The 54,342-nt window shown below is 72.0% G+C and carries 57 protein-coding genes and 1 pseudogene (2 of these 58 running past the window's edge); 31 read left to right on the top strand and 27 right to left on the bottom strand.

Features of this window, described 5'->3' with window-relative positions; genetic code table 11:
* From ACLGIH_RS17865 to ACLGIH_RS17880, 4 genes are all read right to left on the bottom strand, one after another.
* Positions 1-183, bottom strand: the beginning of a protein-coding gene (locus ACLGIH_RS17865) for an SCO6880 family protein (protein ID WP_416526233.1). It extends 1,377 nt beyond the left edge of the window; the window shows 183 of its 1,560 coding nt (coding positions 1-183); the start codon lies at positions 181-183; its stop codon lies beyond the left edge, outside the window.
* Positions 180-1,526, bottom strand: coding sequence for a RodZ family helix-turn-helix domain-containing protein (locus ACLGIH_RS17870; RefSeq protein ID WP_416526234.1), 1,347 nt, complete (start codon positions 1,524-1,526; stop codon positions 180-182). Before ACLGIH_RS17870 ends, ACLGIH_RS17865 begins: the two co-directional genes overlap by 4 nt.
* On the bottom strand, positions 1,516-2,298 hold the full coding sequence (locus tag ACLGIH_RS17875) for a DUF8175 domain-containg protein (protein WP_416526235.1): 783 nt from the start codon (positions 2,296-2,298) through the stop codon (positions 1,516-1,518). Before ACLGIH_RS17875 ends, ACLGIH_RS17870 begins: the two co-directional genes overlap by 11 nt.
* Positions 2,299-2,502: 204 nt before the next feature.
* Positions 2,503-2,811 carry a hypothetical protein gene (locus tag ACLGIH_RS17880; protein WP_004000049.1) on the bottom strand — a complete coding sequence of 103 codons (309 nt, stop codon included), beginning with the start codon at positions 2,809-2,811 and terminating at the stop codon, positions 2,503-2,505.
* 537 nt (positions 2,812-3,348) lie between these two features.
* Here ACLGIH_RS17880 and ACLGIH_RS17885 point away from each other — a divergent pair.
* Together ACLGIH_RS17885 and ACLGIH_RS17890 are read left to right on the top strand one after the other, a co-directional pair.
* On the top strand, positions 3,349-4,293 hold the full coding sequence (locus ACLGIH_RS17885; RefSeq protein ID WP_416529413.1) for a C40 family peptidase: 945 nt from the start codon (positions 3,349-3,351) through the stop codon (positions 4,291-4,293).
* A 218-nt stretch (positions 4,294-4,511) separates the two neighbouring features.
* Positions 4,512-5,234, top strand: a complete 723-nt coding sequence (locus ACLGIH_RS17890) for a phosphatase PAP2 family protein (protein WP_416526236.1) — start codon at positions 4,512-4,514, stop codon at positions 5,232-5,234.
* Between the two features lie 10 nt (positions 5,235-5,244).
* Here the strand turns inward: ACLGIH_RS17890 and ACLGIH_RS17895 are convergent, their stop codons facing one another.
* Positions 5,245-6,795 (bottom strand): FAD-binding oxidoreductase, encoded by a 1,551-nt coding sequence (locus tag ACLGIH_RS17895; protein WP_416526237.1) that lies wholly within the window; start codon positions 6,793-6,795, stop codon positions 5,245-5,247.
* Between the two features lie 280 nt (positions 6,796-7,075).
* Positions 7,076-7,252, bottom strand: coding sequence for a hypothetical protein (locus tag ACLGIH_RS17900; protein ID WP_416526238.1), 177 nt, complete (start codon positions 7,250-7,252; stop codon positions 7,076-7,078).
* 88 nt (positions 7,253-7,340) lie between these two features.
* Between ACLGIH_RS17900 and ACLGIH_RS17905 the strand changes: the two genes are divergently transcribed.
* Complete coding sequence (locus ACLGIH_RS17905; protein ID WP_416526239.1) at positions 7,341-8,189, top strand: SCO4651 family lipoprotein; 849 nt, start codon at positions 7,341-7,343, stop codon at positions 8,187-8,189.
* Between the two features lie 71 nt (positions 8,190-8,260).
* A complete protein-coding gene (locus ACLGIH_RS17910; protein ID WP_416526240.1) occupies positions 8,261-8,446 on the top strand; it encodes a hypothetical protein in 186 nt (61 codons plus the stop codon).
* A 14-nt stretch (positions 8,447-8,460) separates the two neighbouring features.
* Here ACLGIH_RS17910 and ACLGIH_RS17915 read toward each other — a convergent pair whose 3' ends face one another.
* Positions 8,461-8,805: a metal-sensitive transcriptional regulator gene (locus ACLGIH_RS17915; RefSeq protein WP_416526241.1), complete on the bottom strand. Its 345-nt coding sequence runs from the start codon at positions 8,803-8,805 to the stop codon at positions 8,461-8,463.
* Positions 8,806-9,083: 278 nt separating this feature from the next.
* Here ACLGIH_RS17915 and ACLGIH_RS17920 point away from each other — a divergent pair, with 278 nt between their 5' ends.
* Entirely contained in the window at positions 9,084-9,704 is a 621-nt protein-coding gene (locus ACLGIH_RS17920; protein WP_416526242.1) for a DUF47 domain-containing protein, read from the top strand.
* A 9-nt stretch (positions 9,705-9,713) separates the two neighbouring features.
* A complete protein-coding gene (locus ACLGIH_RS17925) occupies positions 9,714-10,712 on the top strand; it encodes an inorganic phosphate transporter (protein ID WP_416526243.1) in 999 nt (332 codons plus the stop codon).
* Positions 10,713-10,917: 205 nt separating this feature from the next.
* Here the strand turns inward: ACLGIH_RS17925 and pstB are convergent, their stop codons facing one another.
* From pstB to mshD, 8 genes are all read right to left on the bottom strand, one after another.
* Positions 10,918-11,694: a phosphate ABC transporter ATP-binding protein PstB gene (gene pstB, locus ACLGIH_RS17930; protein WP_416526244.1), complete on the bottom strand. Its 777-nt coding sequence runs from the start codon at positions 11,692-11,694 to the stop codon at positions 10,918-10,920.
* A gap of 57 nt (positions 11,695-11,751) precedes the next feature.
* Positions 11,752-12,819, bottom strand: coding sequence for a phosphate ABC transporter permease PstA (gene pstA, locus ACLGIH_RS17935; RefSeq protein WP_416526245.1), 1,068 nt, complete (start codon positions 12,817-12,819; stop codon positions 11,752-11,754).
* Complete coding sequence (gene pstC / locus ACLGIH_RS17940) at positions 12,816-13,820, bottom strand: phosphate ABC transporter permease subunit PstC (RefSeq protein WP_416526246.1); 1,005 nt, start codon at positions 13,818-13,820, stop codon at positions 12,816-12,818. Before pstC ends, pstA begins: the two co-directional genes overlap by 4 nt.
* A gap of 139 nt (positions 13,821-13,959) precedes the next feature.
* Positions 13,960-15,087 carry a phosphate ABC transporter substrate-binding protein PstS gene (gene pstS / locus ACLGIH_RS17945; protein ID WP_416526247.1) on the bottom strand — a complete coding sequence of 376 codons (1,128 nt, stop codon included), beginning with the start codon at positions 15,085-15,087 and terminating at the stop codon, positions 13,960-13,962.
* Positions 15,088-15,322: 235 nt separating this feature from the next.
* Positions 15,323-15,718 (bottom strand): NUDIX hydrolase, encoded by a 396-nt coding sequence (locus ACLGIH_RS17950; protein ID WP_416529414.1) that lies wholly within the window; start codon positions 15,716-15,718, stop codon positions 15,323-15,325.
* 167 nt (positions 15,719-15,885) lie between these two features.
* Positions 15,886-17,157 (bottom strand): CHAD domain-containing protein, encoded by a 1,272-nt coding sequence (locus ACLGIH_RS17955; protein WP_416526248.1) that lies wholly within the window; start codon positions 17,155-17,157, stop codon positions 15,886-15,888.
* Positions 17,158-17,224: 67 nt separating this feature from the next.
* Entirely contained in the window at positions 17,225-19,630 is a 2,406-nt protein-coding gene (locus ACLGIH_RS17960; RefSeq protein ID WP_416526249.1) for an RNA degradosome polyphosphate kinase, read from the bottom strand.
* A 625-nt stretch (positions 19,631-20,255) separates the two neighbouring features.
* On the bottom strand, positions 20,256-21,185 hold the full coding sequence (gene mshD / locus ACLGIH_RS17965) for a mycothiol synthase (RefSeq protein WP_416526250.1): 930 nt from the start codon (positions 21,183-21,185) through the stop codon (positions 20,256-20,258).
* A gap of 190 nt (positions 21,186-21,375) precedes the next feature.
* Here mshD and ACLGIH_RS17970 point away from each other — a divergent pair, with 190 nt between their 5' ends.
* Both ACLGIH_RS17970 and ACLGIH_RS17975 read left to right on the top strand, forming a co-directional pair.
* A complete protein-coding gene (locus ACLGIH_RS17970; RefSeq protein WP_416526251.1) occupies positions 21,376-23,199 on the top strand; it encodes a bifunctional metallophosphatase/5'-nucleotidase in 1,824 nt (607 codons plus the stop codon).
* A 210-nt stretch (positions 23,200-23,409) separates the two neighbouring features.
* Positions 23,410-24,108, top strand: a complete 699-nt coding sequence (locus ACLGIH_RS17975; protein ID WP_416526252.1) for an NAD(P)/FAD-dependent oxidoreductase — start codon at positions 23,410-23,412, stop codon at positions 24,106-24,108.
* Here the strand turns inward: ACLGIH_RS17975 and ACLGIH_RS17980 are convergent.
* The 6 genes from ACLGIH_RS17980 to ACLGIH_RS18005 form a co-directional block, all read right to left on the bottom strand.
* A complete protein-coding gene (locus ACLGIH_RS17980) occupies positions 24,089-24,709 on the bottom strand; it encodes a DUF7691 family protein (protein WP_416526253.1) in 621 nt (206 codons plus the stop codon). The genes ACLGIH_RS17975 and ACLGIH_RS17980 overlap by 20 nt on opposite strands.
* 59 nt (positions 24,710-24,768) lie before the next feature.
* Positions 24,769-26,214 (bottom strand): sensor histidine kinase, encoded by a 1,446-nt coding sequence (locus tag ACLGIH_RS17985; protein WP_416526254.1) that lies wholly within the window; start codon positions 26,212-26,214, stop codon positions 24,769-24,771.
* Positions 26,211-26,951: a response regulator transcription factor gene (locus ACLGIH_RS17990; protein ID WP_416526255.1), complete on the bottom strand. Its 741-nt coding sequence runs from the start codon at positions 26,949-26,951 to the stop codon at positions 26,211-26,213. The genes ACLGIH_RS17985 and ACLGIH_RS17990 overlap by 4 nt, the downstream gene beginning before the upstream one ends.
* 80 nt (positions 26,952-27,031) lie before the next feature.
* Positions 27,032-28,048 (bottom strand): S1C family serine protease, encoded by a 1,017-nt coding sequence (locus tag ACLGIH_RS17995; RefSeq protein WP_416526256.1) that lies wholly within the window; start codon positions 28,046-28,048, stop codon positions 27,032-27,034.
* A 177-nt stretch (positions 28,049-28,225) separates the two neighbouring features.
* Complete coding sequence (locus ACLGIH_RS18000; RefSeq protein ID WP_416526257.1) at positions 28,226-29,248, bottom strand: LacI family DNA-binding transcriptional regulator; 1,023 nt, start codon at positions 29,246-29,248, stop codon at positions 28,226-28,228.
* Positions 29,249-29,364: 116 nt separating this feature from the next.
* Complete coding sequence (locus tag ACLGIH_RS18005) at positions 29,365-30,144, bottom strand: winged helix-turn-helix transcriptional regulator (RefSeq protein ID WP_416526258.1); 780 nt, start codon at positions 30,142-30,144, stop codon at positions 29,365-29,367.
* 252 nt (positions 30,145-30,396) lie between these two features.
* Between ACLGIH_RS18005 and ACLGIH_RS18010 the strand changes: the two genes are divergently transcribed.
* From ACLGIH_RS18010 to ACLGIH_RS18045, 8 genes are all read left to right on the top strand, one after another.
* Positions 30,397-31,287, top strand: a complete 891-nt coding sequence (locus ACLGIH_RS18010; RefSeq protein ID WP_416526259.1) for an alpha/beta hydrolase — start codon at positions 30,397-30,399, stop codon at positions 31,285-31,287.
* Positions 31,288-31,335: 48 nt separating this feature from the next.
* The gene (locus ACLGIH_RS18015) at positions 31,336-31,590 is read left to right on the top strand and encodes a MoaD/ThiS family protein (RefSeq protein ID WP_416526260.1); all 255 of its coding nucleotides are present in this window, start codon (positions 31,336-31,338) and stop codon (positions 31,588-31,590) included.
* Positions 31,591-31,593: 3 nt separating this feature from the next.
* Positions 31,594-32,847: a hypothetical protein gene (locus ACLGIH_RS18020; RefSeq protein ID WP_416526261.1), complete on the top strand. Its 1,254-nt coding sequence runs from the start codon at positions 31,594-31,596 to the stop codon at positions 32,845-32,847.
* A gap of 159 nt (positions 32,848-33,006) precedes the next feature.
* A complete protein-coding gene (locus ACLGIH_RS18025) occupies positions 33,007-33,744 on the top strand; it encodes an LmeA family phospholipid-binding protein (protein ID WP_416526262.1) in 738 nt (245 codons plus the stop codon).
* 267 nt (positions 33,745-34,011) lie between these two features.
* Positions 34,012-34,119 (top strand): Ms5788A family Cys-rich leader peptide, encoded by a 108-nt coding sequence (locus ACLGIH_RS18030; protein ID WP_416526263.1) that lies wholly within the window; start codon positions 34,012-34,014, stop codon positions 34,117-34,119.
* A gap of 129 nt (positions 34,120-34,248) precedes the next feature.
* Complete coding sequence (locus ACLGIH_RS18035) at positions 34,249-35,094, top strand: sulfurtransferase (protein ID WP_416526264.1); 846 nt, start codon at positions 34,249-34,251, stop codon at positions 35,092-35,094.
* Positions 35,095-35,131: 37 nt separating this feature from the next.
* On the top strand, positions 35,132-35,419 hold the full coding sequence (locus tag ACLGIH_RS18040) for a DUF1416 domain-containing protein (RefSeq protein WP_416526265.1): 288 nt from the start codon (positions 35,132-35,134) through the stop codon (positions 35,417-35,419).
* Between the two features lie 102 nt (positions 35,420-35,521).
* On the top strand, positions 35,522-35,782 hold the full coding sequence (locus ACLGIH_RS18045; protein WP_416526266.1) for a DUF3099 domain-containing protein: 261 nt from the start codon (positions 35,522-35,524) through the stop codon (positions 35,780-35,782).
* Positions 35,783-35,809: 27 nt separating this feature from the next.
* Here ACLGIH_RS18045 and ACLGIH_RS18050 read toward each other — a convergent pair whose 3' ends face one another.
* Positions 35,810-36,172, bottom strand: a complete 363-nt coding sequence (locus ACLGIH_RS18050; protein WP_416526267.1) for a DsrE family protein — start codon at positions 36,170-36,172, stop codon at positions 35,810-35,812.
* 103 nt (positions 36,173-36,275) lie between these two features.
* Here ACLGIH_RS18050 and ACLGIH_RS18055 point away from each other — a divergent pair, with 103 nt between their 5' ends.
* From ACLGIH_RS18055 to ygfZ, 6 genes are all read left to right on the top strand, one after another.
* On the top strand, positions 36,276-37,025 hold the full coding sequence (locus ACLGIH_RS18055) for a hypothetical protein (protein ID WP_416526268.1): 750 nt from the start codon (positions 36,276-36,278) through the stop codon (positions 37,023-37,025).
* Positions 37,022-37,903 carry a hypothetical protein gene (locus tag ACLGIH_RS18060; RefSeq protein WP_416526269.1) on the top strand — a complete coding sequence of 294 codons (882 nt, stop codon included), beginning with the start codon at positions 37,022-37,024 and terminating at the stop codon, positions 37,901-37,903. Before ACLGIH_RS18055 ends, ACLGIH_RS18060 begins: the two co-directional genes overlap by 4 nt.
* On the top strand, positions 37,900-38,745 hold the full coding sequence (locus ACLGIH_RS18065) for a hypothetical protein (protein ID WP_416526270.1): 846 nt from the start codon (positions 37,900-37,902) through the stop codon (positions 38,743-38,745). Before ACLGIH_RS18060 ends, ACLGIH_RS18065 begins: the two co-directional genes overlap by 4 nt.
* Positions 38,746-38,979: 234 nt before the next feature.
* On the top strand, positions 38,980-39,555 hold the full coding sequence (locus ACLGIH_RS18070) for a heme-binding beta-barrel domain-containing protein (protein WP_416526271.1): 576 nt from the start codon (positions 38,980-38,982) through the stop codon (positions 39,553-39,555).
* A gap of 31 nt (positions 39,556-39,586) precedes the next feature.
* Complete coding sequence (locus ACLGIH_RS18075) at positions 39,587-40,024, top strand: Fur family transcriptional regulator (protein ID WP_416526272.1); 438 nt, start codon at positions 39,587-39,589, stop codon at positions 40,022-40,024.
* Positions 40,025-40,033: 9 nt separating this feature from the next.
* Entirely contained in the window at positions 40,034-40,999 is a 966-nt protein-coding gene (gene ygfZ / locus ACLGIH_RS18080; protein ID WP_416526273.1) for a CAF17-like 4Fe-4S cluster assembly/insertion protein YgfZ, read from the top strand.
* A 10-nt stretch (positions 41,000-41,009) separates the two neighbouring features.
* On the opposite strand, the gene dtd is transcribed toward ygfZ, so the two are convergent.
* Positions 41,010-41,489 carry a D-aminoacyl-tRNA deacylase gene (gene dtd / locus ACLGIH_RS18085; protein WP_416526274.1) on the bottom strand — a complete coding sequence of 160 codons (480 nt, stop codon included), beginning with the start codon at positions 41,487-41,489 and terminating at the stop codon, positions 41,010-41,012.
* 169 nt (positions 41,490-41,658) lie between these two features.
* Between dtd and ACLGIH_RS18090 the strand changes: the two genes are divergently transcribed.
* The 3 genes from ACLGIH_RS18090 (at position 41,659) to ACLGIH_RS18100 (ending at position 44,862) form a co-directional block, all read left to right on the top strand.
* The gene (locus ACLGIH_RS18090; RefSeq protein WP_416526275.1) at positions 41,659-42,273 is read left to right on the top strand and encodes an RsiG family protein; all 615 of its coding nucleotides are present in this window, start codon (positions 41,659-41,661) and stop codon (positions 42,271-42,273) included.
* Positions 42,274-42,450: 177 nt separating this feature from the next.
* Positions 42,451-43,707 (top strand): GNAT family N-acetyltransferase, encoded by a 1,257-nt coding sequence (locus tag ACLGIH_RS18095; RefSeq protein WP_416526276.1) that lies wholly within the window; start codon positions 42,451-42,453, stop codon positions 43,705-43,707.
* Positions 43,708-43,950: 243 nt separating this feature from the next.
* Positions 43,951-44,862, top strand: coding sequence for a winged helix-turn-helix domain-containing protein (locus ACLGIH_RS18100; protein WP_416526277.1), 912 nt, complete (start codon positions 43,951-43,953; stop codon positions 44,860-44,862).
* Between the two features lie 36 nt (positions 44,863-44,898).
* On the opposite strand, the gene ACLGIH_RS18105 is transcribed toward ACLGIH_RS18100, so the two are convergent.
* On the bottom strand, positions 44,899-45,087 hold the full coding sequence (locus ACLGIH_RS18105) for a hypothetical protein (protein WP_416526278.1): 189 nt from the start codon (positions 45,085-45,087) through the stop codon (positions 44,899-44,901).
* A gap of 139 nt (positions 45,088-45,226) precedes the next feature.
* Between ACLGIH_RS18105 and ACLGIH_RS18110 the strand changes: the two genes are divergently transcribed.
* The 5 genes from ACLGIH_RS18110 (at position 45,227) to ACLGIH_RS18130 (ending at position 51,926) form a co-directional block, all read left to right on the top strand.
* Positions 45,227-46,111 (top strand): winged helix-turn-helix domain-containing protein, encoded by an 885-nt coding sequence (locus ACLGIH_RS18110; protein WP_416526279.1) that lies wholly within the window; start codon positions 45,227-45,229, stop codon positions 46,109-46,111.
* The gene (locus tag ACLGIH_RS18115; RefSeq protein ID WP_416526280.1) at positions 46,111-46,848 is read left to right on the top strand and encodes an HAD family hydrolase; all 738 of its coding nucleotides are present in this window, start codon (positions 46,111-46,113) and stop codon (positions 46,846-46,848) included. The genes ACLGIH_RS18110 and ACLGIH_RS18115 overlap by 1 nt, the downstream gene beginning before the upstream one ends.
* Positions 46,849-46,993: 145 nt before the next feature.
* Positions 46,994-49,204 (top strand): phosphotransferase family protein, encoded by a 2,211-nt coding sequence (locus tag ACLGIH_RS18120; protein ID WP_416526281.1) that lies wholly within the window; start codon positions 46,994-46,996, stop codon positions 49,202-49,204.
* A 25-nt stretch (positions 49,205-49,229) separates the two neighbouring features.
* On the top strand, positions 49,230-49,841 hold the full coding sequence (locus tag ACLGIH_RS18125) for a TetR/AcrR family transcriptional regulator (RefSeq protein ID WP_416526282.1): 612 nt from the start codon (positions 49,230-49,232) through the stop codon (positions 49,839-49,841).
* A 51-nt stretch (positions 49,842-49,892) separates the two neighbouring features.
* The gene (locus ACLGIH_RS18130) at positions 49,893-51,926 is read left to right on the top strand and encodes a HelD family protein (RefSeq protein ID WP_416526283.1); all 2,034 of its coding nucleotides are present in this window, start codon (positions 49,893-49,895) and stop codon (positions 51,924-51,926) included.
* 105 nt (positions 51,927-52,031) lie between these two features.
* On the opposite strand, the pseudogene ACLGIH_RS18135 reads toward ACLGIH_RS18130, so the two are convergent.
* The 3 genes and pseudogenes from ACLGIH_RS18135 to ACLGIH_RS18145 form a co-directional block, all read right to left on the bottom strand.
* Positions 52,032-52,289 (bottom strand): annotated as a pseudogene (locus ACLGIH_RS18135) (imine reductase family protein); the annotation flags it as partial.
* Positions 52,290-52,299: 10 nt separating this feature from the next.
* Positions 52,300-53,481, bottom strand: a complete 1,182-nt coding sequence (locus tag ACLGIH_RS18140; RefSeq protein ID WP_416526284.1) for an SGNH/GDSL hydrolase family protein — start codon at positions 53,479-53,481, stop codon at positions 52,300-52,302.
* A 16-nt stretch (positions 53,482-53,497) separates the two neighbouring features.
* Complete coding sequence (locus ACLGIH_RS18145) at positions 53,498-54,076, bottom strand: TetR/AcrR family transcriptional regulator (RefSeq protein WP_416526285.1); 579 nt, start codon at positions 54,074-54,076, stop codon at positions 53,498-53,500.
* 210 nt (positions 54,077-54,286) lie between these two features.
* Here ACLGIH_RS18145 and ACLGIH_RS18150 point away from each other — a divergent pair, with 210 nt between their 5' ends.
* On the top strand, positions 54,287-54,342 hold the beginning of the coding sequence (locus ACLGIH_RS18150) for a helix-turn-helix domain-containing protein (RefSeq protein ID WP_416526286.1). 457 nt of this gene lie beyond the right edge of the window; the window shows 56 of its 513 coding nt (coding positions 1-56); it begins with the start codon at positions 54,287-54,289; its stop codon lies off the right edge, out of view.

Genomic DNA, 54,342 nt, shown 5'->3' on the forward strand with positions numbered 1-54,342 from the left:
GATGCGCAGGGTGAGGACGGGGACGAGGAGTCCGCACATCATGCCGAGGAACGCGCCCACGACGATGAGCGCGATCTCGCCGGTCTCGCGGTTGCGTCCGACGATCGCGTTCGGCCGGGCGCGGCCGATCAGATATGTACGGCGGGGCGTGACCGGATGGGACACGTGGGACTCGGTCGTCAACGCCCTTCACCTCCCGTGCGGTTGGTACTGCTGTTGCGGGTGCTGCTGGCGTGGGGGGTGTTCACCGGGCTGCTCGCCGGGCCGGCGGAGCGCGGTGCGGGTGCGGCGGAGGGGACAGATCCGCCGCCGCCGTTCGAGGATCGCGCGCTGTGCGCGGCGACGCCGCTGGAGGCGGGGTTGCTGGGGCGGGGTGCGGCGGAGCCGCTGTCCTGGGCCTGGTGGCTGCGGGAGCTGTGGGTCTTGATGCCCTGGGCGACGAGGGTCGCCGGGGAACTCATGACCGCGGCGGCCTTGCTCTCGGCGCCCTGCATGATGCGGTTGTTGCGGGAGCCGGCGATCTCGTCGCCGAAGCCGGGGACGAAGCGGTAGATCATCGCGGACGCGAAGATGGCGAGCAGGATGATCGCCAGGCCGGAGACCACGGCGGAGAACGCGTCCGGCCCGTCGTCGGCGGACAGCGCGCCGGCGAGGCCCAGCACGATGACGATGACGGGCTTGACGAGGATCACGGCGATCATGATCCCGGCCCAGCGGCGGACGTGTCCCCACAGGTTCTTGTCGACCAGTCCGGCGTAGACGACGGTGCCGAGCAGGGCGCCGACGTAGAGCAGGGCGGCGCGGATGACCAGCTCCAGCCACAGGACGCCGGCGGCGAGGATCGACACGAGGGAGACGACGATCAGCATGATCGGCCCGCCGCCGATGTCCTCGCCCTTCTCCAGGGCGGCGGAGAAGGTGCCGAAGAAGGTGTCGGTCTGGTCGCCGGTGGCCTTGGCGAGCACGTCGGTGACGCCGTCGGTCGCCGACACGATGGTGTAGAGGATCAGCGGGGTGAAGGCGGAGGCCAGGACGGTCAGCCAGAGGAACCCGATCGCCTCGGAGACGGCGGTGGTGAAGGGGACGCCACGGACGGCTCGCTTGGCGACCGCCAGCAGCCAGAGGAGGAGGGTGAGGATCGTCGAGGCGGCGAAGACGACGGCGTACTGCTTCAGGAACGTGGGGTTGGTGAAGTCGACCTCGGCGGTGTCCTGCACGGCGGCGCTGAGCTTGTCGATCGTCCAGGCGGCGGCGTCGGCACAGCCCTTGGCCAGGGAGGAGAGGGGGTCGAGGGCGGAGGTGGGGTCGTTGAGGGGGGTGGTGCTTCCGCCGCCGCCGGTGCCGCCGCCTTCGCCGCGCTCGCAGTAGTCCTTGGCGGGGCCGACGATGAGGTCACAGTTGTCGTCCGAGGGTGTCGGCGACGGTGTGGGGGCTGCCGCTGCGCGGGTGGCCAGCAGCACGGCCGAGGCCTGGACCGCGGTGAGGACGGCGGCGGCCCCGAGTACGCGGCGCGGGTTACCGGGCATACGTGAACCCTCCGTACTCCTTGACGGCCTTGGCCATCTCGTCGGCGTTGGACGCCTTGTTGTCTCCGGGGACAGGCGCGGGGCCGTCCTTCTGGGAGAAGCTGTCGACCTTCCAGTCGTTGTCCACCCAGCGCAACTGGAGCGTCATGGTGAACCAGTCGCTGGTGACAGGATTGGTCGACTTCTCACCGGCAGTGCCGAACACCCCCGTGCACCAGACCTCGACGGTGGCGGTGGTGTCGGAGTAGCTCGTGACCTTGGTGCCGATGGGCATGGTGCGGGAGACGTAGGTGCCGCCGCCCGTCGCATTGCCGTTCTCATCCAGGCCGATGCTGTTCAGGAACTCCTTGGTGTACGCCCTGTCGAACTTGTCCGCGAGGGCGGCCTGCTTGTCGGCGACGAACACCTGCTGGACGAGTTCGGCCCGGCGGACAGGCTGGAGGATGTCCGCCGAGACCAAGGCCACGGCGTAATTGGCCGCCGCGCTCTGGGCCCCCTGCTCGTCCCGTGAGAAGCCCGACTGCACCGGTCGTTCCCCGGTCGGGGCGGTCGCCGCCGTTTCCGGCTTGTCGGCCGCTTCCGTGCCCGTTGCGGAATCGTCTCCTCCACGATTCGCGAAGGCGATCGCGGCGATCAGCAGGACGACCACGCCGACCACCGTGACCAGGCTGCGCGACGACGTCCGGCCGGTTCTGCGCGGTTCGCCCTCGGGCAGGCGGGTACGCGTCTGGCCCGTGCCGCCGTAGCCCTGGTGCTCGTCTCCGAGACTCATGCCGCGTACGCCCCCTCCACGTCGTGCGGAAACTGCTGGTGTCCCATGCCGTAGTAGTACGACGGTAGCCGTGCTGGTTCCCGCGCGGGCGCGGTGTGGTGACTCGACATCAGGGAAACGCAACCTCAGCCGGGGGGCACGACGGGTGGGTGGGAGGGAGGGGACCGGGCGCGCCCGGGCTGGACCGACGCGTGGCGGGGCCGGCTACACGGCCATGCCGTACACGATGGTGAACAGTGTGCCGAGCGAGCCGATGATGAACACGCCCGTCAGCCCGGCGATGATGAGGCCCTTGCCCTGCTCGGCACTGAAGGTGTCGCGCAGGGCGGTGGCGCCGATGCGCTGCTTGGCGGCGCCCCAGATGGCGATGCCCAGGCAGATGAGGATGGCGACCGCCATCACCACCTCGATCATCACCTTGGCCTCGTTGCCCAGGCTGCCGAAGGGGCCCCAGTCCGGAGCGATCCCGCCGATGATGGTGTTGATGTCTCCCTTGTCGGCCGCAAAGAGCATGTAAGTCACCGCCCCTGTTGGGTAGTTCCGCATCCTCTGCGGACGTGCAGAGGTCAGGCCTCATTCTCGCCGACAATGACGCCGACGGATGTCGACTTGGCGTCATTGATGGGCGGGTTTCGTACGAATACCTTGCCACCGGTCCGCGCCGGGCCCTCGAGGGGTGGCGCGGAGCGGTATGCAAAGAGTCGTATGGTCACTCTGTGTATCACGGCAGGTTACGCCGGGCAATGAGGCTGGAGCGCAACCTGCCGTACGGCTGCGTCGTTGGGCCCTCCTGCGCACTCTGACGGTCCGTCGTGACGATGGGTGTGGATGACGTGGTGTTGCCACCTTCGGTGGGATGGATGCGCCCCTCGGGGGTGGTGACTCACCGTCAGGGTGACCGGGTGGTGGCGCGTGCCCGTGGCGCGCGGTGAAATGGCGTCACTCTCGCGGTAAAGAGCCTTGGACGGTGCGTCAATGGGGGAAGGTTGAGCAGTGCGCAAAGTGTGGGTGGTCGGAGGCGCTGCGCTCGGGTTGGGCCTGAGCTTCGTCATGCTGCTCGTCATCGGGGTCTACGTCGTCGCCGGGAACCTCGCGAACGGGGTGGGCGGCGGGGCCAGGAAGCTGGCCAAGGGTGCCGTGCCGGCCGAGTACAGCGGCCTGGTGCAGAAGTGGGGCAACCTCTGTCCCGCCATCAGCCCCGCGCTGCTCGCCGCTCAGCTCTACCAGGAGAGCGGCTTCAACCCGAGGGCGCAGAGTCACGCGGCGGCGCAGGGCATAGCGCAGTTCATCCCGGGGACGTGGGCTGCGCACGGGATCGACGGGGACGGTGACGGGGACCGTGATGTGTGGGATCCGAAGGATGCGATTCCATCGGCGGCGTCGTACGACTGCACGCTCGCCTCGTACGTGAAGGACGTTGGCGGGGATCTGACCGAAAACATGCTGGCCTCCTACAACGCAGGCGCCTACGCGGTGATCAAGTACCGGGGTGTCCCGCCGTACAAGGAGACGCAGAACTACGTCAAGAGGATCCGCGCCCTGGAGAAGAGCTTTGCCGCGCCCGTCGGGCGGGTGGATCCGTCGGAGCAGGCGGCCGGGGCCATCGCGTATGCGCAGAAGAAGCTGGGGACGCCGTATCTGTGGGGTGGCAACGGCACGGCTGAGCAGGGCGGACGGTTCGACTGCTCGGGGCTGACCAAGGCCGCGTACGAGAGTGTGGGGATCAAGCTGCCGCGGGTCGCCAATGATCAGTACAACGCGGGGCCGCACCCGGACCGGGACGAGCTGCTGCCCGGGGACCTGGTGTTCTTCTCCGACGATCCCTCCAATTCGCGGGCGATCCGGCATGTCGGGATTTACGTAGGCGGGGGATACATGATCGATGCGCCGCGTCCGGGGGCGGTCATCCGGTTCGACCCGATTGACACGCCGGACTACTTCGGGGCCACCCGGGTCACCGAGGATGGCGCGAAAGCACTGCCCACCGGGGTGTGAACCGAGCGTGAAGCATCCCCCTGAGCTGCGATGACGAGTCTCTCTTCGATAACGTCTGCGTGATCATTCAGTGGAGTGTGGAACGTATCAACGGGGACCGTGCGTTCCTGTTGTCGTAGGTGTGCGGACCGAGCGGATCTACAACCACGGGGGTGGCAGGAGAGCGGCGTACACAAAGGTGCGCCGAGGAGACAGTGAGGACGAAGGGGCCGCAGCACATGGCTGGACTCGCCGAATCCGGGTCGAACCCCGACGTCGAGCTGCTCTACGACATCAATGGCCTGGCCAAGGACGCACCGCACTGGTTCGACCGGGTCATGGAGTTCGTGGGCGAGTACGGACTGCTTCTCGCCATGGTGCCGATGGTGCTGTGGTGCTGGTGGACCGTGCGGCGCCGGGGCGGCGAGGAGGCCGCGGCATCCGTGGCCGCGCTGGTGTGGGTGCCGCTCGCCGCGGGGATCGCGGTGCTGGTCAACGTGCCGATACGGGGCTTCGTCGAGCGGCCCCGGCCGTTCGTCGACCACCAGGGGCTGGAAGTCCTCGTCGCCGGCAAGGACGACTACTCCTTCGTGAGCGATCACGCCACGCTCACCATGGCGATGGGCGTCGCGCTGTTCGTCGCCAACCGGAAGTGGGGCATCGTCGGGATCGTGCTGGGCCTGCTCGGCGGGTTCTGCCGGGTCTACATGGGCGTGCACTACCCGACCGACGTCATCGGCGGCTTCGCGCTCGGTACGGCGGTGGCGCTGCTGCTGTCCCCGGTCGCCGCGGCCCTGCTGACGCCGGTGATGAAGGCCATCGAGCGATCGCCGCGGGTGGGGTGGCTGATCAGCGCGCGGGGGCGAGCCTCGCACGGGGGGCGGGACGCCGTGATCCCGGATGCGCGCACGGAGCAGGACGCCGAGTCCGTCGGGTCGGAGCAGCGGGACCTGGCCGCGTAGCGCGCTCGCTTCACAGCGCTTGCGGGTAGGTGAAGAGGCGGTCCGGGTCGTACCGCCTCTTCAGCTTTGCCAGGCGGGCCGCCGCGTCCCCGTAGTACGCCTTCCGCCAGTCGGTCAGGGACGGATCGGTGTAGTTCTGGTAGGCGGCGCCCGACGCGTGCGGGCGCATCGCCCGGTGGGCGGACGACAGCCAGGACCGCGCGGTGGTCCCGCCGCTGCCGGCCCGCCAGGAGACGAGGTACTGGGCGAGCATCCGGGAGCGCCGGTGCACGAAGGCGGTGGCCGTCGGCGGGACGCGGTTGACCGCGCCGCCCAGCGCCGTGAGGGCGATGCTGCCCGCGCCGCCGCGTACCGAGCGGACCTGGGAGAGCAGGGCGCGGATGCCGGCCGCCGACAGCGGACGGTCGAAGAAGTCCGAGCGGGCCGCGTACGTCTCCCGGGCCAGCGCGCCCTGCGGTGAGCGGCCCGGGGTGGTGCCGGGCAGGTGGCAGTGGGCGTCGGTGGCGAAGGAGGAGCAGCCGGCGTACACCTCCATCGCCTCCTGGTAGGTGCGGCGCCTGAGGGAGACGCCGCTCGCCGGGGCACCGACGCGGTCGGCGAGGCGGTCGACGGCGTTTCGCAGCTCGCCGTGGGTGCCGAGGGAGAAGGCGGCGACGGAGACGGTCGGGGTGCGGCCGGGGGCGCTCGACAGATGGAGCGACGACCAGATCTCGTCGGGCTGGGCGGGGCCCCAGTCCTGCCAGGCGCGTACGACCGCGGCGGCCTTCGACCAGGGCCAGGTCAGGTGGGCCGAGACTGCCTGGGGAGCGGGGTGGGTCGCGAAGCGCAGCTCCGTGACGACGCCGAAGTTGCCGTTGCCGGCGCCGCGCAGGGCCCAGAACAGGTCCGGGTGCTCGGTCGCGTTCGCGGTGAGTTGCCTGCCGTCTGCCGTGATCAGCGTCGCCTGGGTGAGGCTGTCGCAGGTCAGGCCGTAGGCGCGGGAGACGACGCCGTGGCCGCCGCCGAGGGTGAGGCCCGAGATGCCGACGGTCGGGCAGGAGCCGGCGGGGAGGGTGACGCCCTTGGCGGCGAGGGTGCGGTAGACGTCGATCAGCTTGGCGCCGGCGCCGACGACGGCGGTGTCGCCGGAGGCGCGGACGCGGTTCAGCTTCGAGACGTCGATGATCAGGCGGTCGTCGCCGGAGGACCAGCCGGCGTAGGAGTGGCCGCCGTTGCGGATGGCGGGGCGGATGCCGTGGGCGCGGGCGTAGGAGAGGGCGGTGCGGATGTCGTCGGCGTGGGCGACATAGGCGACGGCGGCGGGGCGGAGGGTGTCGAAGCGGGTGTTGTAGAGGCGGCGGGCGGTCGGCCAGCCGGCGTCGCCGGGGCGCAGGAGGGGGCCGTCGAGGGAGCGGGCGAGGGCGGCCCAGGTGGCGGGGGCGGAGGAGGCGGCGTGGGTGAGGGGGGTGGTGGTGTTCTCGGCGTCGTCGTGTCGGCTGCTTCCGGTGGCGTCGCAGGCGGCCGTCGCCGTTGCCGCGAGGGCGGCGGCTGCGGTCCCGCCGATGAATGTGCGCCGGTCCATGTGCGCTCCCGTTGTCTCCCGCGTGGAACGAGACGGGGTGGTGCGGGTGGGGGTTCCATGGTGCGGGTCGGGGTTCCATGGTGCGCGGCGGGTGGGGGTGGTGGCGAGGGGTCTGCGCCGCCCGGTGTCGTGGGTGGGGGGGGCGGGGTGTTGCGCGGCCCGGCGGGACGGGGCGTCTTCCCTCAGTGGGGCCCAGCGCCCGGCCGTGCCGCCCTGGGGCACCCACGGGCCGTCGTTCAGGCACCGGGGAAGGCACGGCAGCCCCCGGCCGGGGCCGGGGTCAGGGCAGGTCGCCGGTGTGGGTCTCGGCGTCCGTGCGGGCCAGGCTTCTCGCCCTGCGGGCGGGACCGTGCCAGCCGCAGGTGCAGGTGGCCAGGCAGAAGGGGCCTCGCTCGATCGTCGTCGTGCTGTGTTCCGGGAGGTCCCGGGGGAGTTCCAGACCGTCCTGCTGCGCCACGGCGACCACGTTACCGGGGTCGCCCGGCCGTCGTTAACCGGGCGGCAGGGGGCCCGGAACGGACGTGACGGCTGGGGGTAGGCAGGCGATGGGTTGGGCGAGGGTGAGGGGCACCGGCGTGGTGGCGGGGGTCGTGGCCTGCGTCGGGCTGGGGGTGTGCGGATGTTCCGGTGACGGTGCCGTCGCCGCCCAGGACGGTCGGGGACAGGATGTGGTCGACGTACTGCACCGGGCCGCCGGCCGGCTCGTCGAGGCCGGCAGCTCGAAGGCGCGTACGTCGATGGAGATGGCCAGCGGCGGGACCCGGGTGACCATCCGGGGCGAGGGGGTGTACGACTTCGGCAGGCGGCTCGGCCGGCTGACGGTGCTGCTGCCGCAGGACCCGGCCGGGAAGAGCGACCAGCGGCCGATCACCGAGCTGCTCGCGCCCGGCGCCCTGTACATGAAGAACCGCGGGGCCGGCGTGCCGGACGACAAGTGGGTGCGGGTGGACACCACGACGCTGTCCGACGGCAATCTGGTCACCGGCGGAGCGACCGACCCGCTCGCCGCCGCCGAGGTGCTGCGCGGGGCGCGGACGGCGACGTATGTCGGCACGGCCGAGGTCGCGGGGACGGAGGTGCGGCACTACCGGGGGACCGCCGACCTCGCCAGGGCGGCGAAGGCCGCCTCGGACGGCAACCGGCAGTCCCTCGCGGCGGCGGCGAAAGGGTTCGCCACCGCGCAGGTGCCCTTCGACGTCTACCTGGACGACGAGGGCCGCATCCGCAAGATCAGGCACCGGTTCAGCTTCGTCAACGGCGAGCGGGAGGGTACCGTCGCCGTGGCCTCCACCACGCTGCTCCACGACTTCGGCGCCCCCGTCGCCGTACGGCTGCCGGACGAGGACGACATCTACGCCGGCAAGATCGCCGAAGCGCCGGATGTCAAGAACTAGCCCGTCCGTGCCATGCGCGGTGTGTAGACCGCTCCCTACTCTAGGAAGTCGGTGACGGCAGAGACGAGGTGATGCGCGTGGCTCCGGTCGGCGGTACGGCAGTTCAGGACCACGTGGCCCTCGCCGAGATCGAACTGTGCGGTGAACTGATCATCGCGGCCTCGGCCGCCCGTGAGCGCCTGAGTCTGGAGAGCATCGACGAGGTGCTCAAGGTGGCCGAGGAACGGGCGCGGGAACGCGGCGCCGAGCGGCGCTAGGACGGCGACGAGGTTCAGGTGCGCAGCAGCCGGCCGATCGCCTTCGTCGCTTCCTCCACCTTCGCGTCGATCTCGTCGCCGCCCTTGACCGCGGCGTCGGCGACGCAGTGGCGCAGGTGCTCCTCCAGGAGCTGCAGGGCGAAGGACTGCAGGGCCTTGGTGGAGGCGGAGACCTGGGTCAGTATGTCGATGCAGTAGACGTCCTCGTCGACCATCCGCTGCAGACCGCGGATCTGGCCCTCGATGCGGCGCAGCCGCTTGAGGTGCTCGTCCTTCTGCTTGTGGTAGCCGTGCACACCGCGGTCGTGGTCGGTCACCACGGGGGAGGGCGCACCCGCGCCGGCCTCGGTGGTCGTCATCGCGTCCTCCTGGTTGTGCAGATCGCGGACAGAGAGCGGGACAGAAAACGGGATGGGCAGCGGGGTGGGTAGCGGGACAGATGGCCGGACATATACCCCTGCCGGGTATATCGTAGCGAACTTCGCGGGGTAGGGGGTCCTTGGCCCCGGGGCCTCGGACCGCCCCCCTGCTCATCACTCTGCCTGATGGGCGACACTGGTGGACGGCCCGTTAGCCGTGGCCGGATGATGCGCCTAGCATCAGCCTGACCGAAACCGATGCACCCCGAGGACCACACGTGCGCTTTCGTCTGACCCCCAGGGAGACGAGCTTCTACGACATGTTCGCCGCGTCCGCGGACAACATCGTCACGGGCTCGAAACTCCTGATGGAACTGCTCGGGGCGGACACCGCCGGCCGGGCCGAGATCGCAGAGCGTATGCGGGCCGCGGAACACGCCGGTGACGATGCCACGCACGCGATCTTCCACCAGCTGAACTCCTCGTTCATCACGCCGTTCGACCGCGAGGACATCTACTCCCTCGCTTCGTCCCTCGACGACATCATGGACTTCATGGAGGAGGCCGTCGACCTGGTCGTCCTCTACAGCATCGAGGAACTGCCCAAGGGCGTCGAGCAGCAGATCGAGGTGCTGGCGCGGGCGGCGGAGCTGACGGCGGAGGCCATGCCGAACCTCCGCACCATGGACAACCTCACCGAGTACTGGATCGAGGTCAACCGGCTGGAGAACCAGGCCGACCAGATCCACCGCAAGCTGCTCGCCCACCTCTTCAACGGCAAGTACGACGCGATCGAGGTCCTCAAGCTCAAGCAGATCGTGGATGTCCTGGAAGAGGCGGCCGACGCCTTCGAGCACGTGGCGAACACGGTGGAGACCATCGCGGTCAAGGAGTCCTGAGGCGCGTCCATGGACACCTTCGCTCTGGTCGTGACCATCGGGGTCGCGCTCTTCTTCACGTATACGAACGGCTTTCACGACTCGGCCAACGCGATCGCGACGTCCGTCTCGACGCGGGCGCTGACGCCTCGCGTGGCGCTGGCGATGGCGGCCGTGATGAACCTCGCCGGCGCGTTTCTCGGCTCCGGGGTCGCCAAGACCGTCAGCGAGGGACTGATCGAGACGCCCGAGGGTTCGACGGGCATGGGCATCCTGTTCGCCGCGCTGGTCGGTGCGATCGTCTGGAACCTCATCACCTGGTACTTCGGTCTTCCCTCGTCCTCCTCGCACGCGCTGTTCGGCGGCATGGTGGGCGCGGCCCTGGCCGGGGGGACGTCTGTCTACTGGCACGGAGTGGTCGACAAGGTCGTCATTCCGATGTTCGTCTCGCCGGTGGTGGGTCTGCTCGCCGGTTACCTGGTCATGACGGCGATCATGTGGATCTTCCGACGGGCCAATCCGCACAAGGCGAAGCGGGGCTTCCGCATCGCGCAGACGGTGTCGGCGGCGGGCATGGCCCTCGGGCACGGTCTGCAGGACGCCCAGAAGACGATGGGCATCGTGGTGATGGCGCTGGTCATCGCCGATGTCGAGGACTATGGCGATCCGATTCCGGTGTGGGTGAAGATCGCCTGTGCGGTGATGCTGTCGCTCGGTACGTACGCCGGTGGGTGGCGGATCATGCGGACCCTGGGGCGGAAGATCATCGAGCTGGATCCGCCGCAGGGGTTCGCGGCGGAGACGACGGGGGCGTCGATCATGTTCGGCTCGGCGTTCCTGTTCCACGCGCCGATCTCCACGACGCATGTCATCACGTCGTCGATCATGGGGGTCGGGGCGACGAAGCGGGTGAACGCCGTGCGCTGGGGTGTCGCCAGGAACATCATCCTGGGGTGGTTCATCACGATGCCGGCGGCCGCGGCGGTGGCCGCGCTGTCCTTCGGGATCGTGAAGCTGGCGTTCCTGTAGCGCGGGGTTGCCGGCGGGCGTCCGCGCCGGATGACCGGCGTCGTGGCCGGGGCGGGGTGTTGCGCGGCCTGCGAGCGCCTGCCACCCCTGGGCCCGGAAGGGGCGCCCGGACGACACGAGAAGGCCCGCCTCCGGGAGCCGGAGGCGGGCCCTGTGCCTCGCGGTGGCACCGCCATGCAGCACCGCGAGGGGAATGAAGGGCGGCTCAGCCGAAGCGGCCGGAGATGTAGTCCTCCGTGGCCTGCACCGACGGGTTGGAGAAGATCCGCTCCGTGTCGTCGATCTCGATCAGCTTGCCGGGCTGCCCGACCGCCGCCAGGTTGAAGAAGGCCGTACGGTCCGAGACCCGCGCCGCCTGCTGCATGTTGTGCGTCACGATGACGATCGTGAAGCGTTCCTTCAGCTCGCCGATCAGGTCCTCGATGGCGAGGGTGGAGATCGGGTCCAGGGCCGAGCAGGGCTCGTCCATCAGCAGGACGTTCGGCTCGACCGCGATCGCCCGCGCGATGCACAGGCGCTGCTGCTGACCACCGGACAGGCCCGAGCCGGGCTTGTTCAGGCGGTCCTTCACCTCGTTCCAGAGGTTCGCCCCGCGCAGCGACTTCTCCACCACGTCGTCCAGCCGGGACTTCTTGTACTTGCCGTTCAGCCGCAGACCCGCCGCCACGTTGTCGTACACCGACATCGTCGGGAACGGGTTCGGGCGCTGGAACACCATGCCGACTTCGCGCCGCACGGCCACCGGGTCGATCGCGGCGCCGTACAGGTTCTCGTCGTCGAGCATGACCTTGCCCTCGACGCGCCCGCCCGGCGTGACCTCGTGCATCCGGTTGAGGGTGCGCAGGAAGGTGGACTTGCCGCAGCCGGACGGGCCGATGAAGGCCGTCACGGAGCGGGGCTCGATGGTCATCGAGATGTCCTCGATGGCCAGGAAGGAGCCGTAGTAGGCGTTCAGGCCGCTGACATCAATGCGCTTGGCCATGTGGATCACTGCTTCTTTCGAGTACTAGTCGCTGACGATGTGTTCGCCGTGGCCGCGTCAGCGACCGGTGTTCGGGGCCTTCCAGCGGGCGATGCCGCGGGCCACCAGGTTGAGGATCATGATGAACGCGATGAGCGTCAGGGCCGCCGCCCAGGCGCGGTCGTACGCCGCGCCGGAGCCGCCGCTGTTGGCGTACTGCAGGTAGATGTACATCGGCAGCGACGCCTGCGGGTCCTGGAACGGGTTGGTGTTGATGAAGTTCGTGACCCAGACCAGCAGCAGCACGGGGGCCGTCTCGCCGGTGATACGGGCGATCGCGAGCATCACACCGGTGGTGATGCCGCCGATCGACGTCGGCAGGACCACCTTCACGATGGTCCGCCACTTCGGCACGCCGAGCGCCAGGGACGCCTCGCGCAGCTCGTTCGGGACGAGCTTGAGCATCTCCTCGGTGGAGCGGACCACCACCGGGATCATCAGGATCGTCAGGGCCAGCGAGCCGGCGAAGCCGGAGGGCCCCATGTTCATCATCAGGATCCAGACACTGAGGATGAACAGACCGGCGACGATCGACGGGATGCCCGTCATGACGTCGACGAAGAAGGTGACGGCCTTGGCGAGCTTGCCGCGCCCGTACTCGACGAGGTAGATCGCGGTCAGCACACCGATCGGCACGGACATCAGGGTGGCGAGGCCGACCTGCTCCAGGGTGCCGAGGATGGCGTGGTAGATGCCGCCGCCGGGCTCGGTGTCGGCGACCACGCCCATCGAGTGGGTGAGGAAGTACGCGTCGAAAACCTCCGTACCGCGCTTGACGGTCTCCCAGATCAGGGAGAGCAGCGGAATGACGGCGACGATGAACGCGACCCAGACCAGGCTGGTCGCCGTCCGGTCCTTGGCCTGCCGGCCGCCCTCGACGCGGGCGGAGATGCCGTACGAGCCGACGACGAACAGCGCCGCGGCGATCAGCGCCCACTGGATGCTGCTGTCCAGACCGGCCACGGTGCTGATGCCGAGGCCCGCCACGATCGAGCCCGCGGCGACCGCCCAGGCGAACCACTTGGGCAGGGTCGCGCCGCGCAGCGAACCGCGGCGGCTGTGGTCGGTGAGGGATGCGTTGCTCATGCGTTGGCCCCCGAGTACTCCTTGCGGCGGGCGATGATCATGCGGGCCGCGCCGTTGACCAGCAGGGTGATGACGAAGAGCACCAGACCGGAGGCGATCAGCGCGTCCCGGCCCATCACGGTGGCCTCGTTGAACTTGCTGGCGATGTTCTGGGCGAAGGTGCCGCCGCCCGGGTCGAGCAGGCTGGCACTGATGTCGAAGCTCGGGGAGAGCACCATGGCGACGGCCATCGTCTCGCCGAGGGCACGGCCGAGGCCGAGCATGGAGGCGGAGATGACGCCGGAGCGGCCGAACGGCAGCACGGACATGCGGATGACCTCCCAGCGCGTGGCGCCGAGGGCCAGGGCCGCCTCCTCGTGCATCTGCGGGACCTGCCGGAAGACCTCGCGGCTCACGTTGGTGATGATCGGCAGGATCATGATCGCGAGCAGGATGCCGACGGTGAACAGCGAGCGCGGGGCGCCGCCGTGCCACTCGAAGACGCCGGTCCAGCCGAGGTAGTCGTCCAGCCAGCCGTAGAGGCCGTCCATGTGCGGTACGAGGACGAGGGCGCCCCACAGGCCGTAGACGATGGACGGCACGGCGGCGAGCAGGTCGACGACGTACGCGATCGGGCCGCCCAGCTTGCGCGGGGCGTAGTGGGTGATGAAGAGGGCGATGCCCACCGCGATCGGGACCGCGATGACCATGGCGATGATCGACGACACGACCGTGCCGAAGGCGAGCACCGCGATGCCGAACTCCGGCGGGGAGCCGCTGGGGTTCCACTCGAAGCTGGTGAAGAAGTTCGCCTCGTTCTCGCTGATCGCGAGCGTGGCGCGGTAGGTCAGGAAGGCCGCGATGGCGGCCATGATCACCAGTACCAGGATGCCGGACCCGCGGGAGAGCCCGACGAAGATCCGGTCACCGGGGCGGGTGGCGCCGCGCGGGGCGGGCTCGCCCTCGGTCACGGATGGCTGGGGTGTCTGGGGAGCTTTGGTGGTCTGTGTCGATATGTCCATCGGGTTCTCCGGTCTGCGGAGCCGCGTCGTGCGCGACGGCGGCTCGGGCGGAGCCGTCCGCATGACGGGAGGCTCCTGGCGGCGGTGCACCGGACGGTGCGGTCCGGCTCCCCGCTGGGGGCCGGACCGCACGCTCAGGTCAGCTCAGGCCCGAGATGGTCTCGCGGACCTTGGTGATGATCTCCTCGGGCATCGGGGCGTAGCCCGCGTCGGCCAGCAGGGCCTGGCCGTCCTCGGAGGCGACGTAGTTCAGGAAGGACTTGGTGGTGGGCAGGGTCTCCGCCTTGTTGCCCTTGTCGCACACGATCTCGTACGTCACCAGGACGATCGGGTAGGCGCCCTCGGCGGACGGCGTGTAGTCCAGCTCCAGGGCGAGGTCCTTGCCCTGGCCGACGACCTTGGCGGCGCCGATGGCGGCGGTGGCGTTCTCGACGGTGGCCTTGACCGGCTCGGCGGCCTCGGTCTTGATGTCGACCGTCTTCATGCCGTCCTTGGCGTAGGACAGCTCCATGTAGGAGATCGCGCCGGCGGTCTGCTTCACCTGCTGCGCCACACCGGAGGAGCCCTGCGCGGACTGGCCGCCCTCGGCCTCCCAGGACTTGCTCGGCTCGTACGGCCAGGCCTTGGGCGCGGCTTCCTTGAGGTACGTGGTGAAGTTGTCGGTGGTGCCGGACTCGTCCGAGCGGTGGAACGCCTGGATCTTCAGGTCCGGCAGCTCGGCGTCGGGGTTGAGCTTGGCGATCGCCTCGTCGTTCCAGTTCTTGATCTTGCTGTCGAAGATCTTGGCCAGCGTCGGCGCGTCCAGGACGAGCGTGTCGACGCCCGGGACGTTGAAACCGACGGCGATCGGGCCGCCGACCATGGGCAGATCGATGGCCTGGCCGTCCTTGCAGACCTTCTTGGACTGCTCGATCTCCTCGGGGTCGAGCGCGGAGTCCGAGCCGGCGAAGGCGGTCTGGCCCTGGAGGAAGGCGGTGATACCGGCGCCCGAACCGGTCGGGTTGTAGTTGACCTGCACGCCCTTGCACGCCGCGGAGTACTGCTTGACCCAGGCGTCGATGGCGTTCTTCTGGGCGGAGGAGCCGGAGGCCTGGAGCTGGCCCTGGGCGTCGTCGCACTTGATGTTGCCGGCCTGCGTGCTCGCGGAAGCGTCGCCGGAGCTGCCGCCGCCCGTCTCGTCGGAGCCGCACGCCGTGAGGGCCAGGGCGCCGGAGACGGCGAGAGCACCGAGAGCGAGGGCCCGCCGGTTCATGCGCTGAAGCTTCACTTTGAGGGAGTTCCTTCCAGGAGCCGCCATCCTGATCGGCGGCGTGCGAGGACTTGTCAATACGCACGCGTTTTCGGGATGCGCCCGTATCGGGTAAGGCTGAAATTAGGCAGAACAGGTGAAGCCGCCTGTGGGCGGAAATGAACGAGGGGTGAACCCCTGGAGACAGTGCGGTGAGGTCACGGAACGCTTACGCCGAGGACACGAGGAGATTCCGGACGACTGCACCAGACGACTATCCCAAACGCAGAGCGGCCAGCAGGGCGTCCACGAGGGTGCGGTCCCTCGGTTGAGTGAGGCGGGCCCGGGCGGCGGCGGGTGTCAGCCACAGGATCCGGTCGACCTCGTCGGACGGCGTGAACTCGCCCGGGAGGGCCTCGGCCGCCCAGTAGCGGACCTGCTTGGGCCGGCCCGCCACGAGGTAGGAGGAGGCCGGCAGCTCGGCCCCCGGCACGCCGGTGCACCCCGTCTCCTCGGCCACCTCCCGCAGGGCGCCCACGAGAGGGTCCTCGTCCTGCTTCAGCTTGCCCTTCGGGTGGGACCAGTCGTCGTATTTCGGCCGGTGGACGAGGCAGATCTCCGGCTCGCCGTGCACCGGGGAGCGACGCCACAGGACGCAGCCGGCGGCCAGGACCGGGGAGTCGGGCGGGGGGCCGGGGGTGGCTTGCGCGGGGGAGTCGGGCGGGGGGCCGGGGGTGGCTCGCGTGAGGGTGGGCTGCGGGTTGTCGGGGGCTTGGGCGGGGGCCTCGTCCGGGGGCCCGGGGGTGGTGGTCACCTCGGCATCGTCCTCCGTGGTCGCTATGGCGTGCCGACCGGTTCCTTTCGCCAGCAGTTCTGGAACGCGTACCGCGCCGCCTCCACCTCATGCCGCTGGTCGGCGTGGAGCACGCCGAGTGCGTACGCCGTCGCCGGGGCGATGCGCGGGGTGCGGGCCGCCTGGGCCGCCGCGGCGGCGGCCTCGGACGCGTCGCGGTGACGGTCGAGGGCCTGGCCGGCGGCCAGCAGCCGGACGTCGACCGGGGCGTCCTCGCCGAGGATCACCTCACGGGCGTAGCGGTGCAGGCGCAGCAGCAGGCGGACCTGGTGCCAGGGCGCGTCCTGCGGGTGTGGGGCCGGGTCCGGCGACAGGCCGTGGACCAGCGCCTCCGCGTTGTACGGGCTGCCCGCGGTGACCAGGGGGAGCGCGGCGACGGCGTCCGCCAGGCGCTCCGCCGCGGCGGCGGCCAAGGGGCGGAGGTCGGTGGCGGCGGCCGGTGCGGTGGCCGGGTCGGTCGCGGTGGCCGGCCTCGCCGCCAGTGGGACCTCGCTGGCCAGCACGGCCACCTTGTCGGCCACCGCGTGGAACCGGGAGGAGCCGATGGCCTGGAGAGCGGTGGAGTGCGCCCGGGTGCGGGCGAGGGTCAGCTGCCGGTCGAGCAGCGCGCCCGCCTTGGCCGCGCCCACGGTGAGGTTGCCGCGGTCGGGCGCGGAGGGGGGCGGGGTGCCGCGTGGCGGCGCGGCCGGGTGGGGAGCGGCCTCGGGGGCGGCCGTCGGTGCGGCCGTCGACCGGGCCGGGAACGCCGACGAGCCCGACAGCCGGTGCAGCGCCTGGAGCAGCCGTTCCAGGCGGGACGCGTACGCGTGTTCCAGGGCCAGGGTGCCCGACACCCAGGCCAGCTCCGGGCGCATGCTCTCCGCCCAGTCGGCGTCCAGCAGGGGCTGGAAGGTGTGCAGCGTGCCGCTGATCCTGCGGGCCGCGCGGCGCAGGGCGTGGGCCGCGTCGACGGTTCCCTCCGTGCCGTGCGTGCCGTGCGCGCTGTGCGTGCCCGCCCCGGTCTCCCGGTGCTGGCGCAGGGCGCGCAGGAATTCCGTGGCCTGGGCCCTCAGGTAGGCCGCGAGGGCGTCCGTGGAGACCGGATCCGTCGTGAGGTCGGCGGGGTTCGTGCTGGTGCTGGTGCTGGTGCTGGTGCTGGTGCTGGTGCTGGTGCTGCGGCTCGTGCCTGTGCTCGTGGTGGTGCTGGTCGTGGGGGGCTTGCGGGCTGCGGGGGGCTTGCGGTCCATGCGGCCGGGGGGCTCGGTGCGGTCCTCCATGCGGCTGGGGGATTCGGTGCGGGCCCTGTGGCCAGTGGGAGCATTGCGGCCCATGGGGTCCGTGGGGTCAAGGTGCTGCTGTGCCACGCCGGCGCCTCCGGGCGTCTATGAGCATCTCCTGGATGTTGCGCAGGGGCTGGCCGTCCGCGTCCGTCGCGTGCCGGGTCCAGTCGCCGTCCGGGCCGAGGTGCCAGGACGCGGTGCTGTCGGACATGCCGGTTTCCAGCAGGCGGTTCAAGGCCGCCCGGTGGGCCGGGTCGGTGACCCGGACCAGGGCCTCGATACGGCGGTCGAGGTTGCGGTGCATCATGTCGGCGCTGCCGAACCACACCTCCGGCTCGCCGCCGTTGCCGAAGGCGAAGACACGCGAGTGCTCGAGGAAGCGGCCGAGGACGGAGCGGACCCGGATGTTCTCCGACAGGCCCGCCACGCCGGGACGCAGCGCGCAGATGCCGCGCACCCAGACGTCGACGGGGACGCCGGCCTGCGAGGCGCGGTAGCACGCGTCGATGACCGCCTCGTCGACCATCGAGTTGACCTTGATCCGTATGTACGCGGGCCGTCCGGCGCGATGGTGCTGGACCTCCTTGTGGACACGGGAGACCAGGCCGTCGCGCAGGGACTTCGGGGCCACCAGGAGGCGGCGGTAGGTCTCGCGGCGGGAGTAGCCGGAGAGGCGGTTGAAGAGGTCCGAGAGGTCCGCGCCGACCTGCGGGTCCGCGGTGAGCAGGCCCAGGTCCTCGTAGAGGCGGGCCGTCTTCGGGTGGTAGTTGCCGGTGCCGACGTGGCTGTAGCGGCGCAGGGTGTCGCCCTCCTGGCGGACCACGAGGGAGAGCTTGCAGTGCGTCTTGAGACCGACCAGGCCGTAGACGACGTGGCAGCCGGCCTCCTCCAGCTTGCGGGCCCACTTGATGTTGGCGTGCTCGTCGAAGCGGGCCTTGATCTCGACCAGGACGAGGACCTGCTTGCCGGCCTCGGCGGCGTCGATGAGCGCGTTGACTATGGGTGAGTCGCCGGAGGTCCGGTACAGCGTCTGCTTGATCGCCAGGACGTCCGGGTCGTCCGCCGCCTGCTCCAGGAAGGCCTGCACGGAGGTCGAGAAGGAGTCGTACGGGTGGTGGAGCAGGACGTCCCGGCTGCGGAGGGCGGCGAAGATGTCCGGCGGGGACGCCGACTCGACCTCGGCGAGGTCGCGGTGGGTGCCGGCGACGAACTTCGGGTACTTCAGCTCGGGCCGGTCGAGGCTGGCGATGCGGAAGAGGCCGGTGAGGTCCAGGGGGCCGGGGAGGGGGTAGACCTCGGCCTCGCTGATCTTCAGCTCGCGGACGAGGAGGTCCAGGACCTCGCGGTCGATCGATTCCTCGACCTCGAGGCGGACGGGCGGGCCGAAGCGGCGCCGCATGAGTTCCTTCTCGAGGGCCTGGAGGAGGTTCTCGGCGTCGTCTTCCTCCACTTCCAGGTCCTCGTTGCGGGTGAGGCGGAAGGCGTGGTGCTCCAGGACCTCCATGCCGGGGAACAGCTCTTCCAGGTGGGCGGCGATGACGTCCTCGATGGGGACGTAGCGGCCCGGGGAGGCTTCCAGGAAGCGGGAGAGCAGCGGGGGGACCTTGACGCGGGCGAAGTGGCGGTGACCCGTGACGGGGTTGCGGACGACGACCGCGAGGTTGAGGGAGAGGCCCGAGATGTAGGGGAAGGGGTGGGCGGGGTCGACGGCGAGGGGGGTGAGGACGGGGAAGATCTGGTGCCGGAAGAGGGTGAACAGGCGGGCCTGCTCCTTTTCCGTGAGTTCGGTCCAGCGGACCAGGTGGACGCCCTCGTCGGCGAGGGCCGGGGCGACGTCCTCGTGGAAGCAGGCGGCGTGCCGGGCCATGAGCTCGCGGGAGCGTGCCCAGATCATCTCCAGCACCTCGCGGGGCTGGAGGCCGGAGGCGGAGCGGGTGGCGACGCCGGTGGCGATGCGACGCTTGAGGCCGGCGACGCGGACCATGAAGAACTCGTCGAGGTTGCTGGCGAAGATCGCGAGGAAGTTCGCGCGCTCGAGGAGGGGGGTGTTCGGGTCCTCGGCGAGTTCGAGGACGCGTTCGTTGAACGCGAGCCAGCTGCGTTCGCGGTCGAGGAAGCGGCCCTGGGGCAGCTGGGGGCCGCCGGCCTGGGACTCCTCCGACTCCTCGTACGCGTCGAGGTCGGCGTCGATGTCGGGCTCCAGGTCGGAGACCGTGGCCGCGACCGTGTGGGGGCGGTGTGCGGCGATGGAGCCCACGGATGGCTGGGGGTGCTGCGGCTGCCGCGCGAGCTGGGTGTGCGGGCCCTCTGCCTGGGTGTTCGACTGGCTCATGGACCCATTGTTCCGCGCCGCGAGCATGACGGGCGCGTCGGAAAGCGCGGGCGGGAGCGCGCTGGCGGCGCGGGCGTCCCCGTTGCTTTCCGCGCCCCCCTTCGCGGGTGGCGACGGCTCTGGCACGACGGGCTTCATTCGGCGAGCGTCGCAAGCTTGTCTGAATCGACGGTTACGGCGACATGACGTGCGGGATAGCGGGGGGCGGATCGCGGGTGCGGGGTGCGGGGTGCGGGGTGCGGGGTGCGGGGTGCGGCGTGCCGGGTGCTGGGTGCCGGGTGCGTGGCGGCGGGTGCGGGGTGGCGGCGGCGTGGCGGGTGCAGCCTGGTGGCGGGATGCCTGCGGCGCCTGTGCGGGTGGGGTGGGGTGCGCGTCTCATGCCTGCGGCGCCGCTGCGGGTGGTCGGGGGTGCGCGTAGCGCCTTGGGTCCGGTGGGTGGTTCGGGGCCGCGCCGGGGGGTGTCCGTCCTCGGAACGTCGCGGAATCGGTCTGTTGTAGAGGGTGCCCGTGTTGACGCGACAACCGCTGCGGGCGGACACCCCCCGACACGTCCCCTTCCCGCCGCGGGCGAGTGCGGGCAGCGCCCCGGCCGGTCGCTCCTTCCCGCCGTGGGCGGCTGCGGATGGCGGATCGGGCCAGGCGTCGCCTTCTGGTCGTGGGCGCCTGCCGGTGCGAGCCCCGCCGGGCTGCGCGGCGCCCCCTGCCGGCCACAGCGACGTGCACCTGGACATCGTCGGCGGCACTCCGTGCGGGCGGCCCCCGCTCACGTCTCCGTGCGGTACATCAGGTCCGTCTCGTGGGTCGTGAAGCCCAGTCGTTCGTAGACGGACACCGCCGCCTTGTTGTCGGCGTCGACGTACAGCATCGCCGTGGGCAGTCCCTGCCCCGCCAGGTGCCGCAGCCCGATCGTGGTGAGGGACTTGCCGAGGCCGCCGCCCTGGACGTCGGGGCGGATGCCGAGGACGTACACCTCGCCCAGCCCCTCGCCCGCGTGCACCTTGGTCCAGTGGAAGCCGATCAGCTCGCCCGCCCGCTCGGCCAGGAAGAAGCCGGCCGGGTCGAACCACGGCTCGGCCTTGCGGTCGTCCAGGTCCCGCTGGGTCAGCGAGCCCTGTTCCGGATGGTGGGCGAACGCGGCGGCGTTGACGGCGAGCCAGGCCGCGTCGTCCTGCCCGGGGGCGAACGTACGTACGGTCACGCCGTCCGGCAGCACCGGATCGGGCAGCTCGAAGCCCGCCAACGGCCGCCGCATCTGGCGCAGTTCCCGGAAGAGGGTCAGGCCGAGGACCTGGGCGAGGTGCCGGGCGGCGGAGTGGCCGCCGTGTGCCCAGACCCGCAGCCGCTTGCCGGAGGCGGCGAGCAGCGCCGAACCCAGCGCCCGCCCGTGTCCCTGCCCGCGGTGCGAGGGGTGGACGACCAGTTCGGCGGCCGGCGGCTCCACCAGGTCGGTGTCCTCCAGCTGGGCGTAGCCGACGAGTTCGCCGCCGTCGGTGCTGAGCAGCAGGTGCGCGACGCCCTCGCGGGCACCCCCGCGCAGTTGCAGCCGGCCTTGTTCGGACACGGCCTGCTGACCGTCGTACCGGGCGGCCTCGGCGAGCAGGGCGAGGACGGCCTCGGTCTGCTCCGCGGTGAGTTCGGCGTACGTCTCGATCGAGCGGATGTGGCCGGGCCGTGCGATGTCGTCGCTGGTCATGCGTACGAGGGTAAGGGGCGGACCGGGAAAAGTGGCGGCACCGGGGAAACCCTCGAAACCCGGGCCCGACGGCTCGTGGATACCGGGATGTAACCGGAAACCTCTACCGCGCTACGCGCGTTGACTCTAGGCTGCGCCGGCGGGCCGTTTCCTCGGCCGCCCGACTCGACGCAGACCCACTGGGGGGCGCATGCCAGCCACAGCACAGCCGCACGATCCGCGCCGCAGAGGCCGTACGAGCCGTCGTCTCCTCGCGGTCGCCGCCGGTGTCGTCACCGCCGGCGCGCTCGCCGCAGCCGCCCTGCCGGCGACGGCCAGCGCGGGCGAGGACAAGGGGAAGGGCCACCAGCACCGGCCCGGCCGCTACCAGGACGTCCAGCTGCTCTCCTTCAACGACCTGCACGGCAATCTGGAGCCGCCCGCCGGCTCCTCCGGCCGGGTCACCGAGATCCAGCCCGACGGCACGACGAAGACGATCGACGCGGGCGGTGTCGAGTACCTGGCCACGCATCTGCGCCAGGCCCGCGAGGGCAACCGCTACTCCGTCACGGCGGCCGGCGGTGACCTGGTCGGCGCCTCCCCGCTGCTGTCCGGTCTCTTCCACGACGAGCCGACCATCGAGGCGCTGAACAAGCTCGACCTGGATGTCACGAGCGTCGGCAACCACGAGTTCGACGAGGGCGCCAAGGAACTGGCCCGCCTGCAGAAGGGTGGCTGCCACCCCACCGAGGGCTGCTACACGGACAAGGAGTTCGAGGGCGCCGACTTCCCCTACCTCGCCGCGAACGTCCTCGACGAGAAGACCGGCAAGCCCATCCTCAAGCCGTACTGGGTGTGGAAGCAGAAGGGCGTCAAGGTCGGCTTCATCGGCGTGACCCTCGAGGGCACCCCGGACATCGTCTCGGCGGAGGGCGTGAAGGGCCTGGCCTTCAAGGACGAGGTCGAGACGATCAACAAGTACGCCAAGGAGCTGCAGCGGCGTGGTGTGAAGTCGATCGTCGCGCTGATCCACGAGGGCGGCTTCCCGGCCTCGAACAACTACAACTACGACTGCGACTCCCCGGGCGCCGGTGACGGCATCTCCGGTCCGATCGCCGACATCGCCAAGAACGTCACGCCGCAGGTGGACGCGCTGGTCACCGGGCACACCCACGCGGCGTACGTGTGCACGATCCCCGACCCGGCCGGCAAGCCGCGCACGGTCACCTCGGCCGCGTCCTTCGGCCGCCTCTACACGGACACCACCCTGACGTACGACCGTTGGACGGGTGACATCGCCCGTACGGCCGTGAAGTCGGCGAACCACGTGGTCACGCGGGACGTCCCGAAGGCGCCGGACATGACCCGGCTGATCGCCGACTGGAACGCCCTGGCCGCGCCCATCGGCAACCGCCCGATCGGCTACATCTCCGCCGACATCTCCAAGGACGGCACCGAGTCCCCGCTCGGCGACCTGATCGCCGACGCGCAACTGGCGTACGCCAGGGAGAAGGACCCGGAGACCGACCTGGCCCTGATGAACCCCGGCGGCATCCGCGCGCCGCTCACGTACGCGGCCAAGGGGAGTGAGGGCGACGGCGTCGTGACGTACGCCGAGGGCTTCACGGTCCAGCCCTTCGCCAACACCGTCAATCTGCAGGACTTCACGGGCGCCCAGCTGATCCAGGTGCTCAAGGAGCAGGTGACCGGCGCGAACGAGGCGTCGCCGAAGGTGCTCCAGGTGTCGGAGGGGCTGACCTACACCCTGGACCTGACGAAGACGGGCGCGGACCGGGTGGTGACCGGCTCGATCCGCCTGAACGGCGCGGCGATCGACCCCGCGGCCACCTACCGCGTCGCCACGAACAGCTTCCTCGCGGGTGGCGGCGACGGCTTCCCGACGCTGGGCGAAGGGACGAATGACGTCGTGGGCGCCGACGACCTCACGGCCCTGGAGCAGTACCTGACGGCCAACTCGTCGGCGTCCGACCCGATCGAGCCGCCGGCGGCGGACCGGATCACGGTCGTGCAGTAGGCCGCACAGCCGGGGGCCGGTCGCGGTGCGGGCGGGGCCGGTACGCGTGCCATGCGTACCGGCCCCGCCGCCACGTGACCCGGCCCCCGGCTTCCCCGTGGAGGAGCCGCGCGACCCGTACCGCGAACTCGCCGCCCTCGACGACGGCCCGGCGGAGGGGACCCCGCGGCGGCCGGCCACCTCCTGGGCGCGGGCGCCCACCGCATACCGATGACCACCAACATGGTCATCTACTCGCCGGAAGGCTGGTACCGGCGGCACGGCACGCACTTCCTCGTCTCCGCGAGCCGTGACCTCACCGACCACGTCGTCCGGGAGCAGGTGCTCAAGGATCCCCGGGTCGGCGTGCGCGCCCGCACCAGGGTCGTCGGGCTGCTCGGTGACCGGCGTGCCGTCACCGGCGTGCGGGTGCGTGCCGCCGACGGTACGGAGGCCGACCTGACGGCCGACCTGGTCGTCGACGCCTCCGGCCGCGCCACCCGGGCACCGCGGTGGCCGGCCCGGCTGGGCATCACCGGCCTCGCCGAGAAACGCATCGACTCCGGGCTCGTCTACGCCAGCCGCGTCTACCGCGCCCCCAGCCCCACCCGTGACCGGCCCATGGTCGGAGTGCAGGCCGACCCGAGCCTGCCGGGGCCCGGCAACTCCGGCGGCCTGCTGCCGATCGAGGGCGACCGCTGGCACGTCAGCCTGATGGGCGCGCCCGGCGGACGCACCGCGACCGGCTCCTTCCACGCGGCCACGGCACTGACCGACGTCCTGGCCATGAAGGCCGCGCCCGCCTCCCTGGTCAGGCCCGGCGTCCTGCTCACGGCCCTGATCGGCCCACTGCGCCCGCGACCGGACGGGCCGCATTTCACGGACGCGGAACGCAGGTCGCTGGAGGCGGTCAGAAGCGGAAGCCGATGACACCGAAGCCGGGGCGCTCGGCTGCGTGCCGCATCCAGCCGAGGCACTGCATGACGGCGTCCACGACCTCCGGCTCGAGCGGCGGGGCCTGCCCCGACGCGTCGACCGCCCGCTTGGTGGCCTCGAACTGCTCCAGCGCCTTGGCTGTCGCCTCGGGCGTCCACTCACCGCAGCCGGGCGTGCAGGTGTACGGCAGCGGAGCGGGCAGACCGGCGTGACCGAACTCCTCGACGGACACGGCGGTGATCCCCAGGGCTTGCAGACCCTCGTCGACGACCGACAGCCAGTCGCCCCGGTGCGGCGTGAAGCAGTCGTTGTTCAGGAACGAGCCGGTGAGCGAGCACAGCCGCTTGTACGCGTAGCCGTACTGGAAGGCGTGGTCCCGGTCGTCGCTGAACGGCCCACCGTGGACGACCGCCTGCAGAGCCTCGTACGCGGTGGGCGCGCCCGCTTCGATCGCGCTGCTGAAGCAGTCGTCGGCGTGGGCCAGTTGGTCTCCGAAGCTGGTGCGTATCACCTCGAGCAACTGGTCGTCACGGGAGCCGACGAGGGCACGTGTCGCGGTGACGTCGAGCAGGTAGACGCTCAGTGAGGAACTCATGGGGCGACCCTAGAGCGACCCTCTGACAGTGCTGTCGCGAGGCGTCCGGCGCTCGGCCGTCACCGGCCTCCGTCAGCCGCCCCGACATCCGGCGGCGGCACCGGTGCCCCCGGCAGCCGCACCGTCGCCACCGTCCCGCCGCGTCCGTCCGCCGCCGGGGTCAGTGTCACCTCGCCGCCCGACTGCTGCACCGTCCGGGCCACGATCGACAGCCCCAGGCCCGAGCCGGGCAGGGAGCGGGCCGACGGGGAGCGCCAGAAGCGGTCGAAGACGTGGGGGAGTTCGTCGGCGGGGATGCCGGGGCCGTGGTCGCGGACGGTGAGGACGCCGTCGGCCAGCCGTACGTCGATCGTGCCGCCCTCGGGGCTGAACTTCACCGCGTTGTCCAGGATGTTGACCACCGCCCGCTCCAGGGCGGCGGGCTCCGCGCGTACGTACCAGGCCCGGACGTCCGCCGTGATCGTCAGCTCCGGGCCGCGCAGCCGGGCGCGGCGCAGGGCCGACTCGACGATGTCCTGCCAGGCCAGGATGCGGGTGCGGCCCGAGTGCTGGCCGGTGTCCGGGCGGGACAGCTCCTGGAGGTCGCCGATCAGCGCGGCCAGTTCCGTCATCTGCGCCTTGACGGAGGCGAGGAGCGCCTTCCGGTCCGCCTCCGGGATCGGACGGCCGGTCTCCTCGCTGCGGGTGAGGAGTTCGATGTTGGTACGGAGGGAGGTGAGGGGGGTGCGCAGTTCGTGGCCGGCGTCGGCGATGAGTTGTTGTTGCAGGTCGCGGGAGCTGGCCAGGGACGAGGTCATGGAGTTGAAGGAGCGGGAGAGACGGGCGATCTCGTCCTCGCTGTCCTCGTCGACCGGGATACGGATCGCCAGGTCCTCCGTGCGGGCCACGTGCTCCACCGCCTCGGTCAGCCGGTCGACGGGGCGCAGGCCGGCGCGGGCCACCCAGAGGCCGGCGGCGCCGGCGCCGACGACCCCGGCGCCCGCGACGAAGACGAGCAGGAGGGCGAGATGGTTGAGCGAGCTGTCCACCTCGTCCAGCGGCCGCGCGGCGGACACCGCGACGCCCCGCAGCCCCTGCACGGAGTAGGTGTAGACGCGGTACTTGGTGCCGTCGTCGTCGGTGGCGTCGTGCAGCGCGTCGGGGGAGTCGCCTGCGGCCACGGCGCGGTCGGCGTCGGTGAGCGTCACCTTCTCCGTGCCGATGATGAGACAGCTCTGCCCCCGCCTGGCCAGCAGCTGCACGCTCGAACCGAACGGGTTCAGCTCGTTCGGGGCGGACTCCCGTCTGCACAGACCCGTTTCCAGGTCGACGTAGTTCGCGACCTGCGGCAGGCTCATGCGATTCGCCCGCAGCGCGTCGTCCAGCGAGTTCACCAGCAGGTTCTTCACCACGAACCAGCACGCCACGGCGGCGGCCGTCACGGCGAACGCCACCGCCGCAGCCACCAGCAGCGCCAGCCGCGAGCGCAGGGGCAGCGCGCGGAACCACCGGACGACCCTGATCACTCCGCGCCGCCCTGCCGCAGGACGTAGCCGACGCCGCGGACCGTGTGCACCAGGCGGGGCTCGCCACCCGCCTCGGTCTTGCGGCGCAGGTACATCACGTAGACGTCGAGGGAGTTGGACGTCGGTTCGAAGTCGAAGCCCCACACCGCCTTCAGGATCTGCTCCCGGGTGAGGACCTGGCGCGGGTGGGCCATGAACATCTCCAGCAGCGTGAACTCGGTGCGGGTCAGCTCCACCGGCCGCCCGCCCCGCGTCACCTCCCGCGTCGCCAGGTCCATCCGCAGGTCGGCGAAGACCAGCGCATCGTCCTCCTCGGCGCTGCCCGCCACCTGTGCCGCGTAGGAGCTGCGGCGCAGCAGTGCGCGGATGCGGGCGAACAGCTCGTCCAGCTCGAAGGGCTTGACCAGGTAGTCGTCGGCGCCCGCGTCGAGGCCGGTCACCCGGTCGCCGACCGTGTCGCGGGCCGTCAGCATCAGGATGGGGGTGGTGTCGCCGCCCGTCCGGATGCGCCGGGCGGCGGTCAGGCCGTCCATGCGGGGCATCTGGATGTCCAGGACGACCAGGTCGGGCCGGTAGGCGGCGGCCTTCTCCAGGGCGTCGGCGCCGTCGACGGCGACCTCGGTGTCGTACCCCTCGAAGGCGAGGCTGCGCTGGAGTGCTTCGCGTACCGCCGGCTCGTCGTCGACGATCAGGATGCGCTGGGTGTCACGGTCACGGTCGCCGTCTGCGGGGTTCATGGGTCGTCGGTCCTCGGGTCCGTGGAGTCGGTCGTACGGCTGGTGTTCTTCAGCCTCGCACGTTCCGCGCCGGCCGGGTCTCAGCCCTCCGCACCCGCCCGCAGCTTCGCCAGGTCGGCCTTGACGGTGTTGACCGGGATCGCGAAGCCCAGGCCGACGCTGCCCGCGGTGGCGGAGGACTCGGCCGACGAGTACATCGCGGAGTTGATGCCGATGACGTTGCCGTTCATGTCGATCAGCGCGCCGCCGGAGTTGCCGGGGTTGAGGGAGGCGTCCGTCTGGATCGCCTTGTACGTCGTCGTGGAGGAGCCGGTGTCGCCGTTGAACTCCTGGCCGCCGAACTCGAACGGCCAGTCGCCGCCCCGCTGCTGCTGTTGCTGCTCCTCGCCCGTGGAGACCGTGACGTCGCGGTCCAGGGCGGAGACGATGCCGCTGGTGACGGTGCCGGTCAGGCCCTCGGGGGAGCCGATCGCCACGACCTGCTGGCCGACCTGCACGTCGTCGGAGTCGCCGAGTGACGCCGCGGTCAGCCCCGAGGCGTCGTTCAGTTTGATCAGTGCCAGGTCCTTGCTGCTGTCGGTGCCCACGACCTCGGCGGTGTACTGCTTGCCGTCGTCGGTCCTCACCTTGATCGAGGAGGCGCCGGAGACGACGTGGTTGTTGGTGACGATCTCGCCGTCACCGGTGATGATCACGCCGGAGCCGGTGGAGGAACCGGCCCGCGAGGTGGCGTTGATCTCGACGATGCTCGGGCTGACGGCCTTGGCGACGCCGGCGACCGTGCCCTTCTGGCCGACGGGCACCACGTTGGTGCCGGCCGGGGCGGACGCGACGGTGCCGCCGCCGGTCAGCTCCTGGATGCCGTACGCGGTGCCGCCGCCGACGGCCGCAGCGACGATCGCGACCGCGGCGAGGAGGGTGACCGGGCGGCGGGCGCGCCGTCGAGGGGCCGGCGCCGCGGCCGGCGGGGCGGCGGCAGGCGGCTGGGCCGGCGGGGGCGGCCATTCGGGGTTCACCGGAGAGGAGGCCTCCTGGTGGGAGGGCCGGTACGCGTTCTCGTGGTCGTACTCGCCGCTGGGGCGGATGCTCTCGGTCATGTCCACGAGCATCGGCGGCGACGATGAGAACACTCTGAGTGTCGCCTGAGAAGCCCGGCAGAACCTCGTATGCCCGAAATAAAGTCCGGCCGCCGCCGGTGAGGACCCGTCAGCCCCGCCGCTACGCGGTTCCGCAGCTCACCGGCAGCGGTTCGGCGGCAGCTCACCGGCAGCGGTTCACCGGCAGCCGCAGGAGCGCCGTACCACCAGCCGGGACGGGAACACCTTCAGGCGCTCCCGGTGCGGTCCCGACACCCGCAGCCCGTCGTCCAGTACGAGGTCGACGGCCGCCCGGGCCATCGCCGACCGGTCCGAGGCGACCGTCGTCAGCGGCGGGTCGGCCAGCGCCGCCTCCTTGATGTCGTCGAACCCGGCGACCGCCAGCTCGCCCGGCACGTCGATGCGCAGCTCGCGCGCGGCCCGCAGCAGGCCGATCGCCTGGTCGTCGGTGGAGCAGAAGACCGCGGGCGGGCGGCGCGGCCCGGAGAGGATCTCCAGCGCCACCTCGTAGGCGTCGTAGCGGTTGTAGGGCGCCTCGAAGAGCCGGCCCTCGGTGGGCAGCCCGGCCTCCTTCATGGCGCGCTTCCAGCCCTCGACGTGGTCGGAGACCGGGTCACCGACGGCGGGGGTCTCGGCGGTGCCGCCCATACAGGCGACGTACTCGTAGCCGTGCTCCAGCAGATGGCGTACGGCGAGCTGGGCGCCGTTCAGGTCGTCGGTGACCACGGCGACGTCGTCGATGGCCTCGGGGCGCTCGTGCATCAGGACGACCCGGGCGTCCCAGGCATCGATCTCGGCGGCGGCCAGGTCGTTCAGCGCGTGGCTGACCAGGATCATGCCGGAGACCCGCATCCCCAGGAACGCGCGCAGGTAGTGCACCTCGCGCTCGCCGACGTAGTCGGTGTTGCCGACCAGCACCATCTTGCCGCGCTCGGACGCGGCCTGTTCCACGGCGTGGGCCATCTCCCCGAAGAAGGGCTGGCGGGCGTCCGGGATGATCAGGCCTATCAGGTCGGTGCGCCGCGAGGCCATCGCCTGGGCGACCCGGTCGGGCCGGTACCCGAGTTCCTTGATCGCGGCGAGGACACGCTCGCGCGTGGCCGGGGCGACCGGCCGGGGTCCGTTGTTGATGACATAACTGACGACGGCGGTGGAGGTCCCCGCCAGCCGTGCCACATCATCCCGAGTCACCTTGGCCACGCGCGGAGTCTACGCGGATGGACACGCCCTGGGCAGGGCGTATCAGCCATCGATCGCTCCGGTAACGCTCAGGACTCGTCCCCGGACCCCGGCCGGACCCCGGCCCGGGCCCCGGCTCAGGCGTCGGCCCTGGCCGGGCTCGCGGCCGGCGTACTGGGCGCGGTCTTGGCCGGGGCCTTGGCCGGGGTCTTGGCCTCGTCCGCGGCACGGGCCGGCTTCTCCGGCTTCTCGGGCGTCACGAAGCGGTAGCCGACGTTGCGGACCGTGCCGATCAGCGACTCGTGCTCGGGGCCGAGCTTGGCCCGCAGCCGCCGTACGTGGACGTCGACGGTCCGGGTGCCGCCGAAGTAGTCGTAGCCCCACACCTCCTGGAGCAGCTGGGCGCGGGTGAAGACCCGGCCGGGGTGCTGCGCGAGGTACTTCAACAGCTCGAACTCCTTGAAGGTCAGGTCCAGCACCCGCCCCTTGAGCTTGGCGGAGTACGTGGCCTCGTCGACCGACAGATCGCCGTTGCGGATCTCCATGGGGGAGTCGTCGCTGACGATCTGCTGGCGGCCCATGGCCAGCCGCAGCCGGGCCTCGACCTCGGCGGGGCCGGCGGTGTCGAGGAGCACGTCGTCGATGCCCCAGTCGGCGGTGACGGCGGCGAGGCCGCCCTCGGTGACCACCAGGACGAGCGGGCAGCCGGGGCCGGTGGAGCGCAGCAGCTGGCACAGGCTGCGCACCTGCGGGAGGTCCCGCCGGCCGTCGACGAGGATGACGTCGGCGCCGGGGGTGTCCACCAGGGCGGGGCCCTCCGCCGGTGCCACCCGCACGTTGTGCAGCAGCAGGCCGAGAGCGGGAAGCACCTCCGTCGACGGCTGGAGAGCATTGGTCAGGAGCAGCAGAGAACTCATCGCGCCCCACCTGCCTGGGTCGTCATACGTTTGTGCACGGTTCGCTCGCCCATAACGTCTTGGTTCCTCCTCGGTCCCTCGAGGACGTATGCGGCACTGCTTCGTACGTGTGCGGGCCCCGCGCCCCGGGTCCCGCTATGCGTCAGACGGCCCGTACACCCGCGGTTTCCCGCGTCGTATACAACCTCCCGAAAGCACAAAAGGACCCGGGGGCTACGCTGCCCGAGTCCTCTGCCCAGCAGAATAGCCGACATGAGCGACGGTCGGGCAGGTCATGTGGCGCGTTCCACGCATCGTCCGCATTCCGAGACGCCCGGACGGGTGGTCCCGCGCCCGCCGGCACGGACGTTTCTGCGCACGGCCGACGGGGTGCGGATCGACGCGGTCCACGACCCCGGAGTGTGCGGCCTGTCCGGTGTGTCCGGTGTGCCGGACGCCGACTCCTCGGCGGCACCCGCCGGCGGCCTGGCGTTCGTCCTGGCGCACGGCTTCACCGGTGACGTCGACCGTCCGCACGTCCGCCGGATCGCGGCGGCCCTCGCGCGCCGCGGGGCGGTCGTCAGCTTCTCCTTCCGCGGCCACGGCGCGTCCGGCGGCCGGTCGACGGTCGGCGACCGTGAGGTGCTCGACCTGGCGGCGGCGGTCGGCTGGGCCCGCGCCCTCGGGCACGCGCGCGTGGCGACCGTCGGCTTCTCCATGGGCGGCTCGGTGGTGTTGCGGCACGCCGCGCTGTACGGGGCGGACGACGTGGCGCGTCCGGACGCGGTGGTGTCGGTGAGCGCGCCCGCCCGCTGGTACTACCGGGGCACGGCCCCGATGCGCCGGCTGCACTGGCTGGTCACCCGGCCCGCGGGCCGCGTCGTTGGCCGCTACGGCTTCCGCACCCGTATCCACCACCGGGAGTGGGACCCGGTGCCGCTGTCGCCGGTGGAGGCGGTGCCGCGGATCGCGCCGACGCCCCTCCTGGTCGTGCACGGCGACAGCGACGGCTACTTCCCCGTCGACCACCCGCGCATGCTGGCGGAGGCCGCCGGGGACCACGGCGAACTCTGGCTGGAACCCGGCATGGGCCACGCCGAGCACGCGGCCGGCGAGGAGCTGCTGCGCCGGATCGGGGACTGGGCGCTGGCGCGGGTTGGCTAGCCTGACGGTGTTCACGGTCAACAGATTCCCCAGCAATCGAGGAACCAGATGGCAAAGGTCACGGTGCGCTACTGGGCCGCCGCGAAGGCCGCGGCCGGGACGGCCGAGGAGCCGTACGAGGCGGCCACGCTCGCCGAGGCGCTCGACGCGGTGCGCGAGCGGCACCCCGGCGAACTGTCGCGCGTGCTGCTGCGCTGCTCGTTCCTCGTCGACGGCGACCCCGTGGGCACCCGCGGGCATGAGACGGTACGGCTGGCCGACGGCGGCACGGTCGAGGTGCTCCCGCCGTTCGCAGGAGGGTGACCGATGACGAATCAGCCGTACGACCAGCCGTACGAGGGCTCCGGGGCCCATGACCAGGCCGGCTGGCCCGGGCAGCAGGGGTACGACGACCCGCACGCCGCCCAGCAGTACACGCAGCAGTGGCAGGGGCAGACCTGGGAGACGAACGTGCAGCCGCCGGTCTCCACGGAGGAGACGGCGTACCTGCCGCCACAGACGCACCAGCACCAGGTCCAGTTCCAGCACCAGGCCCAGAACCAGGCCGAATTCCAGCACCAGGCCGAGTTCCAGGACCACGCCCGGTTCCAGGACCAGGTCCAGGGCTACGGCCACCCCCAGCCGCAGCCGTACGCCCAGACCCGGTCCGAGCCCTACGGCCACCCCCAGCCGCAGTCCCACAACCCGCAGCCCCAGCCCCAGCCCCCGTACGAGCCCTCCGCCCCGGCAGCCCCCGCAGCCTCCGAGCCCTCCGCCCCCGCCTCCCCGGCCCCCGGATACGGCCCCGCCACCTTGGCCGGCAACGCCCGGATCACCGATGCGCAGCGGGCCCGGGCCGAGGGCCGGTCGCCGGTCATCGAGCCGGGGATGCAGCCGGCCGCGCTCACCGCGCTGCTGGGACTGCTGCTGGCCGGTGCCGCGGCCGTCGGGACGTACGCCCTGCTTCTCCCGCTCGTCGTCCTGCAGGCCGTCACCGCGGCCGGCTGGTTCCGGCTGAACGGCATGTGGCCGGCCCGCCAGGGCATCGCGCTGGGCTTCCTGGGCGCCCTCGCCGCCGACGCCGCGCTGCTGGTGTCGGACCGCTCCCCGGCGGCGATCCTCGGCGCGCTCGGGGTCTGGGTGCTGCTCGCCCTGGTGCTGCAACTGCGCTCGCACGCCGACCCAGACGAGCGGATGTACGGCCTGATGGCGACCGTCGCCGCGGCGGCGCTGGCGATCGTCGCGGGCGGCTACCTCGCGGCCGGGACCGAGGCGGTCACCGTCGGCGCGGTGGCCGTGGCGGTCGCCGTGGTGGCCCGTGCGCTGCCGCTGCCCACGCCCGCTTCGGTGGTCGTCGCGCTGCTCGCCGCGGCCGGCGCGGGCATCGCGACGGGCGCGCTGACGGACGTCGGGGCGCAGGGCGCGCTGCTGGGCGCGGGCGCCGCGGTGGGCGCCCTGATCGGCCACCGGGTCGCGAGCTACGACTACCCCTCCCGGTTCGTCCACTTCACCGCGGGTGTCGCGCTGCCGCTCAGCGCCGCGGCCCCGGCGGTGTGGGTGCTGGGACGGGCGCTGGGCTGAACCGCCGGGCGCCGCCCCGCCGGGGTACCACCGGTGCCGCGCCGCCCCGTCGCCACCGGTGCCGCACCGCCTGTCACAGGTGATCGACAATTTCCCGGGCGGATTTCGGGGCAGGGTTACCGTGGCCCGAGACCATGGAGTCCGCCGAGGTGGGGAAAGATGCGCGCACTGCGAACACTGCTGATCGTCGTCGTGATCCTGGGCGGACTCTTCGTGGCCGCGGACCGGCTGGCGGTGAACTTCGCGGAGGGGGAGGCGGCGGACAGGCTCAAGGCCGAGGAGAACCTGGCCACCACCCCGGACGTGTCGATCAACGGCTTCCCCTTCCTCACCCAGCTCGCCGGCGGTGAGCTGGACGACGTCGACGTGCGCATCGAGGACTACGAGGCGGCCACGGGCGACGGCTCCGAGAAGATCCGCATCGCCGACCTGAAGGCGAACCTGAAGGGCGTCGAGTTCTCCGGCGACCGCAGCTCCGCCACCGCGGCCACCGCCACCGGCACCGCGACCATCGCCTACGACGAGCTGCTGAGGACCGCGAAGTCCGAGCCGACCCAGGTCGCACCCGGTATCACGGCCCGGGTCGTCGGCCTCTCCGACGGCGGCAACGGCAAGATCAAGGTCGAGGTGGAGGCGACCGTGTTCGGCGCCGAGCTGCCCGAGCCGGTGCCCGTCCTCAGCTCGGTCACGGTGAAGAACAACCAGGTCGAGGTGGAGGCCGACGCCCTGCCGGCGATCGGCGGCGTGGAGCTGGCCGAGTCCCGGGTCCGGCAGATCACCGACTTCCAGCAGACCATCGACGAGCTGCCCGGCGGCATCCGGCTCGACAAGGTCCAGGCGGCGAAGGACGGCGTGGAGATCACGGTGAAGGGTTCGAACGTACGGCTGGCCGGGTAGGACGCCCCTCGGCCAAGGCCCGGCCGCTGCCCGGTCCATTGTCCGGTCCGTAGCCCGGCCGTAGCCGGCCGGGACTCGTTCCGTGCGGGCCGGCGTCCGCCTGGCGAGACACCGCCGTCCGCACCGCAGATGTGAGGACGAACGCGGCGGTCGCGGGGCCGTCCGGCGCCGCCCCAGCCCTTCAGTCATCCCGCTATGCGGACGATCGCGTCTCACCATACGACACGCCGGTGACACGCCCACCCATCCGTCCCTACGATCGACGGCATGCAGCGTCAGACGAGCGTCCTCCGGTCGCGGGGACAGGCGGATCTCACAAAGCGGCGGGCAGTAGACCTGTGCCGCGTTGCCGCCATGCTCTGTCGTCCTTTCTGAGCGGAAGCGCAGACTTCCGCGGTTCCCCGCCCTGATCAAGGGCATCCGTGCGCCGGCTCGCGAAGCCGCGAGCGCGCACGCCCCTCTCACTCGCACGCCCCGCCGCAACTGCCCCGGAGGAGAAAGAGCATGAGCCGCAGCGACGTCCTGGTCGATGCCGACTGGTTGCAGGAGCACCTCGACGACCCGACCATCGCGATCGTCGAGGTGGACGAGGACACCTCGGCATACGACAAGAACCACATCAAGAACGCCATCAGGATCGACTGGACCCAGGACCTCCAGGACCCGGTCCGCCGTGACTTCGTCGACCAGGAGGGCTTCGAGAAGCTCCTGTCGGAGAAGGGCATCGCCAACGACCACACGGTGGTCCTGTACGGCGGCAACAACAACTGGTTCGCTTCCTACGCCTACTGGTACTTCAAGCTCTACGGCCACGAGAACGTCAAGCTCCTCGACGGCGGCCGCAAGAAGTGGGAGCTGGACGCCCGCGAGCTGGTGCCGGGCGACGAGGTGCCGGAGCGCCCGAAGACCGACTACAAGGCCAAGCCGCAGGACACCTCGATCCGCGCCTTCCGCGACGACGTGGTCTCCGCCATCGGCTCGCAGAACCTGGTCGACGTGCGGTCCCCCGACGAGTTCTCCGGCAAGCTGCTCGCCCCCGCCCACCTGCCGCAGGAGCAGTCGCAGCGCCCGGGCCACGTCCCGTCCGCCCGCAACATCCCGTGGTCGAAGAACGCCAACGACGACGGCACGTTCAAGTCGGACGAGGAGCTGAAGGCCCTCTACGCCGAGGAGAGCGTCGACCTCGCCAAGGACACGATCGCCTACTGCCGCATCGGTGAGCGCTCGGCCCTGACCTGGTTCGTGCTGCACGAGCTGCTGGGCGTGGAGAACGTCAAGAACTACGACGGCTCCTGGACCGAGTACGGCTCCCTCGTCGGCGTGCCGATCGAGCTCGGCGCCGGCAAGTAGCCCGACCGACCGTTCCCCAACCCCTCAGGAGTACGACATGTGCGGTGCGAAGGCCGGTGGCCCGGACGCCTCGACGATCAAGCCCGGTGAGACCACGATCCAGGGTCAGGTGACCCGTGACGGCGAGCCGGTGACCGGCTACGTCCGGCTGCTGGACTCGACCGGCGAGTTCACGGCGGAGGTGCCCACCTCCGCGACCGGTCAGTTCCGCTTCTACGCGGCCGAGGGCACCTGGACCGTCCGGGCCCTGGTCCCGGGCGCCACCGCCGACCGCAAGGTCGTCGCCCAGAAGGGCGGTCTGGCGGAGGTCGCGATCGCCGTCTGACGGCACGCCCCGACGGCCGAGGGGCCGCACCCACGGGTTGGACGCCTGGGTGCGGCCCCTTCGCCGTGCGCGGGGGCGCCGGCCCGGTTCTACGCTGGAACCATGTACGCACGGCGACGTCGCCGGTACTTCGCCCTGATGGGTACCTGCATCGCGCTCTTCGTCCTGGCCTGGGGCGTCGTACGCCTGTGGTCCGTCCCGGTGGCCGTCGGCATGTGCGTGGTCGCCATGGTCATCCCGCCGCTGGCCGCCGTGGTCGCCAACCGGCGCGGTCCCGACGACCGCTGGTGGGACGACCCCTCCGGCGACCCCCAGTCCGACGAGTGGTGGGACGAGCTGGACGGCAAGAAGCGCCCCCGGTGAGTGCCGGGCGCCGGCGGACGAGCGCCGTCAGTAGACGAGCGCCTGGGTGTCCTCGGCCAGCGCCTCCTGCACGAAGACCTGCGCGCCCGCGATCCGGACGCCCTCGATGACGTCCTTCTCCGTGATCTCCCGGCGGGCCGCGCACTGGGTGCACAGCGTCAGCCGGCCGCCGCTCAGCAGGGAGTCGATCAGGTCGGGCAGCGGTGCCGCGTGCGGGAGCTCGAACTCGGCGGCCCGGCCCGGCAGGGCGAACCAGGCGGACTCGCCGGTCAGCCACACGGACACGTCGACCCCGCTGGCCACGGCCACCGCCGCCACCGTGAACGCCTGAGAGCAGCGCTCGGGGGCGTCGGCCCCCGCGGTCACCTTGATCACCAGCTTCTTCGCCATGGCCGAATCGTAATCACCTCCTTTGCAACCCCTCGCCCTGGCCATGGGTCACCTGGGCGCACGCAGAACGGAATGTGCACTTCACATCAGGTGGGGGGATGTCTTGGACGAACCGGAGAGAACCGCAACCGCTCCCGAAGGAGGTCCGCCGCGACGGCGCGGGCGCACGGCGCTGCTGATCGGCACCGCCACCGTGCTCGGCCTGGTGGCCGGCACCTGCACCGGATACCTGGTGCAGGCCGGCCGGGCGCCGACGAAGCTGCCCCCGCTGTCCCAGCCCGTGCTGGAGCGGGCCGGGGGACCGGCCCCCGAGCCGCTGTCCGCCGCGCGGGACCGCAAGGTGCGCACCGACGGCGACCTGCGCAGGCTTCTGCTGAAGAAGCCGCGTGCCGCCGAGGAGGCCGGGTGGCTGGAGGGCGCCGACGGATGGCTGGACCTGGCCGCGTACGCCGACAGGTTCGGCGACCCGCGCTGGGCCTTCGGCGACCTCGTCGACAAGGAGTTCCGCCGGGCGGCGGTGACCGGCTGGGTGACCGGTGAGGACCACACCGTGGAGATCCGGCTGATCCAGTTCCGCCAGACGGAGTTCGTGGCGGCCGCCGATGCCGTCGACGACGGCCGCTACTGGGCGGAGGAGCAGGGGGACTCCGACAGCTGGCCGATCCCCGGCACCGGGGACGGCAGGGCGTACGTGTACGACGAGCCCGAGACCGAGTACGGCGTCCCGGTGTACGGGGCGCGGGCCCACGCCTGGCGCGGGGACATCGCGATGGAGGTCTGGGTGTACGGCGGAAAGCCGGTACCCAAGAACGTGATCATGGACTTGGCCGAACGGCAGATGGAGCGGTTGTGACCGGTACGGAGAAGCAGCCGGACGCACCGCTCGCGCAGGACGCACCGCCCGAGCCCGACGCGGCCCCCACCGCGGCGGGCCCCGGCGAGAACGCCCCCGCGCCTGCCCCGGAGACCGCCCCGGATCCCGCCGCGGAGCCCCGGCGCCGTCGCCGGGTCGTCGCCGTCGCCGGTTCGCTGCTGCTGGCCGGTGCCGTGGTCGCCGGTGTGGCCGGCACGGCCGTGGTCGTGAGCGGCGCCGACCGTGACGCGGGCGCACCGGTGTGGACGTTCCCCAAGGCGGCCGAGGAGGAGAAACCGTCCAGCGCCGAGGGGCTCGCGGGCGCCCTGGTGCCGTACGGCACCGACGGCTGGCTGCCGGGGCCCGACCTCGGCGAGTACGGGTCGGACGCGCGGCTCAGCGGCGCCAGGGCCACGGCGCTGCACAAGGAGGCGTTGCGCGGTCTGCCGCGCTCCGAGCGCAGACGGATGGAGAAGGAGATCGACCGGCTGCGGGTCAGGGGCATGGCGATGCGCAGCTACGTCAGCGGATCGGCCAGTGTGTACCAGGAGGAGACGATCTACACGGTCAGCGTCCTGCTCACCCGGATGGACAACCGGTCGGCCGTACGGAACCAGGACGAGTTCCGGCGCGACTTCTTCGGCTCCCTGAAGGTCTTCCGCAAGGGCCCGGAGATCAAGGGCCACGAGGACGCCGCCTGCTTCCTGCCGCCGAAGAGCGCCGACCGGGACCTCGACGCGATGTTCTGCTCCGCCTCCGTCGGCGACGTGCTGGTGACCCTCGTCGCCGAGGGTGCGAAACCGCTCGACACCAAGGGCGTGGCCGGCCTCCTGAGCCGGCAGCTCGACCGCATCGACGCACCGGGGGTGGCCGTATGACCGAGCAGGAGACCGTCGTGCCCGCCCCGCCCGCGGAGCCGCCGCCGGTTCCCGCCGAGGCGCCGCAGCCGGTGCGCAAGGACCGCCGGGCGCTGCGCGCCGCCCTGCGCTGGTCCGCGGCCGTCGTGGCCTTCGCGGCGGCCGGGGCCGGGACGGCGTACGGCATCACCCGGATGGAGCGGACGGACGTGCCGGGGCTCGCGACCGCCTCCGACGGGCGGTGGGAGTACCCGCGTCTGGCGAAACCGCCGCTGCCGTCCGGCAGTCCCGGCCCGCACGCCGAGTCCAACCCGGCCGGCACCCACCACGCCGACCTGCGCGCCCTGGTGCTGCCCGCCCCGGAGGGGGCGACGGAGGACAAGGCCCTGCGCGGCTCGGACGGATGGCTGGCCACGGACGTCTTCCTGAAGGAGTACGCCGATCCGGAGGAGCGGGACGACTTCCGGCAGCGGCTCGTCGACGGCGGACTGCGGCACATCGCGGCCCGCGGCTGGACGGCGGAGGACGGCACACGGACCCGGATCTACCTCCTCCGCTTCAATACCGGGGCGATGGTGGAAGGGCGGTTCGTCAACGAGGTGCTCCCCTATCGGGTGCCCCTGTACACCGTGCGCGGCGCGGAGAACCCCGTGCCCGACGAGGACTTCCCGGCCGCCGCCACCGTGCCCGGCGTCCAGCGCACGGTGTACGACGAGTCCGAGCCGTACGGCGCTGAGCACGACCGGCAGGGCTACCTGGCCGCCGGTGACGTCCTGGCGGTGATCCTGCAGTCCCGCAAGGGCACGGCGCACCCCGTGCCCTTCCAGCAGACGGTGGTTCTGCAGAGCCAGCTGATCGGCTGACCCCGTGGGGCCCACCTCACGGGGAGCGCCGGGTCCCGGCCGCGTAAGCTGGGGCCCGGCCCTGTGCACACATCCGCCCGCTCAAGGAGCATCCCGTGATCGTCTTCTTCGAAGCCCTGCTGGTCCTGGTCTGCGTCGGCGTCCTCGCCTTCACCGGGCTGGCCGTGAAGAAGCTGTACCAGGGCCAGCGCTGAACCGCCCGACCGCACCGACGTACGAAACGCTGAGCCGCTCATGATCGAGATCCCGTCCGACCTCCACAAGGACCTCGTCCCGCTCGCCTTCCTGCTCGGCGACTGGGCGGGCGCGGGCGTGCACGACTTCCCCGGCGCCGAGAAGTGCAACTTCGGGCAGGAGGTCACCTTCACCCACGACGGCCGGGACTTCCTCGAGTACCACTCCCACACCTGGGTGCTCGACAAGGACGGCAACAAGGTGCGCCCGCTGGAGACCGAGCACGGCTTCTGGCGCATCGACGCCCACCGCAAGGTCGAGGTGACGATGACCCGCGACGACGGCGTCATCGAGATCTGGTACGGCGAGATGGCCGACCAGAAGCCGCAGATCGACCTGGTGACGGACGCGGTGGCCCGCACGGCCGACTCCCGCCCGTACACCGGCGGCAAGCGGCTGTACGGCTACGTCAAGAGCGACCTGATGTGGGTCGGCGAGAAGCAGACCCCCGAGGTCGAGCTGCGTCCCTACATGTCCGCCCATCTGAAGAAGGTCGTCACGCCGGAGGACGTCGAGCGCTGGGCCAAGGCCCTCCCGGACGACCTGCCGGACGACGGGATCGCCTTCTTCAAGTAGGCCGCTTGCCCACCCGGCCTAGACTTGGCGTGTGGCGAGCACCGACTGGAAGAGCGACCTCAGACAGCGTGGCTACCGGCTGACCCCGCAGCGGCAGCTGGTGCTCGAAGCCGTGGACACCCTGGAGCACGCGACTCCCGACGACATCCTCGGCGAGGTGCGGAAGACGGCGTCGGGCGTCAACATCTCCACCGTCTACCGCACCCTGGAGCTGCTGGAGGAGCTGGGGCTGGTCAGCCACGCCCACCTCGGGCACGGCGCGCCCACGTACCACCTGGCCGACCGGCACCACCACATCCACCTGGTCTGCCGCGACTGCACCAACGTGATCGAGGCCGATCTGGCGGTGGCCGCCGAGTTCACCGCCAAGCTTCGCGAGGAGTTCGGGTTCGACACGGACCTGAAGCACTTCGCGATCTTCGGCCGGTGCCAGGACTGTTCCCTGAAGGGTGCAACTACCGAGACGTAGGCTAGGCGTATGAAGAGCCCCCTGCTGTCCCTGCCCGGCGCCGTCCCCGCCGAGGGCGTGGACGAAGGCGTCGCCGCCCACTACGGCGATCTGTTCCGCGAGCAGCGCGCCCTCGCCGACGGCACCGGATTCGTCGACCTCTCCCACCGAGGCGTCGTCACGGTCACCGGCTCGGACCGGCTGAGCTGGCTGCACCTGCTGCTCACCCAGCACGTCAGCGAACTTCCGGCCGGCCGGGCCACCGAGGCACTGATCCTCTCCGCCAACGGCCACATCGAGCACGCGCTGTACCTGGTCGACGACGGCGCGACCGTCTGGGCCCACGTCGAACCCGGGACCCAGGAGGCGCTGATCGCGTACCTGGAGTCGATGAAGTTCTTCTACCGGGTCGAGGTCGCCGACCGCACCGCCGACACCGCGGTCGTCCACCTGCCCGCCGGTTCGATCGCCGAGGCCCCCGAGGGCGTCGTCGTACGGGAGACACCGTTCGGGCGCGACCTCTTCCTGCCCCGCGCCGAGCTGGAGACCTACGCCGCGCAGGCCGGGCCGCCGGCCGGGCTGCTGGCGTACGAGGCGCTGCGCGTCGAGCAGCACCGGCCCCGGCTCGGCTTCGAGACCGACCACCGCACCATCCCGCACGAGCTGGGCTGGATCGACACCGCCGTCCACCTCCAGAAGGGCTGCTACCGCGGCCAGGAGACCGTGGCCCGGGTGCACAACCTGGGCAAGCCGCCGCGCCGGCTGGTCTTCCTGCACCTGGACGGCAGCGAGGTCCACCTGCCGGCGCCGGGGACGGAGCTGCGCCTCGCGGACGACGGGCCCGACGGGCGCAAGGTCGGTGCGGTCACCACGTCCGTGCGCCACCACGAGCTGGGCCCGGTCGCCCTCGCCCTGGTGAAGCGGAACGTACCGGTGGACGCGCGGCTGCTGGCCGGGGACACGGCCGCCGCCCAGGAGACCGTCGTCGAGCCCTAGGCGCCGGCTCCTAGACCTCCAGCAGGACGGTGAACGGGCCGTCGTTGGTCAGGCCCACCCGCATCCGGGCGCCGAACCGGCCCGTCGCCACCGTCGCGCCCAGCGCGCGCAGCTGCGCCACCACCTCGTCCACCAGCGGCTCGGCCACGTCGCCGGGGGCCGCGGCGCTCCAGGTGGGGCGCCGGCCCTTGCGGGCGTCGCCGTACAGCGTGAACTGGCTGATCACCAGCAGTGGTGCGTCGATGTCGCTGCACGACTTCTCGTCGTGCAGCACGCGCAGCGACCAGAGCTTGCGGGCCAGCCGGGCCGCCTTCTCCTTGGTGTCGTCATGGGTGACACCGACCAGGACGCACAGCCCCTCGCCCTCGATGGCGCCGACCGTCTCGCCCGCCCGTCTCCCGCCGCCACCCTCGACCGAGGACCCGCGGTCCGCGCCTTCGTCCTCCACGACGACGCTCGCACCGTCCACCCTCTGTACCACTGCACGCATACGGCCATGATGCCGTGCGCCCCCCGGGCGCCGTCATACGACCCCGTACGGGGTTTCTTTTCGCTCCCTAACCCCCCATCTGGGGCCGATCGGGGGCACTCGGTCACATAGCGGCCACCTGTGGTGGCACGATGCTTCCAGACGCCGGTCGAGGGGACGGTAGAGGCACATGAGCACACCGAGTACCGGGCAGCCGCCCGGAGTCGTCGCGTTGACGTACGCGGTCGGCCGGGAGGCGATCAGGCCGCCCGTGCAGCGCACGGACAGCCCTGAGCTGCCCGTGGAACCGGGGCGGGAACTGACTGGGCTGAGCCTGCCCGAACTGCGCACGCTGCGCCGGGAGGCCCAGCAGGAGGAGGCCGATCTCAGCTACGTACGGCGGTTGCTGCAAGGGCGGATCGACATCCTCCGGGCGGAGCTGGCCCGGCGCTGTCCGGGCGCCCTCCTGGGGGTCGTGGAGATGTCCGTGGTCGAGCGGCTGTCGGAGATCCTCACCGACGGCCCGGCCCGGCACCGCTCCTCCGCCCGACACGTGACACTGGGCACGCCGCACGGCGAGGAGTACCGGCGGCTGGCCGACGAGATGCTCGGCGAGGTGGAGCTGTCGGACCTGACGGCGCGCACCGAGCCGGAGCTGACCGCGGCCATGGGGCGGCTGGTGCGTTACGAGCAGCAGGTGTCCCGGCGCCGCCAGCGGCTGCAGCGCACGGCCGACGGCTGCAGTGCCGAGATCGCTCGCCGGTACCGCGAGGGGGAGGCGCAAGTCGACGACCTGCTCGTGTGACGCGCGGGCCCGGTGACCCCGGGCCGCCCGCCGGGCGGGACCGCCGCCGGAAGGCCACCGCCGGTGTCCGCGCCCGCCGTACCACTCCCGCCGCGCTCGGTGAGGTGACGGCGTGTGCGGGCCGGGCGGGCGGAAATCCGCGCGACGGCGTCGCCGCCCGGAGCCTAACGTGATGCCATGACCCGCCCTGCCGACATCGACGTACGTCCCATCACCGAGTCGGAGTTCGCCGACTGGAACCGCGCTCTGAACACCGGGTTCCTGATGCAGCCCACCACGCCCGAGGAGGTACTGCGGGACCGCAGCCGGCAGTTCGTCCCGGGGCGTCTGCTCGGCGCCTTCGACGGCGACCGCTGCGTGGCGACCTTCCGTTCCTTCGCCCAGGAGATCACCGCCGTCGGCGGCGCTCTCCTCCCCGCCGACGCCGTCTCCAACGTCACCGTCAGCCCGACCCACCGCCGCCGCCGGCTGCTCAGCCGCATGATGGAGCAGGACCTGACGGCGGCCAAGGAGCGCGGCGACGTCCTCGCGACGCTGATCGCCGCCGAGTACCCGATCTACGGACGCTACGGCTTCGGCCCGGCCACCACGATGACCGAGTGGACGGTCGACGTGCCGCGCGCCGGTCTCGACCCGCGCTGGGCGGGCCCGGAGGACGGCGGCCGGATCGACCTGGTGGACGGCGAGGAGGTGCGCAAGCTCGGCCCCGAGCTGCACGAGCGGCTGCGCCGGGCCCAGCCGGGCGCCGTCACCAAGCCGGAGCTGTGGTGGCGCTACCAGACCGGCGACCTGCGCTACTACCAGGACTGGACCGAGCCCTTCTACGCCGTGTACCGCACGGCGGCCGGCGAGGTCGAGGGCATGGTGGCGTACACGGCGGACGACAAGTGGGGCGACGCCAAGCAGCCGCTGAACACGGCGACCGTGAAGTGGCTCATCGGGCTGACGCCGGCCGCCGACCGGGCCCTGTGGCGCTACCTGTGCTCGATCGACTGGATCACCACGGTCAAGAGCGGCTGGCGGGCCCCCGACGACCTGCTCCCGCACCTCCTGCCGGACCCGCGGGCGGCCAGGATCACCACGCAGGCGGACTGGCTGTGGGTGCGGATCCTGGACGTCGTACGGGCCCTGGAGGCTCGGACGTACGAGGCCGCGGGGTCGCTGGTGCTGGAGGTGGCCGACCCGGGCGGGACGACCGGCGGGCGGTGGCGGCTGGAGGCCGCGGAGACCGGGGAGGCGTCCTGCACGCCGACCACCGAGAGCGCCGAACTCCTCCTCGACGTGGGCGGGCTGGCGACGCTGTGGCTGGGCGACGAGTCGGCGGTGCGGCTGGCGGCGCTGGGCCGGGTGCGGGAAGAACGAGCGGGCGCCGCCCGGAAGGCAGACGCCCTGCTGCGTACGTCCAGGCGGCCTTGGTGCCCGGACATGTTCTGACCTCGCTCCTTCCTGCCGCCGACGGGTGTGCATCCGTAGCGTGCTGGTAGGCCGGCCGGGCTCCCGGCTCCCCTCCGGAAGGGAGCCCGGCGGCTGCCGACTCGGATCGCGCTGGCCAACCTCCTTGAGGTTTGGCCATGTTGCTTAAGTTGGCTGCCAACTTCACTGTACTTATCTCCGCTCAGAAGCGGCTCATAACCACCTTCCCGTGAACTGCCCAAAGATGGCGGGAAGTTGTAGTGTTTGGCCGTGGACCCGGAACGCGCCTCCGCCAGTGGACGGAAGAGGCCACAGCAGCCACACAGGACACACCGCGAAGTGGCTGACGAGCTGCGCGACCGGATCAGGACCGGGGCGCTGCGGCCGGGCCAGCGCATGCCCACCCAGGCCCGGCTGGCCGAGGAGTTCGGCGTCGAGCGCGGCGCCGTCCGCCAGGCCCTGCGCATCCTGCAGTCCGAGCGGCTGCTCACCAACGTGACCAAGGGCAGCCCGGCCACCGTCGCCCCCGACCTCGGCAGGGCGCTGACCGGCCCGGCCGCTCCGCCGCTGCCCACCACCGTGGCCCTCGGGTCCCGGGTCGCCGCCGCCTTCGCCGCTCCCCAGGTCGAGATCGACGCCCTGTGCCTGACCTCGGTCTCCCTCAACCTCGCCCTCGGCGAACCGCTGCGCGAGATCCACGCCGGACGGCTGAAACCGGCCAGGATCGACGTCCGCGTCCTGCTGCCGTCCCGCGACATCGACCTCGCCTTCCCGGTACCCGTCCACGACCGCGGCGAGGACGGCGCGGTCCACGCCCGGTGGGTGGCCCAGCGCAACGCCCAGGGGCAGGTGCTGCGGCACAACCTGCTGGCGCTGCGCGCCACGCACGGCATCGACGTGCACGTCTCGTTCCGGGCGCTGCCCTTCACGCCCCCGGTGAAGCTGTACCTGCTCAACGGCTCGGAGGCGCTCTTCGCTTACTACACGCTCGCCCGCCGCGAGCGGGAGATCGACCACGAACCGCTGGAGATGTACGACGTCGAGGGCACCCGGTCGATGCTGTTCGCCTTCGCGCAGGGTGCCGGCCTGCGTGACACGACGTTCGTGGAGCAGTCCCACCTGTGGTTCAACGCGCTGTGGGAGACGATCAGTTCGGAGCTGGTGCTCACGACCTGACGTCTCCCACGGTTGCCGGTCCGGGGCGCGGACCGGTCACCGGGCGGGCCCGGTGACCAGGAGGGCGAGCAGCACCGCCCCGGCGGAGCTGACGGACGGGCTCTTGGCCTTGACGCCTATGGTGAGCAGGAGCAGCCCGACCAGGCCGGCTCCGCCGTACTTCGACTGCACGAGCTGTTCGAAGGCGACGACGAAGACCGCGGAGACGAGGGCGAGGACTGGCATGGTCTTTCCCCCTTCGGAAGTAGAGCTTCCGCCAACTCGGTTGAGTTGGCTACCAACTCTGTCTATGTTGTCCCCACTTGGCGACTACCTATAAACAACTTCCAAACAACTCCCCGTAGATGGAAGGGAGTTGTACCGTTTGGCCGTGGCACAGGAGAACGTGGCAGTGAACGGCAGCAGCAGGCTCTCGTCCCGGGAGATCGCCGGCATCCTGCGCGAACGCATCCGCGCCGGAGAGCTGAAGGCGGGCGACCGTCTGCCCACCCAGGCCGAACTCGCCGAGGAGTTCGGGGTCGAGCGCGGTGCCGTGCGCCAGGCCCTGCGGGCACTCCAGGAGGACGGGCTGCTCAGCAACGTCAGCAAGGGCAGCCCGCCGCGCATCGCCGCACCCGCGCCGGCCCGCGGGGAACCGCAGCCGGCGATGGTCGCGCTGGCGCCGCGGCTGAAGGAGGCCTTCGCGGCACGGCAGGTGCGGATCGACGCAGCTTGCCTGACCGCCGAGACCCTGATGATCGCCCTCGGCGAGCCGCTCCGCCTGATCCACGAGGGCAGCATCCGGCCGGAGTCGGTCGACGTCCGGGTGCTGATGCCCTCGCGGGACATCAACCTGGCCTTCCCCGTCTCGGTCGACAGCAGCGGCGACGGCCCCGACGACCCGGTCCACGAACGCTGGCTGCAGATGCGCAACGCCCAGGCACGGGTCCTGGAGCACAACCTGCACGCCGTACGCGCCACCCACGGCATCGCGGTCCGGGTCAGCTTCCGGGCGCTGCCCTTCACCCCGCCGGTGAAGCTGTACCTGCTCAACGGCGAGGAAGCGCTGATGGGCTACTACATGCTCACCCGGCGCGAGGAGGAGTGGGGCAGCCGCACCCTGGAGATGTACGACGCCCTGGGCTCCCAGTCCCTGCTGTTCTCCTTCCTCCGGCGCGCGGGCCACCGGGACGCGGCGTTCGTGGCCGAATCCGAGAAGTGGTTCGACGCCCTCTGGGAAACCATCACGTCGGACCTGACACTCTCCTAGTGACTTCTGACACGACGCAGACCGAACGGGTGGCGGCCGAGCGGGAGAGGGTCCGCCCGCTCGTGACACGCGCCCGGGTCGTCCTGTGGGACTTCGACGGGCCGATCTGCCGGCTGTTCGCGGGCCACAAGGCCCAGCAGGTGGCGCGGGAGCTGGTGGAGTGGCTGCACGCCCAGGGCCTGCGCGGCCTGCTGACCGCGGAGGAGCAGCGGACGGCCGATCCCCAGGTGGTACTGCACGCCGTCGACCGCATGCATCCGCGCAGCGATCTGGTCGCCGCGCTGGAGGAGCGGCTGACCGATGCGGAACTCACCGCGGCGGCGTCCGCCTGGCCCACGCCCTACGCCGATCCGCTGATCCGGACCCTGGTGGCCACCGGGGTGCGGCTCGCCATCACGACGAACAACTCGCCGAGGACGGCCCGCGCCTATCTGCGCAGCCGGAACCTGGAGGAGTGCTTCGCGCCCCACGTCTACGGCCGGACCGGGAACCTGGCGCTGCTCAAACCGCACCCGTACTGCCTGGACCGCGCCCTCACCGCGACCGGCGCCACCAAGGCGGCCACGCTGATGATCGGGGACACGCCGTCGGACCTGCTCGCCGCCCGCCGGGCGGGTGTCGGCTTCCTCGGCTACGCGCGTGACGACGCGAAGCTGAAGCTGCTGGAGGAGGCCGGGGCCGTGGACGTCGTGCGGTCGCTGGAGTCCGTGCTCCAGGTGGTGAGGGAGCGGTCCTGAGCCGGGGGCACCACGGTGATCAGGGCTCCCGGTGCCCGGCCGTCCCCCGTCGGGGCCACGGATGACCGCCGATGCCGGGCGTCCGTGTGTGCGCGGAGGGCACCGGCGCTAGGGTGTGCTCACCTTTCCTTCCCAGGAGTGTCCCGTGGGCGCACCTCCTGCCTCCATGCGCGAGTTCTGGGGGCGATGTGCCGCCGATCCCGTCTACGACGAGTTCGTCCGGCAGGCCGTGCAGGACGGAGTGATGACCGGCGGTCACCACCACCGCAACTACGTGCTGCCGCTGTCCGAGCCCATGGCCGCCCGTCTGGGGCGGCCTCCGGGCAGCCGCGTCGTCGTGCGGGTGCGCAGGACCGACGTCCTGCCGGTGGTGGTCCGGACCTGGGAGCGTGAGCACGAGATCCTGCGGGCCGTCGGCGGGCTCGTGCCCGGCGTTCCCGAGTTCCTCGCCGGCCGGGGCCGGACGGCCGTCCACTCGTTCCTGCCGGGGGTCCCGCTGTCCGCCGAAGCCCCGTACGGGGAGCCCGTGGCGACCCCCGTGGTCCGGCGGCTGACCGCCTTCCTGGCGGGGCTCGCGCGGGTGCGCAGGGAGCTGCTGCCGCCGCTGCCCCCCGCCTGGCCCCGCAGTGACCGGGACGGCGAGGGTTTCCTGCGGACGCTGGCGGGGATGGCGGACCGGTCGGTCCGGCAGGCCGACCGGGCGGCCTTCGGCGGGCTCTTCGCGATGCTGGGCGTGCCCGAGCGCGCCCTGACCGACTTCGCCGGGCGCGTTCCCGCCATGGCCCGGCGGCCCTACGGACTGCTCCACGGCGACCTGCACCGGGACAACGTGCTCCGCTGCGGCACCGGGGACGCCCCGGTGGGCTGGCTGGACTGGGAACTGGCGACGTACGGCGATCCGCTGCACGATCTCGCCGTCCATCTGGAGCGCATGCGCTACCCGGAGCGGCAGCGGGACGAGGTGGTCGGCGCCTGGGCCGACGCCATGGCCGCCGTCAGACCGGCGGCCGTCCGGGCGGTCGCCCGGGACCTGCGGCACTACGTGGCGTTCGAGCGGGCCCAGTCCGTCTATCCGGAGGTGATGCGGGCGGCGGCGTCCCTGGCCCGGTCGTGCGACGAGGCGGGGCTGGCGGCGGCCACGGCGGCGGTGCGCCGGGCCCTGCTGGCGGCCGAGGAACCGCTGCGACTGCCCCGGGTGCCGGGCACCGCCGAGATCGAGCGCGCGCTGTTGCGGTGGCAGCGGGCCCGGGGCGGCCGGTCCGGGTCCCGCGGGGCGGCGGGCGCCCGTACGGGGGACTGGGAGCCGGACGACCGGGTGCCGGAGGACCCGAGCTTCCCGCGGCACCTGGTGGGACGGGCCCTGGAGGCCGAGGCGGAGGCGCCCGCGGCGCGGGTCTTCACGGGCACCGCGCACCTCAACACGGTGGTGTCGGTGCCCGGCGCCGCCTTCCCCGTGGTGGTGCGCCGCAGGGTCGCCTCCGCGGTCCGGCGCGAGCGCGCCCTGGGCTTTCTGAGCGAGCACGCGGTCCTGCGCGCCATCGAGCGGTCGGAGGCGCGGGTCCGGGCGCCGCGCGTGCTGGCCCTCGGCGTGAGCCACGGCGACCGCTTCGCCCTGCACACCTACGTCGGGCACCCCGACCCCGGCCGGCGGCCGGACCACCCGGTGCACGGGCTGCTGCCGCACGAGGCCGACGACCTGGTCGACCAGCTGTGCGCCCTGACCGAAGTCGATCACCGCTCCCTGGACCCGGCCGCCGGGGACCTGGCGTTCTTCGACTGGCTGACCGAGCAGCTCGTCGCGATCGTGGCGGGTCTGCCGCCCCGGACCCGGCGGATGGCCCGGCTCCTCGGCCTGCCCGAGGCCTGCCGGCTGCGCGAGATGCTCTCCCGCCACCGGGTGACGGCGCGCAGACCGGGCGTGCTGCACGGCGACCTCAACCCGTGGAACCTCGTGCGCGGTGATGCCGGCCGCCCCGCCCTGGTCCTCATCGACTGGGAGATGGCCATGGTCGGCGACCCGCTGTACGACCTGGTACGGCACATGCATCTGACCCCGACCCGGCCGGAGATCCGGGACCGGATGTTCCGCCGCTGGGCGAAGAAGCTGCCCCCCGACTGCACCGGGGACTGGGAACGGGACTGGAAGGTCTACCGCTGGCTGGAGACGATCCGCTCGGCCTACGTCGATCTCGACCGGCTGGTCACCGGCGCCGGGCTGGACGCGCCGAACGTGCGCAGGGCCGTGGACTCCTACGCGATGACCCTCTCCGCCGCCGGGGCGTCCCTGGGGCTGTCCGGGCGCACACCGACGTCCCTGGGGCTGACCCTGGCGACGGACCGGGCCGGGACCGGGTGACGCAGGCGGTGCGTAGGCTCCCGGCATGAGTGAGACCGGGCTGCGGGAACGCAAGAAGCGGCGGATGTACCAGGCGCTGTCGGACGTCGCCGTCAGGCTCTTCGTGGAGAAGGGCTTCGACGCGGTGTCCGTCGCGGAGGTGGCCGCGGCGGCCGAGGTGTCCAAGCCGACGCTGTTCCGGTACTTCCCGGCGAAGGAGGACCTCGTCCTGCACCGGATCGCCGACCACGAGGGCGAGGCCGCGCGGGCGGTGGCCGAGGGGCCGACGCCGCTCGGGGCGCTGCGCCGGCAGTTCCTGGCGGGTCTGGAGCGGTACGACCCCGTCACCGGGCTGAACGACGATCCCGACGTCCTCGCCTTCCACGCGCTGCTCTACGGCACTCCCGCCCTCGTCGCCCGGCTGCACACGCACCTGGAGCGCTCGGAGGCCGCGCTCGCCGAGGCGCTCGGCGGCGACCTGGACGCTCGGCTGGCCGCCGGGCAGATCGTCGCCGTGCGGCGGGTCCTGGCGCAGGAGAACTGGCGGCGGATCGCGGCGGGGGAGCGGGCGGCGGACGTACGGGCGGACGCGGTGGCGGCGGCGGAGCGGGCGTTCGCCCTGCTGGAGGTGGCGCTTCCGCACCTCGCCCGCGAGTGAGTCAGAGCAAAAAAAGTAACTCGGTAACGTTATTGCGCTACGCTCGATGGAATGACGTCACCCGACCCCGCCCTCCAACACGCCCTCAGCCGGGAGCGAGCCCACCACGAGCACTGCCGAACCGCCCTCGCCGCCATGCGCGAAGGCGCCCGCGAGCACGTCGTCACCGGCGAGGACGTCTCCGCCTCCGGCGCCGACGCCGAAGTCCTCGGGCACCGGCTGCGCAGCCGCGCCAGGGACCTGCGCGAACTGCCCGAAGGCCCGCTGTTCTTCGGACGGCTGGACTTCGCCGACGGCGTCGAGGCTGCCGGGCAGTCCCTGCACATCGGACGGCTGCGGATCGCCGAGCACCCCGCCGAGCCGCCCCTCGTCGTCGACTGGCGCGCCCCCGTCTCCCGGGCCTTCTACCAGGCCACCGCCCGCGATCCGCAGGGCGTCACGGTCCGCCGCCGCTTCGGCTGGGCGCCCGGCAGCCGGGGCGCGTCCGCCGACCTCACCGGCCTGGAGGACGAGCACCTCGGCCGGGGCGAGTCCCGCGGCAGCGACATCGTCGCCCGCGAGATCGAGCGGCCCCGCGTCGGACCGATGCGGGACATCGCCGCCACCATCCAGCCCGAGCAGGACGACCTCGTCCGCGCCGGCCTGACCGCCTCCGTCTGCGTGCAGGGCGCCCCCGGCACCGGCAAGACCGCCGTCGGCCTGCACCGCGCCGCCTACCTGCTGTACACCCACCCCCAGCGCGTCCGGCGCGGCGGACTGCTGATCCTCGGCCCCCACCGCACCTTCCTCACGTACATCGCCGAGGTGCTGCCCGCCCTCGGCGAGAGCGGCGTACGGCAGTCGACCCTGCTGGAGGAGATCGCCCGGCACCCGGTCGCCGGCACCGACGACGAACGGGCCGCCGCCGTGAAGCACGACGCCCGGATGGCCGAAGTGCTGCGCCGGGCGCTGTACGCGCGCGTGTCCGCCGACGCGGCCGGGCCCCTCGTCGTACCGGACGGCTCCTACCGCTGGCGGGTCCCGGCCGCCGAACTCGCCGCGCTCGTGGCGGGCGTACGGGGCGAGGAGGCACCGTACGAGGTCGGGCGGGAGCGGGTGCGGGCCCGGATCGTGCGGTACGTCCAGGACCGGGCCGAGCGACGCGGCGGGCCGCGGACCACCGCCTGGGCGCGCCGGATCGAACGGTCCCGGCCGGTCGGCGCCTGCCTGGACGCCGTATGGCCGCGGGTGCGGCCGGAGGAGGTCGTCGCCCGGATCCTCACCGACCCGGAGGCGCTGGCCCGGGCCGCCGAAGGGCTGCTGGACGCCGGCGAGCAGCAGGCGCTGCTGTGGGCGAGGCCGCCGCGGTCGTGGAAGTCGGCACGCTGGACGGCCGCCGACCAGGTGCTCCTGGACGAGGTGGCCGGCCTCCTCGCGCACCCCGCGGGGTACGGGCACATCGTCGTCGACGAGGCCCAGGACCTCTCCCCGATGGAGTGCCGGGCGATCGCCCGCCGGGCCGCCTACGGGTCGCTCACCGTTCTCGGCGACCTGGCCCAGGGCACCACGCCGTGGGCGGCGCGGTCCTGGCGGACGCTCCTCGGCCACCTGGGCCGGCCGGACGCCGCGGTCGTCCCGCTGACCACCGGCTTCCGGGTCCCGAAGGCGGTGGTCGCCCTCGCCAACCGACTGCTCGGCCGGCTGGACGTCGACGTCCCGGCGGCCCGTTCCCTACGCGCGGACGGCGAGTTGGACATCACACGGACCGCGCCCGAGGACGTCCCGGCGGCGGTCGCCGGCGCCGTACGGCGGGCGCTGGCCCGGGAGGGCTCGGTCGGAGTCGTCGCGGCGGACGCCGACGCGGCCCGGCTGCGGGCGGCACTCGCCGCGGCCGGGATCACGGCCGCGGGACCGGAGGACCCGGGCGCCCGGGTCGCCGTGGTCCCGGCGAGCGTCGTCAAGGGACTGGAGTACGACCATGTGGTCGCCGTCGAGCCCGCGGCGATCGCGGACGCGGAGGAGCGGGGGCTGCACCGGCTGTACGTGGTATTGACCCGTGCGGTGTCCCGGCTGGACGTGGTGCACGCCCGGCCCCTGCCCTTCTGAGCCCGGCCGGGCCCCGCCGCGGCCCGGGGGCCTCCGCGACCGGTGTCCTCCGCGACCGGGGGCCTCCGCGGCCGACGGCCTCCGCGCCGCGCCGGCCGCCCTCGCTCAGCGGCGGCCGAGTAGCTCCGCCACCCGGGTGTACCCGTCCGTGCCGTGTCCGAGCGCGATGACCCGGCGGGCCTGGCCCTCGATCACGCGCATCACGCTCGCGTCGATGCCGTGCTCCTCGGAGGCGTGCACGATGTGGGCCATGGTGGACGCCGCCGACGTGATCGGGTTCAGCTCGCCCGAGTACGTGCCGGCGTCGGTGTCCTCCGCGAGCTCCGTGAACAGCGGCGGCAGGATCGCGGCGATGCCCCGGGCGACGCGCGGGTCAGCGGGGGACCTCGCGGAACGGGCCGTCGGGGGCGAAGGCCAGCTCCGCGAAGCGGTCGCCGATGCGCAGGTGGGTGGCGGCGTCCGGGTGGAGGGCGTCGGGGAGCGGGAGTTCGGCGTGGTCGGCCTCGCCGTACAGCTCGCGGCCGTCGAGGTGGTACAGGTGCGGGTCGTCGGCGGCGCGTTGCCGGACGATGCGGGACAGCTCCTCGCGGATGACGGTGAGGGTGAGCTTCCCGGCGGCGCGCTCGGCGGGGTCGCCGGTGGCCCGGAAGCGGAGCCGGCCGGCGGCGAGCGCGGTGGGGTCGAAGGCGGCGGGCCCCGGGGTGTCCTCGTGGATGGGGCAGTACAGCGGCGAGACGACCAGCAGCGGCGCGGTGGGGTGCCCCTCGCGGAGGGTGTCGAGGAAGCCGTGCACGGCCGGCCCGAAGGCCCGCAGCCGCATCAGGTCGGCGTTGACCAGGTTGATGCCGATCTTGACGCTGATCAGGTCGGCGGGGGTGTCCCGCATGGCGCGGGCGGTGAACGGGTCGAGCAGGGCGCTGCCGCCGAGTCCGAGGTTGATCAGTTCGACGCCGGCGAGCGAGGCGGCGCGGGCCGGCCAGGTGCCGGTGGGGGTCGCGGCGTCCGAGCCGTGGCTGATGGAGCTGCCGTGGTGCAGCCAGACGCGCCGGCCCCGGTCGGGCACGGGAGCGACGGGCGCGTCGGTGCGCAGGGCGACCAGCTCGGTGGTCTCGTTGTGCGGCAGCCAGATCTCGACGTCCTTGTCCCGGCCCGGGAGGCCGGCGAAGCGGAGCGTGCCGGGCGGGCCGGGGCGGTGCTCGGTGGTGCCGGTGCCCATGTCGATGACGAGGGTGTTGCCGCCCGTGACCGTGGCCCGGCCGTGCGGGCGGCCGTCGACGAGGAGGTCGTACACGCCGTCCGGGCGGGGCGGGGCGCCGGTGTAGTGGCGCTTGGTGGGCAGCGTGTCCAGCTCGACGACGGTGGCCCGGGTGCGCAGGGCCAGCCGTACGCCGGAGGGCTGGGCCTCGGCCAGGGCGAGCTGTGGGTCCGCGCACTGGGCGCGGGCCCGGGCGGGCAGCCGGTGCGGCAGCAGGCCGTGCCCGGTGTGCTCGAGTTCGAGGGCGCCGCGGACGAGGTCGGCGGTCAGCGGGGTGGCGGTGAGGTGCTCGGTGGGCATGAGGGGGCCTTGTCGATCAGTGGGTGGGGGCTGTGGGCCAGTTGCGCAGCAGGGCGTCGAGGGCGTCCAGGATGCGGTCCCAGGTCTCCTGGGTGTCGGGGGCGCTGTGGCTGAACCCGCCGCCCATCTCCAGGCTCACGTAGCCGTGGAAGGTGCTGCCCAGCAGCCGTACGGCATGGGTCTGGTCCGGCTCGGTCAGGTCGTAGCCGCGCAGCAGTGCCCGCGTCATCTGCGCGTGCCGGACACCGGCGCTGCGGGCGGCGGTCTCGGGGTCGAGGCGCAGCTGGGCGGCGGCGTAGCGGCCGGGGTGCTCGCGCGCGTAGTCGCGGTAGACGTCGGCGAGCGCGGTCAGCGCGTCCTTGCCGGCCCGCCCGGCCAGGGCGTCGGCGGCCCGGTCGGCGAGTTCCTCCAGGGCGAGCAGGGCGATGCGGGTCTTCAGGTCCTGGGAGTTCCTCAGGTGCGAGTACAAGCTCGCGACCTTGACGTCGAACCGGCGGGCGAGCGCGGAGACGGTCACCCGGTCGAAGCCGACCTCGTCGGCCAGCTCGGCACCCGCCCTGGTCAGGCGTTCGGTGGTGAGTCCTGCGCGTGCCATGCGGTTGCCTCCGTCGTCCCACGGCTCGTTCCGTAATCGATTGTGGACTTGCCTATAAGTTTTAGGCAAATTCCATCGACATTAGGAAACGGCCGAGGAACGCGGGGCCCGCGCTGCCGTTCGGGTCGGTGGCGGCTGGTGTTCGGGCGCGCCGTGCACTATTGCAAGCAGGTGCTTGCAATAGTTAGCGACGTCCGGCAAGGTGGAGGCATGGCATCGCTCAACGTCGGCAATCTCGGGGAGTACCTGCGCGAGCAGCGGCGCAC

The organism is Streptomyces hamibioticus (genome assembly GCF_047946815.1).
Taxonomy (GTDB): Bacteria; Actinomycetota; Actinomycetes; order Streptomycetales; family Streptomycetaceae; genus Streptomyces.

What these genes read in the sequence shown, in the direction of transcription:
- ACLGIH_RS17955 (WP_416526248.1), bottom strand. Translation starts at nt 17,157, where the DNA reads ATGGAGGACCGCACCGAGCCCCCCGGCCGCATGGACCGCAAGCCCCCC.
- ACLGIH_RS17975 (WP_416526252.1), top strand. Translation starts at nt 23,410, where the DNA reads ATGACCACCAACATGGTCATCTACTCGCCGGAAGGCTGGTACCGGCGG.
- ACLGIH_RS17880 (WP_004000049.1), bottom strand. Translation starts at nt 2,811, where the DNA reads ATGCTCTTTGCGGCCGACAAGGGAGACATCAACACCATCATCGGCGGG.
- ACLGIH_RS18030 (WP_416526263.1), top strand. Translation starts at nt 34,012, where the DNA reads ATGCAGCGTCAGACGAGCGTCCTCCGGTCGCGGGGACAGGCGGATCTC.
- ACLGIH_RS18070 (WP_416526271.1), top strand. Translation starts at nt 38,980, where the DNA reads ATGATCGAGATCCCGTCCGACCTCCACAAGGACCTCGTCCCGCTCGCC.
- ACLGIH_RS17980 (WP_416526253.1), bottom strand. Translation starts at nt 24,709, where the DNA reads ATGAGTTCCTCACTGAGCGTCTACCTGCTCGACGTCACCGCGACACGT.
- ACLGIH_RS17990 (WP_416526255.1), bottom strand. Translation starts at nt 26,951, where the DNA reads ATGAACCCCGCAGACGGCGACCGTGACCGTGACACCCAGCGCATCCTG.
- ACLGIH_RS18145 (WP_416526285.1), bottom strand. Translation starts at nt 54,076, where the DNA reads ATGGCACGCGCAGGACTCACCACCGAACGCCTGACCAGGGCGGGTGCC.
- ACLGIH_RS18005 (WP_416526258.1), bottom strand. Translation starts at nt 30,144, where the DNA reads ATGAGTTCTCTGCTGCTCCTGACCAATGCTCTCCAGCCGTCGACGGAG.
- pstB (WP_416526244.1), bottom strand. Translation starts at nt 11,694, where the DNA reads ATGGCCAAGCGCATTGATGTCAGCGGCCTGAACGCCTACTACGGCTCC.
- ygfZ (WP_416526273.1), top strand. Translation starts at nt 40,034, where the DNA reads ATGAAGAGCCCCCTGCTGTCCCTGCCCGGCGCCGTCCCCGCCGAGGGC.
- mshD (WP_416526250.1), bottom strand. Translation starts at nt 21,185, where the DNA reads ATGACCAGCGACGACATCGCACGGCCCGGCCACATCCGCTCGATCGAG.
- ACLGIH_RS17910 (WP_416526240.1), top strand. Translation starts at nt 8,261, where the DNA reads ATGCGCGTGGCTCCGGTCGGCGGTACGGCAGTTCAGGACCACGTGGCC.
- ACLGIH_RS18035 (WP_416526264.1), top strand. Translation starts at nt 34,249, where the DNA reads ATGAGCCGCAGCGACGTCCTGGTCGATGCCGACTGGTTGCAGGAGCAC.
- pstA (WP_416526245.1), bottom strand. Translation starts at nt 12,819, where the DNA reads ATGAGCAACGCATCCCTCACCGACCACAGCCGCCGCGGTTCGCTGCGC.
- ACLGIH_RS17875 (WP_416526235.1), bottom strand. Translation starts at nt 2,298, where the DNA reads ATGAGTCTCGGAGACGAGCACCAGGGCTACGGCGGCACGGGCCAGACG.
- ACLGIH_RS18025 (WP_416526262.1), top strand. Translation starts at nt 33,007, where the DNA reads ATGCGCGCACTGCGAACACTGCTGATCGTCGTCGTGATCCTGGGCGGA.
- ACLGIH_RS18105 (WP_416526278.1), bottom strand. Translation starts at nt 45,087, where the DNA reads ATGCCAGTCCTCGCCCTCGTCTCCGCGGTCTTCGTCGTCGCCTTCGAA.
- ACLGIH_RS17915 (WP_416526241.1), bottom strand. Translation starts at nt 8,805, where the DNA reads ATGACGACCACCGAGGCCGGCGCGGGTGCGCCCTCCCCCGTGGTGACC.
- ACLGIH_RS18130 (WP_416526283.1), top strand. Translation starts at nt 49,893, where the DNA reads ATGACGTCACCCGACCCCGCCCTCCAACACGCCCTCAGCCGGGAGCGA.
- ACLGIH_RS18050 (WP_416526267.1), bottom strand. Translation starts at nt 36,172, where the DNA reads ATGGCGAAGAAGCTGGTGATCAAGGTGACCGCGGGGGCCGACGCCCCC.
- ACLGIH_RS17905 (WP_416526239.1), top strand. Translation starts at nt 7,341, where the DNA reads ATGGGTTGGGCGAGGGTGAGGGGCACCGGCGTGGTGGCGGGGGTCGTG.
- ACLGIH_RS18040 (WP_416526265.1), top strand. Translation starts at nt 35,132, where the DNA reads ATGTGCGGTGCGAAGGCCGGTGGCCCGGACGCCTCGACGATCAAGCCC.
- ACLGIH_RS18020 (WP_416526261.1), top strand. Translation starts at nt 31,594, where the DNA reads ATGACGAATCAGCCGTACGACCAGCCGTACGAGGGCTCCGGGGCCCAT.
- ACLGIH_RS18045 (WP_416526266.1), top strand. Translation starts at nt 35,522, where the DNA reads ATGTACGCACGGCGACGTCGCCGGTACTTCGCCCTGATGGGTACCTGC.
- pstC (WP_416526246.1), bottom strand. Translation starts at nt 13,820, where the DNA reads ATGGACATATCGACACAGACCACCAAAGCTCCCCAGACACCCCAGCCA.
- ACLGIH_RS17870 (WP_416526234.1), bottom strand. Translation starts at nt 1,526, where the DNA reads ATGCCCGGTAACCCGCGCCGCGTACTCGGGGCCGCCGCCGTCCTCACC.
- ACLGIH_RS17970 (WP_416526251.1), top strand. Translation starts at nt 21,376, where the DNA reads ATGCCAGCCACAGCACAGCCGCACGATCCGCGCCGCAGAGGCCGTACG.
- ACLGIH_RS17995 (WP_416526256.1), bottom strand. Translation starts at nt 28,048, where the DNA reads ATGACCGAGAGCATCCGCCCCAGCGGCGAGTACGACCACGAGAACGCG.
- ACLGIH_RS18140 (WP_416526284.1), bottom strand. Translation starts at nt 53,481, where the DNA reads ATGCCCACCGAGCACCTCACCGCCACCCCGCTGACCGCCGACCTCGTC.
- ACLGIH_RS18010 (WP_416526259.1), top strand. Translation starts at nt 30,397, where the DNA reads ATGAGCGACGGTCGGGCAGGTCATGTGGCGCGTTCCACGCATCGTCCG.
- ACLGIH_RS17925 (WP_416526243.1), top strand. Translation starts at nt 9,714, where the DNA reads ATGGACACCTTCGCTCTGGTCGTGACCATCGGGGTCGCGCTCTTCTTC.
- ACLGIH_RS18065 (WP_416526270.1), top strand. Translation starts at nt 37,900, where the DNA reads ATGACCGAGCAGGAGACCGTCGTGCCCGCCCCGCCCGCGGAGCCGCCG.
- ACLGIH_RS17890 (WP_416526236.1), top strand. Translation starts at nt 4,512, where the DNA reads ATGGCTGGACTCGCCGAATCCGGGTCGAACCCCGACGTCGAGCTGCTC.
- ACLGIH_RS18125 (WP_416526282.1), top strand. Translation starts at nt 49,230, where the DNA reads ATGAGTGAGACCGGGCTGCGGGAACGCAAGAAGCGGCGGATGTACCAG.
- ACLGIH_RS17960 (WP_416526249.1), bottom strand. Translation starts at nt 19,630, where the DNA reads ATGAAGCCCGTCGTGCCAGAGCCGTCGCCACCCGCGAAGGGGGGCGCG.
- ACLGIH_RS17895 (WP_416526237.1), bottom strand. Translation starts at nt 6,795, where the DNA reads ATGGACCGGCGCACATTCATCGGCGGGACCGCAGCCGCCGCCCTCGCG.
- ACLGIH_RS18095 (WP_416526276.1), top strand. Translation starts at nt 42,451, where the DNA reads ATGACCCGCCCTGCCGACATCGACGTACGTCCCATCACCGAGTCGGAG.
- ACLGIH_RS18090 (WP_416526275.1), top strand. Translation starts at nt 41,659, where the DNA reads ATGAGCACACCGAGTACCGGGCAGCCGCCCGGAGTCGTCGCGTTGACG.
- dtd (WP_416526274.1), bottom strand. Translation starts at nt 41,489, where the DNA reads ATGCGTGCAGTGGTACAGAGGGTGGACGGTGCGAGCGTCGTCGTGGAG.
- ACLGIH_RS18015 (WP_416526260.1), top strand. Translation starts at nt 31,336, where the DNA reads ATGGCAAAGGTCACGGTGCGCTACTGGGCCGCCGCGAAGGCCGCGGCC.
- ACLGIH_RS17885 (WP_416529413.1), top strand. Translation starts at nt 3,349, where the DNA reads ATGCTGCTCGTCATCGGGGTCTACGTCGTCGCCGGGAACCTCGCGAAC.